The sequence below is a fragment of the Maribacter taeanensis genome, assembly GCF_047345145.1.
Classification (GTDB): domain Bacteria; phylum Bacteroidota; class Bacteroidia; order Flavobacteriales; family Flavobacteriaceae; genus Maribacter_C.
Genome location: NZ_JBLFER010000006.1, coordinates 1 through 55,705 on the forward strand (window position 1 = coordinate 1; position 55,705 = coordinate 55,705).

62 protein-coding genes (1 of these 62 cut by a window edge) are annotated in these 55,705 nt (G+C 37.0%); 34 read left to right on the forward strand and 28 right to left on the reverse strand.

All coding sequences use genetic code 11. From position 1 onward, the window contains the following. Positions 1–431 precede the first annotated feature (431 nt). From ACKWCD_RS16470 to ACKWCD_RS16480, 3 genes are all read right to left on the reverse strand, one after another. Complete coding sequence (locus ACKWCD_RS16470) at positions 432–1,043, reverse strand: toxin-antitoxin system YwqK family antitoxin (protein ID WP_413985059.1); 612 nt, start codon at positions 1,041–1,043, stop codon at positions 432–434. A 190-nt stretch (positions 1,044–1,233) separates the two neighbouring features. Continuing rightward, positions 1,234–1,602: a hypothetical protein gene (locus ACKWCD_RS16475; protein ID WP_413985060.1), complete on the reverse strand. Its 369-nt coding sequence runs from the start codon at positions 1,600–1,602 to the stop codon at positions 1,234–1,236. 223 nt (positions 1,603–1,825) lie between these two features. Further along, a complete protein-coding gene (locus tag ACKWCD_RS16480) occupies positions 1,826–2,368 on the reverse strand; it encodes a hypothetical protein (RefSeq protein ID WP_413985061.1) in 543 nt (180 codons plus the stop codon). 216 nt (positions 2,369–2,584) lie between these two features. On the opposite strand from ACKWCD_RS16480, the gene ACKWCD_RS16485 reads away from it, so the two are divergent. Beyond that, the gene (locus ACKWCD_RS16485) at positions 2,585–3,412 is read left to right on the forward strand and encodes a tyrosine-type recombinase/integrase (protein ID WP_413985062.1); all 828 of its coding nucleotides are present in this window, start codon (positions 2,585–2,587) and stop codon (positions 3,410–3,412) included. A 24-nt stretch (positions 3,413–3,436) separates the two neighbouring features. Here ACKWCD_RS16485 and ACKWCD_RS16490 read toward each other — a convergent pair whose 3' ends face one another. Continuing rightward, positions 3,437–4,504, reverse strand: coding sequence for a branched-chain amino acid aminotransferase (locus ACKWCD_RS16490; protein ID WP_413985063.1), 1,068 nt, complete (start codon positions 4,502–4,504; stop codon positions 3,437–3,439). A gap of 106 nt (positions 4,505–4,610) precedes the next feature. On the opposite strand from ACKWCD_RS16490, the gene ACKWCD_RS16495 reads away from it, so the two are divergent. The 3 genes from ACKWCD_RS16495 to ACKWCD_RS16505 all read left to right on the forward strand — a co-directional run bounded on the left by ACKWCD_RS16495 (position 4,611) and on the right by ACKWCD_RS16505 (position 6,955). Further along, positions 4,611–5,114, forward strand: coding sequence for a DUF4920 domain-containing protein (locus ACKWCD_RS16495; protein ID WP_413985064.1), 504 nt, complete (start codon positions 4,611–4,613; stop codon positions 5,112–5,114). Positions 5,115–5,207: 93 nt separating this feature from the next. Then, a complete protein-coding gene (mnmC2, locus tag ACKWCD_RS16500) occupies positions 5,208–5,876 on the forward strand; it encodes a tRNA (5-methylaminomethyl-2-thiouridine)(34)-methyltransferase MnmC2 (RefSeq protein WP_413985065.1) in 669 nt (222 codons plus the stop codon). Positions 5,877–5,992: 116 nt separating this feature from the next. Further along, positions 5,993–6,955, forward strand: a complete 963-nt coding sequence (locus tag ACKWCD_RS16505; RefSeq protein WP_413985066.1) for a TIGR01777 family oxidoreductase — start codon at positions 5,993–5,995, stop codon at positions 6,953–6,955. A 117-nt stretch (positions 6,956–7,072) separates the two neighbouring features. On the opposite strand, the gene ACKWCD_RS16510 is transcribed toward ACKWCD_RS16505, so the two are convergent. Then, on the reverse strand, positions 7,073–7,339 hold the full coding sequence (locus tag ACKWCD_RS16510; RefSeq protein WP_413985067.1) for a hypothetical protein: 267 nt from the start codon (positions 7,337–7,339) through the stop codon (positions 7,073–7,075). 67 nt (positions 7,340–7,406) lie between these two features. Between ACKWCD_RS16510 and ACKWCD_RS16515 the strand changes: the two genes are divergently transcribed. The 7 genes from ACKWCD_RS16515 (at position 7,407) to ACKWCD_RS16545 (ending at position 14,702) form a co-directional block, all read left to right on the forward strand. Then, positions 7,407–7,967, forward strand: a complete 561-nt coding sequence (locus ACKWCD_RS16515; protein ID WP_413985068.1) for a nucleotide exchange factor GrpE — start codon at positions 7,407–7,409, stop codon at positions 7,965–7,967. Positions 7,968–7,981: 14 nt separating this feature from the next. Further along, complete coding sequence (gene dnaJ / locus ACKWCD_RS16520) at positions 7,982–9,100, forward strand: molecular chaperone DnaJ (protein ID WP_413985069.1); 1,119 nt, start codon at positions 7,982–7,984, stop codon at positions 9,098–9,100. A gap of 358 nt (positions 9,101–9,458) precedes the next feature. Further along, positions 9,459–10,394: an ABC transporter ATP-binding protein gene (locus ACKWCD_RS16525; protein WP_413985070.1), complete on the forward strand. Its 936-nt coding sequence runs from the start codon at positions 9,459–9,461 to the stop codon at positions 10,392–10,394. After that, complete coding sequence (locus tag ACKWCD_RS16530) at positions 10,387–11,724, forward strand: ABC transporter permease (RefSeq protein ID WP_413985071.1); 1,338 nt, start codon at positions 10,387–10,389, stop codon at positions 11,722–11,724. Before ACKWCD_RS16525 ends, ACKWCD_RS16530 begins: the two co-directional genes overlap by 8 nt. Continuing rightward, positions 11,675–12,595, forward strand: coding sequence for a mechanosensitive ion channel family protein (locus tag ACKWCD_RS16535; RefSeq protein WP_413985072.1), 921 nt, complete (start codon positions 11,675–11,677; stop codon positions 12,593–12,595). The genes ACKWCD_RS16530 and ACKWCD_RS16535 overlap by 50 nt, the downstream gene beginning before the upstream one ends. A gap of 19 nt (positions 12,596–12,614) precedes the next feature. Next, on the forward strand, positions 12,615–13,493 hold the full coding sequence (locus ACKWCD_RS16540; protein ID WP_413985073.1) for a DUF6268 family outer membrane beta-barrel protein: 879 nt from the start codon (positions 12,615–12,617) through the stop codon (positions 13,491–13,493). 45 nt (positions 13,494–13,538) lie between these two features. After that, complete coding sequence (locus tag ACKWCD_RS16545; protein WP_413985074.1) at positions 13,539–14,702, forward strand: sigma-54-dependent transcriptional regulator; 1,164 nt, start codon at positions 13,539–13,541, stop codon at positions 14,700–14,702. A gap of 89 nt (positions 14,703–14,791) precedes the next feature. Here ACKWCD_RS16545 and ACKWCD_RS16550 read toward each other — a convergent pair whose 3' ends face one another. Beyond that, positions 14,792–15,481, reverse strand: a complete 690-nt coding sequence (locus ACKWCD_RS16550; protein WP_413985075.1) for a hypothetical protein — start codon at positions 15,479–15,481, stop codon at positions 14,792–14,794. Between the two features lie 198 nt (positions 15,482–15,679). Here ACKWCD_RS16550 and ACKWCD_RS16555 point away from each other — a divergent pair, with 198 nt between their 5' ends. From ACKWCD_RS16555 to ACKWCD_RS16565, 3 genes are all read left to right on the forward strand, one after another. Continuing rightward, complete coding sequence (locus tag ACKWCD_RS16555; protein WP_413985076.1) at positions 15,680–16,564, forward strand: PPK2 family polyphosphate kinase; 885 nt, start codon at positions 15,680–15,682, stop codon at positions 16,562–16,564. Further along, entirely contained in the window at positions 16,561–17,934 is a 1,374-nt protein-coding gene (locus tag ACKWCD_RS16560; protein WP_413985077.1) for a M20/M25/M40 family metallo-hydrolase, read from the forward strand. Before ACKWCD_RS16555 ends, ACKWCD_RS16560 begins: the two co-directional genes overlap by 4 nt. 181 nt (positions 17,935–18,115) lie before the next feature. Further along, positions 18,116–19,048, forward strand: coding sequence for a peptidylprolyl isomerase (locus ACKWCD_RS16565; RefSeq protein ID WP_413985078.1), 933 nt, complete (start codon positions 18,116–18,118; stop codon positions 19,046–19,048). A 552-nt stretch (positions 19,049–19,600) separates the two neighbouring features. Here the strand turns inward: ACKWCD_RS16565 and ACKWCD_RS16570 are convergent. The 4 genes from ACKWCD_RS16570 to lpxD all read right to left on the reverse strand — a co-directional run bounded on the left by ACKWCD_RS16570 (position 19,601) and on the right by lpxD (position 22,325). Then, positions 19,601–19,795: a cold-shock protein gene (locus ACKWCD_RS16570; protein ID WP_138659665.1), complete on the reverse strand. Its 195-nt coding sequence runs from the start codon at positions 19,793–19,795 to the stop codon at positions 19,601–19,603. Between the two features lie 199 nt (positions 19,796–19,994). Further along, a complete protein-coding gene (locus ACKWCD_RS16575) occupies positions 19,995–20,375 on the reverse strand; it encodes a hypothetical protein (RefSeq protein ID WP_413985079.1) in 381 nt (126 codons plus the stop codon). Positions 20,376–20,378: 3 nt separating this feature from the next. Continuing rightward, on the reverse strand, positions 20,379–21,035 hold the full coding sequence (locus ACKWCD_RS16580; protein ID WP_413985080.1) for a hypothetical protein: 657 nt from the start codon (positions 21,033–21,035) through the stop codon (positions 20,379–20,381). A 297-nt stretch (positions 21,036–21,332) separates the two neighbouring features. Continuing rightward, positions 21,333–22,325, reverse strand: a complete 993-nt coding sequence (gene lpxD / locus ACKWCD_RS16585; RefSeq protein ID WP_413985081.1) for a UDP-3-O-(3-hydroxymyristoyl)glucosamine N-acyltransferase — start codon at positions 22,323–22,325, stop codon at positions 21,333–21,335. Positions 22,326–22,695: 370 nt separating this feature from the next. On the opposite strand from lpxD, the gene ACKWCD_RS16590 reads away from it, so the two are divergent. Continuing rightward, on the forward strand, positions 22,696–23,229 hold the full coding sequence (locus ACKWCD_RS16590) for a YfiT family bacillithiol transferase (protein ID WP_413985082.1): 534 nt from the start codon (positions 22,696–22,698) through the stop codon (positions 23,227–23,229). 3 nt (positions 23,230–23,232) lie between these two features. Here ACKWCD_RS16590 and ACKWCD_RS16595 read toward each other — a convergent pair whose 3' ends face one another. Genes ACKWCD_RS16595 through ACKWCD_RS16605 form a run of 3 tightly spaced genes read right to left on the reverse strand, consistent with a single transcriptional unit; the run spans position 23,233 to position 24,686 of the window. Next, positions 23,233–23,760 carry a GNAT family N-acetyltransferase gene (locus ACKWCD_RS16595; RefSeq protein WP_413985083.1) on the reverse strand — a complete coding sequence of 176 codons (528 nt, stop codon included), beginning with the start codon at positions 23,758–23,760 and terminating at the stop codon, positions 23,233–23,235. Positions 23,761–23,766: 6 nt separating this feature from the next. Continuing rightward, positions 23,767–24,087 carry a cupin domain-containing protein gene (locus ACKWCD_RS16600; RefSeq protein ID WP_413985084.1) on the reverse strand — a complete coding sequence of 107 codons (321 nt, stop codon included), beginning with the start codon at positions 24,085–24,087 and terminating at the stop codon, positions 23,767–23,769. A 32-nt stretch (positions 24,088–24,119) separates the two neighbouring features. After that, a complete protein-coding gene (locus ACKWCD_RS16605) occupies positions 24,120–24,686 on the reverse strand; it encodes a thioredoxin family protein (RefSeq protein ID WP_413985085.1) in 567 nt (188 codons plus the stop codon). A gap of 112 nt (positions 24,687–24,798) precedes the next feature. Here ACKWCD_RS16605 and ACKWCD_RS16610 point away from each other — a divergent pair, with 112 nt between their 5' ends. Continuing rightward, positions 24,799–25,719: a bile acid:sodium symporter family protein gene (locus ACKWCD_RS16610; protein ID WP_413985086.1), complete on the forward strand. Its 921-nt coding sequence runs from the start codon at positions 24,799–24,801 to the stop codon at positions 25,717–25,719. Continuing rightward, positions 25,716–26,753, forward strand: a complete 1,038-nt coding sequence (locus tag ACKWCD_RS16615; RefSeq protein ID WP_413985087.1) for a lysophospholipid acyltransferase family protein — start codon at positions 25,716–25,718, stop codon at positions 26,751–26,753. Before ACKWCD_RS16610 ends, ACKWCD_RS16615 begins: the two co-directional genes overlap by 4 nt. 21 nt (positions 26,754–26,774) lie before the next feature. On the opposite strand, the gene ACKWCD_RS16620 is transcribed toward ACKWCD_RS16615, so the two are convergent. From ACKWCD_RS16620 to ACKWCD_RS16650, 7 genes are all read right to left on the reverse strand, one after another. Further along, on the reverse strand, positions 26,775–26,999 hold the full coding sequence (locus tag ACKWCD_RS16620) for a hypothetical protein (protein ID WP_413985088.1): 225 nt from the start codon (positions 26,997–26,999) through the stop codon (positions 26,775–26,777). A gap of 143 nt (positions 27,000–27,142) precedes the next feature. Continuing rightward, positions 27,143–27,559 carry a VOC family protein gene (locus tag ACKWCD_RS16625; RefSeq protein WP_413985089.1) on the reverse strand — a complete coding sequence of 139 codons (417 nt, stop codon included), beginning with the start codon at positions 27,557–27,559 and terminating at the stop codon, positions 27,143–27,145. 175 nt (positions 27,560–27,734) lie between these two features. Then, the gene (locus ACKWCD_RS16630; RefSeq protein WP_413985090.1) at positions 27,735–28,175 is read right to left on the reverse strand and encodes a hypothetical protein; all 441 of its coding nucleotides are present in this window, start codon (positions 28,173–28,175) and stop codon (positions 27,735–27,737) included. Then, on the reverse strand, positions 28,126–29,061 hold the full coding sequence (locus ACKWCD_RS16635; RefSeq protein ID WP_413985091.1) for a hypothetical protein: 936 nt from the start codon (positions 29,059–29,061) through the stop codon (positions 28,126–28,128). Before ACKWCD_RS16635 ends, ACKWCD_RS16630 begins: the two co-directional genes overlap by 50 nt. A gap of 85 nt (positions 29,062–29,146) precedes the next feature. After that, on the reverse strand, positions 29,147–31,669 hold the full coding sequence (locus ACKWCD_RS16640; RefSeq protein WP_413985092.1) for a M14 family metallopeptidase: 2,523 nt from the start codon (positions 31,667–31,669) through the stop codon (positions 29,147–29,149). A 107-nt stretch (positions 31,670–31,776) separates the two neighbouring features. Then, entirely contained in the window at positions 31,777–32,175 is a 399-nt protein-coding gene (locus tag ACKWCD_RS16645) for a PUR family DNA/RNA-binding protein (protein ID WP_413985093.1), read from the reverse strand. Between the two features lie 77 nt (positions 32,176–32,252). Then, positions 32,253–34,007, reverse strand: coding sequence for an ABC transporter ATP-binding protein (locus ACKWCD_RS16650; protein ID WP_413985094.1), 1,755 nt, complete (start codon positions 34,005–34,007; stop codon positions 32,253–32,255). 179 nt (positions 34,008–34,186) lie between these two features. On the opposite strand from ACKWCD_RS16650, the gene nusB reads away from it, so the two are divergent. From nusB to ACKWCD_RS16670, 4 genes are all read left to right on the forward strand, one after another. Continuing rightward, complete coding sequence (gene nusB / locus ACKWCD_RS16655) at positions 34,187–35,134, forward strand: transcription antitermination factor NusB (RefSeq protein WP_413985095.1); 948 nt, start codon at positions 34,187–34,189, stop codon at positions 35,132–35,134. A gap of 151 nt (positions 35,135–35,285) precedes the next feature. Beyond that, on the forward strand, positions 35,286–35,756 hold the full coding sequence (locus ACKWCD_RS16660; protein ID WP_413985096.1) for a DUF1573 domain-containing protein: 471 nt from the start codon (positions 35,286–35,288) through the stop codon (positions 35,754–35,756). A 23-nt stretch (positions 35,757–35,779) separates the two neighbouring features. Then, on the forward strand, positions 35,780–36,070 hold the full coding sequence (gene yajC, locus ACKWCD_RS16665) for a preprotein translocase subunit YajC (RefSeq protein ID WP_413985097.1): 291 nt from the start codon (positions 35,780–35,782) through the stop codon (positions 36,068–36,070). A gap of 99 nt (positions 36,071–36,169) precedes the next feature. Next, positions 36,170–37,519 carry a Gfo/Idh/MocA family protein gene (locus tag ACKWCD_RS16670; protein ID WP_413985098.1) on the forward strand — a complete coding sequence of 450 codons (1,350 nt, stop codon included), beginning with the start codon at positions 36,170–36,172 and terminating at the stop codon, positions 37,517–37,519. A 1-nt stretch (position 37,520) separates the two neighbouring features. On the opposite strand, the gene ACKWCD_RS16675 is transcribed toward ACKWCD_RS16670, so the two are convergent. Both ACKWCD_RS16675 and pepT read right to left on the reverse strand, forming a co-directional pair. Next, entirely contained in the window at positions 37,521–38,117 is a 597-nt protein-coding gene (locus ACKWCD_RS16675; protein ID WP_413985099.1) for a YdeI/OmpD-associated family protein, read from the reverse strand. A gap of 66 nt (positions 38,118–38,183) precedes the next feature. Continuing rightward, entirely contained in the window at positions 38,184–39,413 is a 1,230-nt protein-coding gene (gene pepT / locus ACKWCD_RS16680) for a peptidase T (protein WP_413985100.1), read from the reverse strand. Positions 39,414–39,485: 72 nt separating this feature from the next. Between pepT and ACKWCD_RS16685 the strand changes: the two genes are divergently transcribed. After that, entirely contained in the window at positions 39,486–39,929 is a 444-nt protein-coding gene (locus tag ACKWCD_RS16685; protein WP_413985101.1) for a hypothetical protein, read from the forward strand. A gap of 92 nt (positions 39,930–40,021) precedes the next feature. Then, positions 40,022–41,059 (forward strand): quinone-dependent dihydroorotate dehydrogenase, encoded by a 1,038-nt coding sequence (locus ACKWCD_RS16690; protein WP_413985102.1) that lies wholly within the window; start codon positions 40,022–40,024, stop codon positions 41,057–41,059. Here the strand turns inward: ACKWCD_RS16690 and ACKWCD_RS16695 are convergent. Then, a complete protein-coding gene (locus ACKWCD_RS16695; RefSeq protein ID WP_413985103.1) occupies positions 41,056–41,481 on the reverse strand; it encodes a Dabb family protein in 426 nt (141 codons plus the stop codon). The two genes, ACKWCD_RS16690 and ACKWCD_RS16695, sit on opposite strands and share 4 nt — an antisense overlap. Before the next feature lie 83 nt (positions 41,482–41,564). Here ACKWCD_RS16695 and ACKWCD_RS16700 point away from each other — a divergent pair, with 83 nt between their 5' ends. Further along, positions 41,565–42,191, forward strand: coding sequence for a LysE family translocator (locus tag ACKWCD_RS16700; RefSeq protein ID WP_413985104.1), 627 nt, complete (start codon positions 41,565–41,567; stop codon positions 42,189–42,191). A gap of 32 nt (positions 42,192–42,223) precedes the next feature. Next, positions 42,224–43,090 (forward strand): hydroxymethylglutaryl-CoA lyase, encoded by an 867-nt coding sequence (locus ACKWCD_RS16705; protein WP_413985105.1) that lies wholly within the window; start codon positions 42,224–42,226, stop codon positions 43,088–43,090. On the opposite strand, the gene ACKWCD_RS16710 is transcribed toward ACKWCD_RS16705, so the two are convergent. The 3 genes from ACKWCD_RS16710 to ACKWCD_RS16720 are packed head-to-tail and all read right to left on the reverse strand — an operon-like array spanning position 43,087 to position 44,916. Then, positions 43,087–43,446, reverse strand: a complete 360-nt coding sequence (locus tag ACKWCD_RS16710) for a hypothetical protein (RefSeq protein ID WP_413985106.1) — start codon at positions 43,444–43,446, stop codon at positions 43,087–43,089. The two genes, ACKWCD_RS16705 and ACKWCD_RS16710, sit on opposite strands and share 4 nt — an antisense overlap. Before the next feature lie 5 nt (positions 43,447–43,451). After that, entirely contained in the window at positions 43,452–44,006 is a 555-nt protein-coding gene (locus ACKWCD_RS16715; RefSeq protein WP_413985107.1) for an FMN-binding protein, read from the reverse strand. After that, on the reverse strand, positions 43,990–44,916 hold the full coding sequence (locus ACKWCD_RS16720; protein ID WP_413985108.1) for a DUF6607 family protein: 927 nt from the start codon (positions 44,914–44,916) through the stop codon (positions 43,990–43,992). Before ACKWCD_RS16720 ends, ACKWCD_RS16715 begins: the two co-directional genes overlap by 17 nt. A 104-nt stretch (positions 44,917–45,020) precedes the next feature. Here ACKWCD_RS16720 and ACKWCD_RS16725 point away from each other — a divergent pair, with 104 nt between their 5' ends. The 8 genes from ACKWCD_RS16725 to ACKWCD_RS16760 all read left to right on the forward strand — a co-directional run bounded on the left by ACKWCD_RS16725 (position 45,021) and on the right by ACKWCD_RS16760 (position 53,339). Continuing rightward, a complete protein-coding gene (locus ACKWCD_RS16725) occupies positions 45,021–47,114 on the forward strand; it encodes a TonB-dependent receptor plug domain-containing protein (RefSeq protein WP_413985109.1) in 2,094 nt (697 codons plus the stop codon). Between the two features lie 11 nt (positions 47,115–47,125). Next, positions 47,126–47,752, forward strand: coding sequence for an HmuY family protein (locus tag ACKWCD_RS16730; RefSeq protein ID WP_413985110.1), 627 nt, complete (start codon positions 47,126–47,128; stop codon positions 47,750–47,752). Between the two features lie 217 nt (positions 47,753–47,969). Then, entirely contained in the window at positions 47,970–49,154 is a 1,185-nt protein-coding gene (locus ACKWCD_RS16735) for a hypothetical protein (RefSeq protein ID WP_413985111.1), read from the forward strand. A 123-nt stretch (positions 49,155–49,277) separates the two neighbouring features. Next, the gene (locus ACKWCD_RS16740; protein WP_413985112.1) at positions 49,278–49,814 is read left to right on the forward strand and encodes an FMN-binding protein; all 537 of its coding nucleotides are present in this window, start codon (positions 49,278–49,280) and stop codon (positions 49,812–49,814) included. Next, on the forward strand, positions 49,814–50,314 hold the full coding sequence (locus ACKWCD_RS16745) for a hypothetical protein (RefSeq protein WP_413985113.1): 501 nt from the start codon (positions 49,814–49,816) through the stop codon (positions 50,312–50,314). The genes ACKWCD_RS16740 and ACKWCD_RS16745 overlap by 1 nt, the downstream gene beginning before the upstream one ends. Before the next feature lie 52 nt (positions 50,315–50,366). Further along, entirely contained in the window at positions 50,367–51,839 is a 1,473-nt protein-coding gene (guaB, locus tag ACKWCD_RS16750; protein WP_413985114.1) for an IMP dehydrogenase, read from the forward strand. A gap of 8 nt (positions 51,840–51,847) precedes the next feature. After that, on the forward strand, positions 51,848–52,495 hold the full coding sequence (locus ACKWCD_RS16755) for a class I SAM-dependent methyltransferase (protein WP_413985115.1): 648 nt from the start codon (positions 51,848–51,850) through the stop codon (positions 52,493–52,495). A gap of 70 nt (positions 52,496–52,565) precedes the next feature. Then, a complete protein-coding gene (locus ACKWCD_RS16760) occupies positions 52,566–53,339 on the forward strand; it encodes a hypothetical protein (protein ID WP_413985116.1) in 774 nt (257 codons plus the stop codon). A 73-nt stretch (positions 53,340–53,412) separates the two neighbouring features. Here the strand turns inward: ACKWCD_RS16760 and ACKWCD_RS16765 are convergent, their stop codons facing one another. After that, positions 53,413–53,946, reverse strand: coding sequence for a thioredoxin family protein (locus ACKWCD_RS16765; protein WP_413985117.1), 534 nt, complete (start codon positions 53,944–53,946; stop codon positions 53,413–53,415). Between the two features lie 92 nt (positions 53,947–54,038). After that, positions 54,039–55,280 (reverse strand): diaminopimelate decarboxylase, encoded by a 1,242-nt coding sequence (gene lysA / locus ACKWCD_RS16770; RefSeq protein WP_413985118.1) that lies wholly within the window; start codon positions 55,278–55,280, stop codon positions 54,039–54,041. A gap of 169 nt (positions 55,281–55,449) precedes the next feature. On the opposite strand from lysA, the gene ACKWCD_RS16775 reads away from it, so the two are divergent. Continuing rightward, positions 55,450–55,705 carry the 5' portion of an LON peptidase substrate-binding domain-containing protein gene (locus ACKWCD_RS16775; protein ID WP_413985119.1) on the forward strand. The gene runs 386 nt beyond the window's last position, so 256 of the gene's 642 nt are visible here — the first part of the coding sequence; it begins with the start codon at positions 55,450–55,452; its stop codon lies beyond the right edge, outside the window.

Consider the following 55,705-nt stretch of genomic DNA (forward strand, 5'->3'; position numbering starts at 1 on the left):
TTCCTGCGCACTAATTGAAGCCGTAAATACAAGTAAAGTGAGTAGTAAAAACGTTCTCATAAATTAGGAGGTTCGATTATCTATATAACTTAATCAAAAATCTTGCCTAAAATTACTTACAACGGTCAGGCTAAGCGTAGTGTGGGAGCGGGAATGCAATTCCCGATGCGCCACAGCGCGCAGCCAAATCTTTTGGTTTTGTTTTTTCTTTTCTTGTCCAAAGCAAAATCCCAAAGATTTTGCGGGCATCATAAAAATACGCAAACGCTGCAAATAAACACCTTAGCCCACATTACGTTTAGGCATTGTTAGGCGCAGTTTTTTTGCGTTTTGATATGCCGTTTCCATTATGAATTCCTTTTTATTCCGTCCGAGTTGGAAGTCCATTCGTAACAGTTGCGTTTGAGTGAAGTCCATTTACACAAACTTATTCAGAGGCCATTGAATTTTTGTTCACTTTTTATTTCTCCATTCTTCTCAAATAGAGTGGTCTTGGTCAAAAAGCCATTTTCGTCATAAACGGAAACTTCTTTTATTATTCCATTTTGATAATATCTTTTTAACTCTCCAATTACTAGTCCGTTTTTAAATTCCGCAATAAGTCTAGTTGCTCCGTTAGAGTAATAATCCGTTTCGATTCCGTCACAAGTTTTTTCACAAGAAATGAATTTATAATTGGGAATTATACCAAGTCTTTTAAGTTCTTCTTTGCTAACTCCTTTTTTTAATGAGACATTGGTTCTTTTAATGTATTCCTCGATTGTTGGTTGAGTTAAAGTATCTGAATTAACCAGTTTGTCAATAATGATACTATGTATTTCTTCAATTTCAGTAGCGACAAGTTCGTATTCCCCTTTTTCCGGAAGTATAACTGTTCCGTTTATGTCCGTAACTCGATATTCTGTTCCATTTTTTTGAAGATGATATAAAAGCGCATTTTCAATTTTATTGGAACATGAATCTTTTAAAAAAAGCGTGTATTTTATCTCTTGGGTAAACCCAAAAACTGTGAAGAAAAGAAGAAATAAAGTCGTTGCCTTCATTTTTTTGAAAATTGCGCCTAACGGCTGGGCTAAGGTTCGTTGCTGTGATTCGTCCGAAGGACAATACAGCCGAACCTAAAGATAGCTTTTTGCGCGTGATTTCCGTTTAGGAAATCCGCAAGCAATGAATTTTAGCCATTGTTGGCAACAGTTTTTTCCATCCGAGTGCGAAGTCCTGCCTAATTAAGTTTTAGTCCATCATCCAAACGACGGTATCTTTTTCCGTATAAATGAATAGATTTCGGTACGCATCATTTCCGAATAATACCTTTTCTGTTGAAGATGGTAAGAACAATAACGTGTCCTTATTATCAATTTTTAAATAGACTTTTATAGAATCGTTTTGAGATTTGATTCTTTTAATAAGCTGATAATTCCCTCTACTATATTGTTCAACAAACTTTTTATTATAAACATATTCTCCGTCGTTAATAATTAATTCTAATTCCTGATTTGCTTGAAAATATTGTCCTTGATAAAATGATGTTTTTTCTGTGTTGCAAGAACATATTAAAATCAGCAAACCAATCGAATAAATGAGTTTGTATTTAATAGACATATCTTAACTCTTGAAAATTGTTGCCAACGGTTCGGCTAAGCGTAGTGCGGAGGCAAGGAAACTTTTCGTTTCCGTCTTCGCACGAAGCTAAAGCTTTTGGTTTAGTTTTTCTTTTTTTGTCCAAAGCTAAATCCCAAAGATTTAGCGACATCATAAATATACACAGACCATTCGATTTTGCCCTAAAGTCCGCATTACGTTTAGGCTTTGTTAGCAAATCGTTTTATTTCGCACGCCTCTTTTCACGTTTCCGTTTTCTAATTTCCTTTTTCCGTTCCTTTTTAGTTTTGTAATCAATTAAAGGACGCCATTCTATTCGGTCATCACTTAAGAGCCATTTTTTATATTTTTCCTTAAAATTTTCCATTCCGCTGTCTTTAATGGCCCAAAGGTAATATTCGATTAGATTGACATTTCCTGTGCAAAAGGTTAGAAGACAATTTTGGACTCCAGTAATGGTTGCATAAGGCATTCCCTCAATTCGGTCAGCCATAATGATTGCAATTTCTCCTTTTGTTAGATTCCTTTCTTGGCATTCAGATTTGACTTTGGTTATAGTTGTGTCCGTAAAAAATTCAGCCAGAGTTGTCAAAGAACTTTCTCCAAAAGCAATTATTTTTTCCGCTTGACCAGTTTTCGTAATCCCTTTAGAATTTTCTATTTCGGATATTCCGTTCAACAAGGAGTCTATTTCTGGTAGCGTTTGAGACAAACCCACATTGAAATTCAGAAGAATTGCAAAAAGTATAGTGGTAGTTTTTTTCATTCAGTTTAGATTTAGTGCCAAATCTATTCTTTGTTTTGTGATTCCGAAACTCGCAATGAGTGAATGAAGGTTTTCGATTATTTAATGGGCTTTATTAAATGTTTGCTAACTAGTGTATATGAGCAATTTAGCAAATTCCTACACATATGCACCCAAAAACAGGTGTATATTCGTGTTAAATTGTTAACTTTCACATATCTGTCCCACCAGGTGTATATGAATGCTTTTTTAGAGTTTGAACAACTACTCAGAATAAAACGTTATAGCAATAATACCGTTACTGCTTATGTAGGTCTTTTAACGGTGTTTGACCGATATATAGGCGATGCGCAAGAAATACATCGCCTTGATAATAAATATTTACTTCAAAAAATCAGAGAATTCATAATCGATAAGAGTTACGCATATGCGACTCAAATGCAATTAATTCATGTACTCATATTATATATGAGAGAAATGCACAATATTAATTTAGATTTAGATACGCTTAGGCCAAGAAAGCCACAGCGAGTGCTCCCAAATATTCTTTCGAAACAAGAGGTGAAAAGAGTTTTAGAGGTCACAACAAATACAAAACATAAAGCCATGCTGACAACAATTTATGCTTTGGGGCTTCGTGTTGGCGAATTGATAAACCTTAAAATTGTAGATTTAGATGGAGAACGAAATACAATCACTTTAAAAGCTGCAAAAGGAAAAAAAGACCGACAGCTTCCCTTTCCCGAATCCCTAAAAAAAATACTTCGAGCGTACTATAAAGAATACCAGCCCAAGGTGTATTTATTTGATGGTCAGAATGGTACCTATTCTACTGCAAGTCTTCGATCTGTTTTCAAAGGTTCTTGTGCAAAGGCAAAAATCAAGAAGAAAGTTACGCTGCATAGCTTAAGGCATGCCTATGCAACACACTTATTAGAATCAGGTACTGACTTGAGAATTATTCAGAAGCTTTTAGGGCACAATTCAATTAAAACAACAATGCTATACACGCAAGTTTCAAACCGAACATTAGCAGAAGTGAAAAGCCCTCTTGACTTTCTTTAAAAGTGTTTCGTTCTTAACGGCGAACTATATCTTAACCCGCCATCCAAATGGGTCTTCAGAAAGATTGTATTGAATATCAGTAATGCGTTTTTTGAGCATGCTAGCATAACTATTTTCTAGTTGCGGTAAATCATAGTCCGTATCGCGATATCCGAAACCGGCGATTGGAGAAATTACAGCGGCAGTACCAGCGCCAAACATCTCTTTCAAACTTCCATTTTTTGAAGCTTCAACAACTTCACTTACTGTAATGGTTCTTACCTCGGTTTTAATACCTTCAGCTGCTGCAATTTCAAGCACACTTTTACGCGTGATACCGTCTAAAATACGATCGCTAGTAGGGCCGGTTATTAAGGTGTCTCCAATGCGAACAAAGATGTTCATAGCACCAGCTTCTTCAATATTTTCATGGGTATTGTCATCCGTCCATACTACTTGTTGGTATCCCTTAGCCTTAGCCAATTGGGTAGGGTAGAACTGCCCAGCATAATTTCCACCTGCCTTTGCATATCCTACACCCCCGTTTGCTGAACGTGAATAGGTTTCTTCTATCAATACTTTTACCTCTCCAGAGAAATAAGGTCCTGAAGGTGCCAAGCAAATCATAAATTTATACTCATCTGCCGGAGACGCATGAAATCCTTTTCCTGAAGCAAAAATAAACGGACGTATGTACATCGCGCTGCCAGGTGTTTGCGGAATCCAATCTTTATCCAATTCTAAAAGTGTTTTTAATCCTTCCATAAAAAACTCCTTCGGAAATTCAGGAATCGACATTCTACTGGCCGAAATATTCAATCGGCTATGATTATCAGTAGGTCGAAATAAAAAGACATCATTATTTTCATCTTTATAGGCCTTCATTCCTTCGAAGATCGATTGCCCATAATGAAAAATCTTTGCAGAGGGTTCTAAACTTAAAGGTCCGTAAGGCACAATTTTAGGATTCTCCCAAGCACCATTCTTGTAATCGCAGACCAGCATGTGATCAGAGAATACGCTACCGAAGGCGAGATTATTAAAATCAACCTGCGAAATTTTTGATGTTTTCGCTTTCTCAATAGTGATGAGATTCTTTGTGGTACTTTCCATTTTAAGTTCAGATTAAAGAATAAAATTAATTAAATATCTGAAATTGTGTCCGGTTTTTTGGTTTAAAATGCCCAATTTTGTGGAAGTTTTACAAATACTGAATATTATGAAACGAATTAACATTTTACTTGTATTTTTCTTGGTGATCGGCAATATAGTGGCACAAGATTCGCAATCAGAAAACGAACAAGCAGGGGTTGAGCCCACAGCTTTACCTTCTTTCGGAGTGCGTATCGATCAAAATAACGCGATTTCTTCAGATGAAATGGCTGAAAAGTATGCCGCAATGAAAACTTCTGATACTTTGCAGACCAAATTTGTAGCAACTGTCACTGAGGTTTGTCAATCAAAAGGATGTTGGATGAAGTTGCAACTGGAAGATGGTCAAGAAACCATGGTTCGTTTTAAGGACTACGGATTTTTTATGCCAAAGGATATTAAAGGAAAAGAGGTTATCGTAAACGGATTGGCTTTCGTTGAAGAAATGAGCATAAAAGATCAAAAACATTATGCAGAAGATGCTGGAAAGTCTGCAGACGAAATTGCTAAAATTACCGAAGCGAAAAAGTCACTAGGCTTTGAAGCTGATGGTGTGCTCTTAAAAGATTGAACTGCTGAAAGTTCAAGTTACTAAGAACCATCCCCCTCCTTCAGGAGAGGCTAGGAGAGGACTTTTCAAGTGTGTTTTCAAGGTTCTACAACTATGAAGAGAGAAATAATAACCACCTCTGACGGCTCTAAAACGATTCAAATTGTCGATTGGGATGAGCAGTACCATTCTAAACACGGTGCGATTCAAGAAGCGTATCATGTTTTTATAAAGTCTGGACTTTCCCTTTTCAGGGATAAAAAACTGTCCCTTTTAGAAATCGGATTTGGTACGGGTCTAAACTGTTTAATTACCCTGCTCGAAGCTCCAAAATTCAATTTAGATATTCAGTATAGAGGCGTAGAAGCCTATCCTATTTCATCAGAAGAACTAGAGCAACTCAACTATATTTCAGAGCTGAAAGCTGAAGCCGTTTCAGAAGAGTTTCAACGAATGCATCAATCCCCTTGGGAAAAAGAAATAGAAATTACTGCTAACTTCCGATTGCATAAACAACAAGAGGATTTTGCAGATTTAAAGGATTCAGATGCTTTTCATTTGATTTATTTTGATGCCTTTGGCGCTCGTGTGCAACCCGAACTTTGGACGGAAACGATTTTTGCCAAAATGTTTACAGCTTTAAAAAAGGATGGCGTTTTAGTCACTTATGCTGCAAAAGGAAGTGTACGTCGCGCTATGCAGGCAGTTGGCTTTTTTGTTGAACGTTTACCAGGTCCACCTGGCAAACGAGAAATGCTTCGTGCAACCAAGAAAATCGAATAATTGGGTGCTCCTCGACTCTTGTTATAGGTTCAAAAGTGTTAAAGTACCCTAAACAAGAGTGTTAAATCAAAATTAAACCTAGGTCAAACGGCTCCGAAAACCAATACCTTTGTGGTATGAAGATTTTGATTACAGGGGCAACAGGTTTAGTAGGTGGTGAAATTGTACGTTTGTGCAAAGAACAGGGTATTGCCGTGAATTATCTTACCACACGCAAAAGTAAAATCGTTGCTGAATCTAATTTTCAAGGCTTTTATTGGAATCCGAATGTCAATGAAATAGATTTAGATTGTTTCGAAGGAGTATCTGCCATTATCAATTTGGCTGGTGCAAGTATCTCAAAACGCTGGACACCCAAGTACAAAAAGATCGTCTTATCTAGCAGAATAAATACCTTAAGAACCCTCAGATTTGGCTTAGAAAAAATTGACAGTTCTAAGATTGTTTCTTTTGCCTCCGCTTCCGCCATTGGTATTTACCCCACTTCAATGACTAGTTTTTATGAAGAAGATGAAAAAGGGGTAGACCATAGTTTCTTAGGTGAAGTTGTTGAAGCCTGGGAAAAGGAAGTCGATGCCTTTCAAAATTTTGACTTCAGTGTTGCCAAAATACGAATAGGATTGGTGATGTCTGCTAATGGCGGTGCACTACCAGAAATGGCAAAACCAATCAAGTATTTTGCAGGTGCAGCCTTTGGCAGCGGCATGCAATGGCAATCATGGATTCATATCACCGATTTAGCAAGACTCTTTCTTTTTACCGTTAAAAATGAACTCAATGGTGTTTACAATGGTGTTGGTCCGAATCCAGTAAACAATGCTAAACTCTTAAAGGAGATTGCCAAAGTACTTCAAAGACCTTTGATTTTACCGAATGTTCCGCAGTTTGCTATGAAAGCACTTTTAGGTGAAATGTCATATATTCTATTTGCGAGTCAAAGGGTAAGTAGTAAAAAAATTGAAGAAGAAGGCTTTTCATTCTACTACACAAATATCTGCAAGGCTATTGAAGGCATTTATTCCAAGAACTCAGAAAACAAGCATGAGTTCGATGTAAGAGAGAAAAAGGAATACGTTTAGAAACAAAAAGGCACCTCACCTAATTACTTTCCCATAACCCTCAACCCTCAACCCTTAACCCTCAACCCTCAACCCTTAACCCTTAACCCTCAACCCATAACCCTTAACCCATAACCCTTAACCCTTAACCCATAACCCATAACCCATAACCCATAACCCTTGACCCATAACCCAGAAATAAACTTGTTCATGTATTTGTTGATTCAAGAATTTTAATTTTCTTAGCCAACAGCCAACAGCCAACAGCCAACAGCCAACAGCCAACAGCCAACAGCCAACAGCCAACAGCCAACAGCCAACAGCCAACAGCCAACAGCCAACAGCCAACAGTCTTTTCTCTTTATTCTTTAAGCGAAGCGATCTTTCCTCTTTTTTTAGTGACATTTTGACATTTTTAAAGAATTGGCAGTACTTTTGCCACCTCAAAATGACGATTAAATAGTACAAGCAAATGAGTAAAAAAGATAAAACTGAAGAATTAGAAGATATCATCTCTGATACTGATGTAAATACAGAAGATCAAACAACTGTCGAAGAGCCTGCTGATGTTGAGGATGAGCTTAGTGTTGAGGAAAAATTACAGGAAGAACTAGGCAAAGAAAAAGACAAATTTTTACGTCTTTTTGCGGAGTTCGAAAATTATAAAAAACGCACATCTAAAGAGCGCATGGACTTGTTTAAAACTGCAGGTCAAGAAGTTATTGTCTCGTTGTTGCCCGTAATTGATGATTTTGATCGCGCGATGAAAGAGCTTGCAAAATCAGAGGACAAAGAAATGTTTAAGGGTGTTGAGTTGATTAGCAATAAGTTCAAAGAAACTCTGAAGAATAAAGGCTTGACAGAAGTGGAAGCAAAGCAGGGAGATTCCTTTGATGCAGAAATCCACGATGCTATTACACAAATTCCGGCACCTAGTAAGAAATTGAAAGGCAAAATTATTGATGTAATTGAAAAGGGATATACCCTAGGCGATAAAATTATCCGTCACCCTAAGGTTGTAGTAGGAAACTAAGTATATAAAATACGATGAAGCAAGATTATTACGAGATATTAGGGGTTACCAAGAATGCAAGTGCAGCTGAGATTAAAAAGGCATATCGCAAAAAGGCGGTGCAGTACCATCCTGATAAGAATCCGGGAGATGCGAAGGCAGAAGAGAATTTCAAGAAAGCTGCTGAAGCCTATGAGGTTTTAAGTGATGCCGATAAGAAAGCGCGTTATGACCAATTTGGTCATGCAGCCTTTGAAGGGGGCGGCGGTTTCGGCGGCGGAGGTATGAACATGGATGATATTTTTAGCCAGTTCGGTGATATCTTCGGAAGTGCCTTCGGTGGCGGAGGTGGCTTTGGTGGATTTGGCGGTGGCGGTGGCCAACGTCGCGTAAAGGGTAGTAATCTTCGTATTCGCGTAAAGCTTACACTAGAAGAAGTGGCAAATGGGGTAGAGAAGAAGGTTAAAGTCCGAAGAAAAGTTCAAGCTGACGGTGTTACCTATAAGACTTGTGGTACCTGTGGTGGTAGAGGTCAAGTAACGAAGATTACGAACACTATTTTGGGTAGAATGCAGACAGCTGCAGCCTGTAATGCTTGTGGTGGTAGTGGACAGATTATTGATAAAAGACCAAGTGATGCAGACGGCCAAGGTTTGAAAGTTGCTGAAGAAACGGTTTCTATTAATATTCCTGCAGGAGTTGAGGAAGGCATGCAATTGAAAGTGCCGAATAAGGGCAATGAAGCTCCGGGTAATGGAGTGCCTGGGGATTTGCTTGTTGCCATAGAAACTTTAGACCACGCTACGCTTAAACGTGAAGGTGATAATCTGCATTACGATCTATATATAAGTATTTCGGAAGCGGTATTAGGTACTTCAAAAGAAATTGACTCCGTAGGCGGACAAGTGCGTATAAAGCTGGAAGCCGGAATTCAATCTGGCAAAATACTTCGTTTACGCGGAAAAGGTATTTCAAGTCTAAACGGCTACGGAAGTGGTGATTTACTAGTCCACGTCAATGTCTGGACTCCGAAAGAGTTAAATAAAGAGCAAAAAGAGTTTTTTGAGAAGATGCAGAGCAATGAAAATTTCACGCCAAATCCCGAAAAATCAGACAAATCTTTCTTTGAAAAAGTTAAAGATATGTTCTCTTAACAGATATTAATTTGGCATTTAAATAAAAAACGTATATTTGAATTAGTATTGGGAAACCAATACTAATTTTCTTTTTCATAGCAATTTTTTTCCCATCCTTGATTCTTTTAAGGGTGGGTTTTGTTTTTTAGTGAGACTGTATTATAAGCATGCAAAGCATAGCTTAGAATACAAAGTCGAACTAACCCCGCCGAAGGACAAGGCCTTAAACTTATCTAAGGTGGGTTCTGGAAGTAAATAAATTTTTTCCCTTGACCCTTTTGTTTTTTCGCCAGGAACATTTTTTATTAAAATACGTTTAGCGTTTAGCGTAAAGCGTACTCAAACTCTTTTATTTATCTTTGGCAAAATTGCTTGCATGAATAACATTTTGGTTACGAAGGAGGTTACCAAACGCTTTGGGGAACATACCGCCCTTAAAAAAGTCTCTTTAGAAATTCCGAAAAATAGTATCTACGGACTTCTTGGTCCGAACGGAGCAGGAAAAACTACTTTAATTCGTATTATCAATCAAATTACCTACCCCGATCAAGGAGAAGTGTTTTTTGACGGCGAACTATTGCAACCACATCATATTGCCATGATTGGGTATTTGCCTGAAGAGAGAGGCTTGTATAAAAGCATGAAAGTGGGGGAACAGGCTTTGTATTTAGCCCAACTAAAAGGCTTGAGCAAATCAGAAGCAAAACAACGCTTAAAATATTGGTTTGATCGTTTAGAAATTGGCGATTGGTGGAACAAAAAAATTCAAGAGCTTTCCAAAGGAATGGCTCAAAAAATCCAATTTATTGTTACGGTGCTTCATGAACCTAAACTCTTAATTTTTGATGAGCCGTTTAGTGGGTTCGACCCTATAAATGCCAACATCATCAAAGACGAAATACTACAATTACGAGATAAGGGAGCGACCATTATTTTTTCAACTCACCGCATGGAATCTGTTGAGGAGCTTTGCAATCATATTGCACTCATTCACCAATCGGAAAAAATATTAGACGGTAAACTATCTGATATTAAAAAAGCCTATAAGAGAAATATTTTTGAAGTTGGCGCTCATGTAGATCATGGAGAAGGGGTATTGAATGATTTGCAAGATAAATTTGAGATCATAGCATCTGATTATAATTTCGAAGAAAAACAACTGGATTTTAAAATTCAATTACCATCTAGTGATTCTAGTGAACTATTGGCGTATTTATCGAATAAGGTGAATATCAATCAGTTTATAGAGACGATACCTTCTGCCAATGAAATTTTCATACAAACCGTTCAATCTAAAGATGCTCATGAATAAATTACCATTAATCATAAAACGTGAGTATTTGGCTAAGGTGAGGAATAAATCTTTTGTCATAATGACCTTCTTAAGTCCGATTTTGATGGTGGGTATGGTGGTATTGATTGCTTATCTTACCGAGTTGAATGATAGTGAAAAACGCATCATTTCTGTTTTAAATGAAAGTGACTATTTCGCTAACGAATTCATGTCCACAGAAAGTACAGGATACGTAAATTTTGAAAATATCAGTTTAGAAGCTGCCAAAGACTCTACGGCTAACCTTGGCTATACAGGGCTTTTACATATTCCTTCTGACGGAGATTTAGAAATGGTAGCTGCACGATCATTCTTTTATTCCAAAGATGCCGCTAGTACAGCCGTACTAGCTAATATTGAAGATATATTTCAAGAGCGATTGCGGCAACGAAAACTTCAGAATATGGGAGTTTCTGCTGAAGAATTTGCCCAGATTGATAATGGCTTTGAGATCAATACATCTACCTTTGCTGGCGAGCTAAATTTAAAAGGAATCAATGAATTGAAAGCTGCTATTGGTGGTGCTTTTGGGTATTTGATAATGATGTTTATTATCATTTATGGGGGCTTTGTGATGCGGAGCGTTATCGAGGAAAAAACAAGCCGAATTATCGAGGTGATTATTTCCTCAGTAAAACCTTTTCAGCTCATGTTAGGAAAGATAATAGGTACCTCTCTTGCTGGAATAACCCAATTTGTCATTTGGATAGTTTCTGCTAGCCTTCTTTTATTGGTAGCATTTGCCATTTTTGGTATCGATCCTGATACGCTGAATCAAGGCCCTGATTTAACGGCAGCGATGGGTGATACTATTGGCGGCCCTGTTCCGTCGCCTACCAAGGCTATGGAATATTTTAAAGAACTCTACAAATTACCCTGGGTTATGTTGATCCTATTTTTTCTAGTCTATTTCATTCTAGGTTATCTGATATACAGCTCAATTTATGCAGCTATAGGTGCTGCCGTAGATAACGAAACTGATACGCAGCAATTTATATTTCCAATTATTCTACCCTTAATGTTGGCAATTTATGTTGGTTTCTTTTCCGTTTTTAGCAATCCCCATGGACCAATAGCGGTTGGTTTTTCCTTATTTCCGTTAACATCACCCATCGTAATGTTAATGCGCTTACCTGGTGGAATAGGAGAAGGAGGAGTTCCTATTTGGCAGTTAGTAACCTCAATTGCACTTTTAATAGTTACCTTTATTGGTATCGTTTGGTTAGCTGCCAAAATCTACAGAATTGGTATTTTGATGTATGGCAAAAAACCAAGCTACAGCGAACTTTTTAAATGGTTGCGATATTAAAATGGAGAATCTCGAAAATGCTGTAAGGGCCATAAAGGATTTCTTGACATACCGTATTTACGATACTGATACGGTGCATCTCACCATCGGCACATTTCTTACGATTGTTATTGCAATAATTGCAGTAACCTATATTTTGAAACTAGTTCACCGTTTGGTTACGGCTAAACTACCAGAAGAAGATAAGAACAAGTTTATAAGCATCTTCGGCTTTCTAAAGTACCTCTTCTACATTCTTGCAGTGGTTACCATTTTACACTCGTCTGGTGTCAATCTCACCGTTTTACTTACGGCATCAGCAGCCCTATTTGTTGGTTTGGGTTTTGCACTCCAGTATTTGTTTCAAGATATTATTTCCGGAATTTTAATCATCTTAGATCAGTCATTGCATGTCGGAGATATCATTGAAGTAGAAAATAAAGTGGGGCGTGTTTTTGAAATCCGTCTGCGAACCACTAGAGCATTGACTCGTGATGATAAGGTATTGGTGATTCCCAATCATAAATTCTTAACGGATAGCATTTATAACTATACCCAAAATCATAAAACCACCAGAGAGTCTATTAAAATTGGTGTCGCCTATGGTAGTGATGTCAAATTGGTCACTCAATTACTTGAAGAAGTTGCGAATGAACAACAGGGAGTACTTAAAAGTCCGAAGTCTTTTGTGCTTTTCGAAGATTTTGGAGATTCTGCATTGCTATTTTCGTTGAACTACTATATTACCGATAGTTTTAGTGATCCAAAGATGAAAAGTGAAATGCGCTATAGAATTGACACAAAATTTAGAGCGCATAACATCAGTATTCCTTTTCCTCAAAGAGATGTGCATCTATTTCAAAAGAACTATCGCTTAAAGACTAATTCATGATTGCTGTCGTTTAATTGCTATGAAGCAACATTTTTTTTGTGCTTTCCTATTTTTTCTGATAAGCTGCTTCGCATTATCACAAACTCCTGACCTTCTTCGTTTGGAATACACCGCAATACCTGAAAACAAATCAGGAATACGCACCAATCGTTACCGAGCTGTTTTAAATGTACCATTCAAAATCAAAACGCATAATTACTTGGTAATAGGTGCGGAATACAACAAATATGACTTTCGCGTGGGGCAACAACTTCCTTTTAATACAAGTACCTTAGAGCGCCTTCATATCGTTGACTTTAACTTGGGATATTCTTTTAAATGGAATGAAACCTGGCGTTTTATCGGAGCCGTTCAACCTCGTTTGGCGTCCAATTTTGTTCTAGGTATTATTGACAACAATGATTTTAGGGTAAATCTTTCAGGGGTTATGATGAAAGAAAAAAAAGATATTGAGAAGCCTTTCCGATTAATCGTTGGACTGTCTTTCAACAGTGCTACAGGATTACCATTTCCTTTGCCTGTCGTAAATTATTACAAAAGATTTCATCCGAATTGGTCTTATACCATAGGAATTCCTAGACAAGATTTTAAGTATCATAGCAATTCTGGGAAGCATGTATTACAAGCGGCATTATTTTTGGATGGTTATTTTATAAATATTCAAAATGATGTGCTATTGCCAGGCAATGCTGTTGGAGAGTCAATTTCCCTATCAGCTTTGGTAAGTGCTGTAGGGTATCAATATAAGTTCACTAAGGAAATATCACTTTACGCACTTTTTGGGTATTCGCTTTTACAAGAAGGACTTATCAGAGATGGGAATAGAAATAGCGCGTTTACACTAAATGATAAAGGAAATATTTATCTTAGAACAGGATTTAAAATAGGAATTTTTTAAAAGAGATTTCCGCCTTCGCGGGAATGAAAATAAAAACGATTACTTATGTCAAAAATATTAGTCATTGAAGATGAAGCAGCCATTAGAAGGGTATTAGTAAAAATTCTTTCCGAAGAAAGTGATACCTATCAACTTGAAGAAGCTGAAGATGGATTAAAGGGGATAGAAGCTGTCAAAAACAATGATTACGATTTAGTGCTTTGTGATATAAAAATGCCCAAAATGGATGGGGTAGAGGTTTTAGAAGCTGCTAGAAAAATTAAACCTGAAATTCCATTTATAATGATTTCTGGTCATGGTGATCTAGACACTGCTGTTAATACAATGAGAGCAGGCGCTTTTGATTATATCTCTAAACCGCCAGATTTGAATCGACTTTTGACAACAGTTCGAAATGCTTTAGATCGTAAAGAACTGGTAGTTGAAAATAAAATTCTTAAGAAAAAGGTTAGTAAGAACTATGAAATGGTAGGTGATAGCAAAGAGATCGGCGCTATCAAAGATATGATTGAAAAAGTAGCTCCGACTGACGCAAGAGTGTTAATTACAGGCTCAAACGGAACAGGTAAAGAGTTAGTGGCACATTGGCTGCATGAAAAGAGTCCTAGAAGTTCAGCTCCCTTTATTGAGGTGAATTGTGCCGCGATTCCTTCAGAGTTAATTGAGAGTGAATTATTCGGACATGTAAAAGGAGCTTTTACCTCTGCGGTAAAAGACAGAGCAGGTAAGTTTGAAGCTGCCAATAAAGGAACTATTTTTTTAGATGAAATAGGAGATATGAGTCTATCAGCGCAAGCGAAAGTTTTGCGTGCCCTTCAAGAAAGTAAAATTTCAAGAGTTGGTTCAGATAAGGACATTAAAGTAGATGTTCGCGTACTTGCGGCAACGAACAAAGATTTAAAAAAGGAAATTGCTGACGGTAAATTTAGAGAAGATTTATATCATAGACTCGCTGTGATTTTGATCAAAGTACCGGCACTAAATGATCGAAGAGACGATATTCCTTTGTTAATCAATCATTTTGCGAATAAAATCACCAGTGAGCAAGGTGTCGCTAAGAAGAATTTTTCTGATAAGGCAATTAAGTTGCTAAAAGCTTATGACTGGACAGGTAACATCAGAGAGCTTCGAAATGTAGTTGAAAGGCTAATCATTTTAGGGGGCAGCGAGGTGACAGAAGAAGACGTGAAGCTATTTGCTAGTAAGTGATACTCTTTTAGCAAAGACGATATTTCAAGAAAATAAGAAAAGTTCTTTTTGTAAAGACTGAAATAAATCATTGGTTAGCTAACGGCCGACTATTTTGATATTCCACAGTCTCCCAGACGCGCGAGTGCTTCTTCAGTAATTTCTTTTGTTCGCAGATTATAGTATTTTTTACCTTCCGAAAGATTGGAAGTTAATAAGCGTTCTTCACAACGTATATAGACGGTATTTGCGAAAGCCCTCGCTTCTAGACAATTTACAGATTCAATTACCTTATTAATAGATTGTCTATAATTTTCCAATGAAATATCAATTTGTTGATGCAATTGGGTTTCTTTTGCTTCCTTAGCTATTAAGGGATCTTCGATTTCGGTACTTATTTCAAACTTCTTTGCCGAAAACTCAGCATCATGCATTTCGTGCTGTTCCAGATTATCTACAGCATCCAAAATTTGCTCCAATGCTTCTTGTAAAAGTATTTTTGTACCATTTAAAGAGGTGGCTTTTGTTGCTGCCTTAAGATTTATAAGACTTTCCTCAATGTTAATCTCTGCGTCTTCGCAACCACAATCGTTAAAACGGTTTGTAGAAGTTTGAATTACTTTGATTGCCTTGTAGGTGTAGAATCTTGATTTGTTAATATCAGAGGTCTCCAGAGCTTCTTCTGTTCGTGCTTTGACATAATTCAGATTTGAGCCTGCATAATTACAAGCTTCACTCGTAGTAAACGAAGAGAGAAGGACAATTGCTATAGCAAATAGCATTACATAAAGAGTCTTCATAGCGTAGGTTTTGGTCGTAATATTTTGGGAATATCACTACATGTAAAATTAAAAAATGTATGTGTTTGAAACCTACTTTTTTCGACGGAACACCCTCAATTTCAGGTAATTCGGGCAAACAGATTTTTATGTCCGATGAATGGCCATTTTTTTTAACATTTTCAGCGTTTCACCGATAAAATATTTTATCTTTTGCCCATGAATAAGGTAAATACAAGTGATTTTAAGGTTGATAAGAGCATCAAATTGTCAGATCGTCTTACGGTAACCGATTTAAATGCAACCAATAAGGAGTTAAAAAAACACCTAGAATCTGTTCGTGAAGACTTAGGAGATTTTCAAAATACGCTCTATGCGCACAGTAAGTATAGTGTTCTTGTTTGTCTTCAAGGAATGGATACTTCGGGAAAAGATAGTCTCATTCGTGAGGTGTTTAAAGATTTTAATGTACAAGGTGTTGTAGTACATAGCTTTAAAGTACCCACCGAGCTTGAACTCAAACATGATTATTTATGGCGCCATTATATCGCACTCCCCGCCAAGGGAAAATTTGGTGTTTTCAATCGTACACATTACGAAAATGTTTTAGTGACTCGTGTTCATCCAGAGTATATTTTAGGTGAGCATATTCCCGATATTCACTCCGTAGACGATATAAACCAAGATTTCTGGACGAAACGTTTCGAACAGATTAATAATTTTGAAAAGCATCTAGCAGACAATGGTACGCTCATTTTTAAATTCTTTTTAAATCTTTCAAAAGAAGAACAACGAAGAAGGCTAGTAAGAAGATTAGACCTACAAGAAAAAAATTGGAAGTTTTCGGCAGGAGATCTAAAAGAGCGTAAACTTTGGGATAAATATCAAGAATGTTACGAGGAGGCTATTAACGAGACTTCAAAACCACATGCACCTTGGTTTGTAATTCCTGCAGATAATAAGAAGTCAGCACGTGTAATTGTTGCCTCAATTTTATTGGAAGAGTTAAAAAAATACCAAGATATTAAGGAACCTGAGCTGAGTGCTAAAATAAAAGCTAATTTAGGGGACTATAGAAAACAATTGGAAAACGAATCAGAATGAAGAAGATTTACCTCGTAGTACTTTTAATAGTATCTCAAACTTTTGCGCAGACAGAAGATGAAAAACAAATGCGTAAAATTTATGATGCGGCACTCGATAATGGAAAGGCATATGATTGGCTGAATTATTTATCAAATCAAATAGGTGGAAGACTTTCAGGTTCAGTTCAAGCACAACAAGCTATTGATTATACAAAAGCGCAAATGGATTCTCTCGGTTTAGATCGTGTTTGGTTACAACCTGTAATGGTGCCTAAATGGGTGCGAGGCACACCCGAATTTGCTTATATGGAAACTTCACCGGGTAATACTACCAATATTCCTATATGTGCTTTGGGAGGTTCCATTCCTACTTACGGAAGAGGTATAAAGGCTAACGTAATTGAAGTCCATAGCATTGAAGAGTTAAAAACTTTAGGAAAAGAGAAGATCTCAGGCAAAATTGTATTCTTTAATCGACCTATGGATCCTACTTCGGTGAATACTTTTGAAGCATATTCTGGTGCGGTTGATCAACGAGGAAAAGGTGCTGCCGAGGCGGGTAAATATGAAGCCCTTGGTGTCATTGTACGATCTATGAATTTACGACAAGATGACTTTCCGCATGCTGGAGGAATGAATTACGGTGATATTCCTGAGGCTGAGAAAGTACCCGCGGCTGCAATTAGTACGAATGGAGCCGATTTGCTCAGCGCCACTTTAAAGTTGAATCCTAATATTCAATTCTTTTTCAAATTGAATTGTAAGACTTTAGAAGATGTAGAATCGTACAATGTTATTGGAGAGATCAAAGGCAGTAGTAATCCCGATGAGATAATGGTAGTTGGTGGCCACTTAGATTCTTGGGATTTGGGAGATGGTTCTCATGATGATGGAGCGGGTTGTGTGCAAAGTATGGAAGTCTTACGTATTTTAAAGAAAACAGGATACAAGCCCAAAAGAACAATCAGAGCGGTCTTATTTATGAATGAAGAGAATGGGTTACGTGGCGGAAGAAAATATGCTGAGCTTGCGAAAACCAAAAATGAAAATCACATTTTCGCACTCGAAAGCGATTCCGGAGGGTTTACTCCAAGGGGGTTTAGTTTTGATGCATCCGAAGAAAACATCAAACAAGCAGAAAGTTGGGCAAAACTATTTGAACCCTATTATGTACATATGTTCGTGAAAGGATTTTCAGGAGCTGATATTAGCCCTTTGAAGAATGATAAAATTGTTTTGGCGGGCTTACGTCCTGACTCGCAGCGCTATTTTGATCATCACCATGCTGAGAATGATACTTTCGAACATGTGAATCGAAGAGAACTTGAATTGGGTGCGGCAGCAATGACCAGTTTGGTGTATTTATTTGATAAATATGGCATACAATAATACTTCAAAATCATGAAAAAAAAATACCTTATACTAATTGTGGTAATAATAGCGATTTTGTCTGTTGCTGAATTTGCTTTTCAATTTTTGTCAGGTTTGTTTTCTCCTTTTACTTCAAATCATTAGGTCAAAAACAATTAACATTTTCCCTACCTTTGCCGCTCAATAAAAATAACAAGAGATGCAAGACGGAATCTACGCAAAATTCAATACCTCAAAAGGGGAAATACTGGTAAAACTTACGCACGATAAAACACCCGGAACAGTAGGTAACTTTGTTGCCTTAGCCGAAGGGAAACAAAAGAATACAGCCAAAGCTGAAGGAGAGGCCTACTATGATGGACTTAAATTTCATAGGGTCATTCCAGATTTTATGATTCAAGGTGGTTGTCCGCAGGGAACGGGAACTGGAGATGCGGGCTATAAGTTCGATGATGAATTTCATCCTGAGCTTACTCATGATGCGCCTGGCGTTCTTTCAATGGCAAATGCCGGACCTGGAACAAATGGTAGTCAATTTTTCATTACGCATATCGCCACTCCATGGTTAGATAATAAGCATACAGTTTTTGGCCATGTTGAATCAGGTCAAGATATTGTCGATGCTGTTGCTCAAGGTGATGCGATTGAAACTCTTGAAATCGTAAGAGTAGGGGCTGAGGCTGAAGGCTGGGATGCTGTTAAGGCCTTCGAGACGTTTAAAAACTCTGGAGCTGAGAGATTGGCCGCAGAAAAAGCAAAACAAGCTGCTGAGCTAGATAAAGTAGCTGCTGGTTTTGATGCTACTGATAGTGGACTTAGATATAAAATTATTCAGAAAGGTGATGGTGAGAAAGCCGAGGCGGGAAGACAAGTATCTGTACATTATGAAGGTTCTTTATTGAGCGGACAGGTTTTTGACTCTTCGTATAAACGCAATGAACCAATTGGTTTTCAATTGGGTGTTGGTCAAGTAATAAAGGGTTGGGATGAAGGTATATCTCTATTGCAAGTAGGCGATAAAGCTCGCTTTGTTATTCCTTCAGATTTAGCTTATGGGAGCGCTGGCGCTGGCGGGGTTATTCCACCAAATGCGACGCTTGTTTTTGATGTTGAGTTAATGAAAGTAGGTTAGAAACTACAAAATTTTAAGTCATAGCTGCTCCTTTCCACTTCAGGGAAGGAGTTTTTTTATGCCTAAAAAGCGACCCTATTTTGGGTCATTTATGCTCACCAATAGGAGCAAAACATTTAGCGCAATAAGCGATGATAGAATGATAAAGAAAGTAAGCATGGGGTCTTAGTTTTCAAAAGTGTGTTGATTACATAATGTAAACAACTATGAAGCCCAAAACCCTACTTTATAGGTAAGTAAAAGATTAAAAAAGATTTAATCTTCGTCACCCATTGTACTGTATTTGAAAAGTAAAAGATTAACTACGCTAATTATAAGAAGAATACTTAAAGTAAGAATCATACCTTTTTTTGATTAAGTTCATAATATCGAGCGGGGTTTCAATATGTTATAAATAAACGCTATATATTCTCACTTATTTCAAAATAAGGTGTTAAAAGTGCGATATTGTTAAAAAATCAATCATTTTGTTGATAAGTCGTAAACTTTGAGCAAAAAAAAGCCGCAACTTTAAGTTGCGGCTTTATACTATAAAAAAGTTTAATACCTATCTTAATCTACTACCTTCACATTAACGGCGTTCAATCCTTTTTTACCTTGTTGTAGTTCAAATTCTACAACATCACCTTCACGAACCTCGTCGATTAAGCCAGAAATGTGTACAAAATGATCTTCGTTCGAACCTTCTTCAGTAATAAAACCATATCCTTTGGAATCATTGAAGAATTTAACTGTTCCTTTACTCATAATACTAAAAATTAAAAATTATTAAAGGGCAAAGATACTATTTAATTGTTAATAGTCTGAATTTTTGGAAGTTATATTTGAATTAGGGTAACGTAAAGAACTTGAATCAATTAGTGTGTTTTATCTATGGGCCATCATATTGTGAAACCCAAATAATACTATTCATTCTTAAAAGTAATTGGTGAGGCAAATTTAGATTCTAGGTGATCAAATCTTGAATACGCTCGGTAACTGCCATAACATCTAGTGCCAATATCGCCGAGGAAAGGTTTAATATTGAGCTTGCCCGATCTAAGATATTTTGAACATTGGTTAGCTTTTTATAGAGCCCCTCGGACGCTTCGGTGATGACCTTAATTTTACTTAGAGCTTCTTCAGCATCAGCCAATACCAAAACTGCCGATTTTGTGTATAATTCAGTAGTATGGGTTAACTGTTGATTGTGCAGTTCTTTTATCTTTAAATTTTGCTCTTCGGTGAGATTATCTATAGCATTGTAGCGATAATTACCTAAGGCATTGGCCATTTTCATAAAATTATCAGCGAGTTGCTTTACTTGTTCAGCACTTAGATTTTCCATCTTTTAATTTTTAAACAAGGAGGTTGAATGTAATTTGAGCTGACTTCCATATTTCGCCAGGGCAACCTTTAGGGCATCATCATTTAAATTCTCAATGTCTGCGGAAAGGTGAGCATGACCTTGTGCAATAGCCTTTAGAATCTTAGCGTATTCATCCAATTCGGTCTGCTGCCTTTCGATTTCCTGAATTTTACGAAAATAATCTTCAGCAAATTTTGTTCGTTCATAGGTAGATAGGCTTTTATCACGTACCAAATCAAAATAGTAATTTTTGGTGCTGCTTTTTTGAACTTCCAATTTGCCTTTAAGATTTCCCGCAAGGTTAAGATCTAAAAAATGAATCAAATCTTGAACTGGCTGATTTGCATTTGAAATGTAGCTCTTTATTTCATTTCTTCGATATCCATCAGTAAAAGCCCTTCCGACAAGGGTGATTAGGTTAGAATATGATTTTACGTCAGTATCATTTACTTTGATTGAGCCAAAATTTCCTGAAGTTATGGCATTGGTGAGTCCGTCGGTTTGGTAATTGGTCAGTTGATTATCTGAGATGTTAGTCAGCGCGTAAAAATAACTTTGCAGTCCGTGGTAAATAAGTTCAGTAACTCGATCAGCTTCTTTGTCTTGAGAACATTCGCAATCTGTTTTATGAATATTCAAATTCGCAATGTTTTTGCTTTGGCAGTCTGCAAGGTAGGTTTTATAGAAACTTGGAGATAGTGCATCAAAAGTTTCTACACTTTCAATAGCAGATTTAGAAAATTCTGTTACATGTTTGAGGTTTACACAACTACTAAAAAGCACTGTGTGAAAGAGAAAAAGAAAAATGTATTTTAATCGATTTTGGGGCATGGGTGCGACTTCTTTCTACAAGGTAAAAAGAATTTTTGTTTTCTGCAGATGTAGTTTACTTGATAATAGAGGTTTAAATTGAGCCGAGTCTCGCTCCGAGTCTGTTTACTGTTTGGCTAATTTTCGCATCATTACCCACTGTTTGAGCATTTCTCTTGATTCTTGTGCGGGATAACCTAACACGGTTTTTCCCGCAGCCACATCTCCAACAACGCCAGATCCTGCGCCAACTGTTACTCCTGAATGAAGCGTGGTATGGTCTTTTATAGATGCACTTCCTCCAATTATTACGCCGTCACCTAAAGTTACTGAACCTGCCAAACCACTATGGCCAGCCATAATGCAAGATCTTCCCATGATACAATTATGCGCGATTTGCACTTGATTATCAATTTTACAATTGTCGCCAATAATAGTGGCGCTAAACTTACCGCGATCAACACAAGAATTTGCACCAATTTCGACATCATTGCCGATGATAACGGTTCCTATTTGCGGAATTTTAACTAGTCCTCGACCATCATCACTTGGGCGGTACCCAAATCCATCTGCACCAATACTTACATTGTTGTGAAAAATACAGGCCTGTCCGATTTCACAGCGTTCACGAATAACAGTGCCTGACCAAATTATACTTCCTTTTCCGATACTAGTATCATCTAAAATGGTAACATTCGGATAGAGAATAACTCCATCACCTAGAACCACATTTTTACCTACATAAGAGTTTGCTCCAATTTTGCAGTTTGCACCAATTTTGGCAGTTTCATGCACCACTGCTGTAGGATGAATAGCCATTTCAAAAACGGGTGTCTTTGGTTCAAAAGCTTCTAAAACTTTAGCCATTGCCAAATCAGCATTTTTTACTTTTATCAAGGCGCGATTTTCTCCTGGTTCTACTTCTAAATTTGCATTAACGATTGCAGCGGAAGCTTTTGAATCTTTCCATCTTGATATGTATTTACTGCTTCCTATAAAGGTAATATGGCCAACTTGTGCTTTTTGAAGTTCTTCAGGTCCAGTTATGGTTTGAGTCGTGCTTCCAACTATTTCCCCTCCTAATAAAGTATTAATTTCAGCTATTGTAAAAGATTTCATGGCCATGCTTGGTTTGTGTTATTATGCTTCGCAGCAAGATAAGATATAATGAACAAAAGAGAACTCTAGGGAAATAAAAATGGCATAAAGCCAGAGCCATTGATTTTTAGCTAGTATTTGTGGTCTTAATGCTAATAGAGCTTAACTCCGTGGCTTTGACTCCGTTCTCCGAATCGTTAGCCAGACTATATCAATAGAGTCCTGATTATAGAATTGAATGGTATCTATTTGTTATCTGTATAGCCAGGCGAAGTTTCATTTGGTTACTTCAAAAAAGTATTTTTTTGTATAATTCTAAACACTAGCATTTTGAATAAGATTTAAGAAGGTATTCATAACTATTGAAATCAAAGTTTCTTATTTTTAATCTATGGAAAACTTGAGGTATCCCATTGGTCATTATCAATGCCCAGAAAAGATTAGTGCTGAGCATATTCAAGAATGGATTATGATTTTAGAAACGCTACCAGAGCGTCTCGAGAATTTGGTAAAAAACCTTACGGCGGAACAATTGGAAACCCCGTATCGCCCTGAAGGTTGGACGATACGCCAAGTGGTTCATCACATTGCCGATAGCCATCATAATAGTTATACCCGTTTCAAATGGACTTTAACCGAAGAAAGTCCGGTGATTAAAGCTTATGAAGAAAAGGAGTGGAGCAACTTATTTGATGCTAGGACCGCGCCTATTCAACTTTCTTTAAATTATATCAAGGCCTTACATGCCAAGTTGGTATATCTTTTAAAAGGACTATCGTCAAGTGATTTGATGAAGTATTATGTACACCCTGATGGAAATGTAAAAGTTAGCTTAGCCGAAAATATTGGAAAATATGCTTGGCATAGCAATCATCATTATGCTCATATTGAAGGTTTATTGAAGCGAGAAGGTTGGTCATTCTAAAACTTAACACTTCTTAATCATCACCCACATTAGTTTTTCATCCTCAAGGATATTTGGCAAAGTGACTTTACTCTCGCTGTGAATTTCAAATCCATTTTTGAGGTAAAAATCCAAGGCAGGACCTTTTTGCATAGTATCTAACCAGACTATCTTTTTTTTCATTTTCTTGGCACGAAGCATAGCAAATTGAAGCACTTTTTTTCCAACGCCTTTGCCAGAGTATTCATTTAATATATAAATCTTATCAATGTAAAGGGCTTCATCTTTCGAAAAGTTGGCGAGCGGGGCATCAAGTGTAATTTTTAAAACCCCGATTGCTTTTTTGTTTCTAAGAATGCGATATAGAATCGTATTAGGGTCTACCTCTTCTTTTTCAAGAACTTCTTTGGTGAAACTACTTTCGATATAAGGAGCAGAATTTTCATTAGGCCATAAATGTAAATAATGTTGGTTATAGGCCACGATTCCTACTTCGATGTAACTGTCATAAACTTCGGGAGTAATGGGTTCAAAGTGAACTATATGCTTCATGTAGAGTTAGGCTTTTTCGCCACCTTCAGGTCCGTAAAAAAGTACCCAAGTTGAAAAATCATCAGTAAAATTTTCAAAGCGATGTTCTATTCCCGCAGGAACAAAAAGAAAATCTCCTGCTTTGACTTGACTTCGTTCACCATCATTTAAGAACTCACCATTTCCTGAAATGATGATATAAACTTCATCTCTTGAATGCGGTTGTTGCAAATCAACTTTTTCGGGTTTGTACACTTCCACTTCTAGCGTACCATGCTCAAAAACTTTCAGAAAAGGAGAGTCAGTTTCGTTAAGTTTTTGAAGTGCTTCCTCAGTATTTATTTTCATTATAAAGGTTTTGAGAACTCAAGAATTTCCCTTTAAGAGCTAGGGGCACTCCATTTGATATTACAGCCGATACTTGGTTTTTGAATTTCGCTAATTGCGTTGCCTTCTAGTAAAGCATCCATAGCATTTCTTAAATCAGAGCCTGATAGCGGAATACCGTTTCCAGGTCGAGAATCATCGAGTTGTCCGCGATAGCTTAGTTTCAAATCCCTGTTAAATAAATAGAAATCAGGAGTGCAAGCAGCATCATAGGCTTTAGCAACCTCTTGTGTTTCATCGTATAAATACGGGAAAGAATAGCCAACATCCGCTGCTACTTTCTTCATTAAGGCAGGTCCGTCTTGCGGATAGTTCACTACATCATTGCTAGAAATTGCAATAAAACCAATTCCTTTTGATTTATAGTCTTTTGCAATACGCACAATTTCGGCATTTACATGAATTACAAACGGACAATGATTGCAGATGAACATAATCATCGTTCCTTTTTCTCCTTTAATCTCGTTTAAAGAAAGGTTTTTGTTACTTACTGTATCAGGTAGATTAAAATCAGGTGCCTTCGTGCCTAATGGAAGCATGTTGCTAGGTGTCATCGCCATTTATCACAAACTTTTAGAATTTAAAGTTAAAAGTATTTGATCGATTCTTTGTTATTTCATAGGCTATTTTTAACTTGACGCTCTTAGATTGACCAATCAATACTAGCCTTTTTTGACCGACTCCTTACTTGATACTGTCCAAATCAACTTTAACACAGAGACTCTTTGGGTTTTGAACTTTGCATTAGCCTTAGTCATGTTCGGAATTGCACTTGAAATTTCAATATCAGATTTCAAAAGATTGCTACAGAATCCGAAACCTATTTTGGTTGGGGTTTTTAGTCAGTTTGTTGTGCTTCCTGCAGTAACTTTTCTTTTGGTACTAACAACAACACCTTTGCCAAGTATTGCTTTAGGTATGTTTATGGTCGCTGCCTGCCCTGGGGGGAATATTTCTAATTTTATTTCACATCTATCAGGCGGAAATACGGCTTTATCAGTCAGCTTGACGGCAATAGCTACATTGTTGGCAGTGGTTATGACGCCTCTTAACCTTCAATTCTGGGGGTCACTATATGAACCCACAGCAAGTATTTTAACTGAGGTGGCCATAGCTCCTCTAGAGATGATAAAACTGGTTAGCTTGTTGCTAGGCGTACCACTGCTCTTAGGCATGTACGTAAATTACTTGATACCTAAAACTGCTACACAAATAGCAAAGGTGCTTAAAATAGCTTCTTTAGTTTTCTTTATTGCTTTAGTATTCATTGCCTTATACAACAATCGCGCTATTTTTATGGAGTATGTGTTTTATGTATTTTGGATTGTTTTAATACACAATTTAATTGCCTTTACAACCGGATTTTCATTAGCCAAACTATTTCGACTGTCAGAAGAAAATATTAGAAGTATTACCATAGAAACAGGCATTCAAAATTCAGGATTGGGACTCTTATTAATCTTCACCTTTTTTGATGGATTAGGTGGCATGGCTCTTTTAGCTGCATTTTGGGGAATTTGGCATTTGGTTTCTGGATTATTACTTGCCGGATTTTGGGGGCAAAAATCAATTAAAAAAGAAAAGCTCGTTTGAAAAACCTAGTATACTATTTGGTGAAGATTTGGATGAAGATTAACCTTCATTTGTATTATGGCAAGATAAAAGTATCAGGGCTCGAAAATGTACCCAAAGACAAACCTGTTTTGTTTTTACCCAATCACCAAAGTGCTCTTTTAGACGTTTTGTTGATTGCGACAGATTGTAATCGCAAACCTTGGTTTTTGACCCGTTCAGATGTGTTTAAAAGCAAAACATTGATTTCAATTTTCAATTTTTTTCAAATGATTCCCATTTATCGTATTCGCGATGGGCGAGACTCTTTGAAAAATAATCAGGCGGTATTCGATCGCTGTTCTGAACTTTTGATTCAAAAGGAAGCTTTACTAATGTTTCCGGAGGCGAATCATAATTTGAAACGCAGGGTTCGCCCTTTGAGCAAAGGGTTTACCAGAATTCTTTTCAATACTTTGGATAAAGCTTCTGATACTGATATAATGATTGTTCCGGTAGGGATTAATTATAGAAATGCAGTGAGATTTCCTGATAAAGTAGCTTTATATTTTGATACGCCAATAGCGGTAAAAGAACTATACAATCCTTCGGATGAAAAAGGTTCGATTAACAAAATCAAGGAAGCCGTTTCGAATAGGTTAAAGAAGCTCACCACACATATCGAAGATGAAGAAACCTACGAAGAAACCATTCAGCAATTGGATGCTAGGGGAGTGGATTATTTAAATCCGGAAAAGGTAAATAATACACTTCAAAACTTATCTTCTGGGGTTGACCAAAACCAAAAAAAGATATCTATTTTTGGCGGAATATCCAAAGCACTTTTTACGCTTTTAAATTTACCCATGCTATTGATATGGAGGACTTTCGGAAAACCTAAAGTCTGGGAGCCTGAGTTTATGGGTACCCTTCGTTTTGCTTTTGCTTTACTGACTTACCCTATTTATTACGGACTTGTATTTACAATTGTAACTCTAGTTTTTAACCCTTTAATTGGGTCGGGAGCAAGCTTAGGTCTGTTCGTTTTCAATTGGTTGGTTGTAAGGCTGAATTAGTTATTCAATATTAGTTTGGTGTTATTCTACGATTTCGTAGTCAATACTTAGTTTGCGTAAAGCTCTTAAAGCTGAACCAGAGTTTTTATCAGCAACTTCAATATCCACAGCATCTCCTTCAAGAAGTATCGCGGTAAGTTCATTCGACAAAGAATCATTGCCGTTTGATGAAATCTCGGTTATGCATTTAACTATTGCTCTTCTATCGGGTCTTTGAGCGTCACAGGACAATAAGTTTAATTTCATAGGTGTGGTTTGTAAAAGTATACGTCTGAGTTGAGATTAGATTATCAAGGAATTTCCAGAGTAGGGAAGAACAAGCAATTACTTAAAGCCATTGTTGAGTGTTCGTTTTTTTGTTAGTCTAATGAATTACTTCATTCTTTTAATTACGTAGTAACCTTCCACATAATGCCAAACTTGTCAATGCAATTACCATAATAAGAACCCCAGAATGTAACATGCATTGGCAATGTTTTTTCTCCACCTTTGGAAAGTTCGTCGTATAACCTGTTAGCTTCATCTCTGCCATCAGAATGAATTATAAGACCAAAGTTGCAATATCCTTTTGACTCTTCATATCCTTCAGTATAGTCAGCTCCATTCAAACTTGTTTCTTCACTAATGTCCAAAGTGACATGCATTATTTTATTTTCGTCAGTTTCTTGGAAAATGTGTTTATCTTTTTTAGGAACATCTTTATAGCGTCCAATGTATGAGACCTTTTTGCGAAAAACTCCTTCATAAAAATTGAAGGCTTCTTCACAATTACCATTAAAATAAAGGTATGGATTCATTCTTGCCATAGAACTTATTTTAGATTATTATTTAACTTTTGTCCCATTGCCTAAATGACGCACAACGGTTGAGCTAAGGTACACTGCTGTGATTCTTCCGAAGGACAATCCAGCCAAATCTAAAGATAGCCTTTCTCGCTGATTTTTGTTGAAAAAATCTGCAAGCAATGAATTTTAGCCATTGTTAGGTAAAGCTTTTTTCAGCTGCTGGTAGTTTGTTTCGTTCGATTGTGCGTTTGACGAAAAATATTTTTTTTCTCCGGATTTTTTTTGTGATTAAAATCCATGGACGAGCGTTGGAATTAATAATCGCTTTTATTCTTTCTCCACTATCTGTCTTGAAAAATCCTTTTTTACGGTTTCCCATTGAAAATCCGTTTATTTTATTCCGTAAACTTGGTCTTTTATCCGGCAATTCAACCAACTGAATTTCCGATAATGGAATTTTCTCCCCATGCAGTCCAGTTATTTCCAACTGTCCGTTCTCCATTATTAAGTCATTTTCGGTATACCCTAAGCCGAAAGACCTTATCGCGAAGATTAAAACACTAAAAAGGGCATAAAAAAGGATTTTTTCACCTTTTGAAATATGTACTATGGTTATTTGAAATAATTTCCTTGACATGAGTAAAATCAGTGTAATCAGAAATGATTTTTATATTTTCATTTATGCCATCTAATTCTCTTACTAAAAAAGGTAAAATATTTCTGTTTTTACATATGATTATTATATTATCTCTATCCCTTATTGCATAACCTAATTCAACCAGGGCACTGGATGCAACTCTTTCAGGGTAATAAAATAAAAAATTCTTACAATTCTCTATGGCCTTAAAATCTTCTCTAGCTGCTACTTGAGGTGGCTGATAATCTTGTTCTGTTTCAAAATAATCACTTGCATTGAATATTGGATTATAACCTAAGGTTGATAAAATTTCTTGAATTTCCCTTATCTCATTTTGCGATATTATTCTTGAAGCTTTCGACTTACTACCAGCTATGGCATAAGACAAAAATATATTCCAGCTGGTATTATTAGATTTAGCCCCAGTCAACCATAAACTTTTGTTTTTTGTTCCATCATATATATAATAAATGAAAAGTAGTATTAATGAAATGATAAATGGTAATATTCGAAAATAATCAAGTTCATCAGAAAGGGCGTATGTGGTTAATATTCCTCTATTTAGCCCTATTAGTTTACCATAGTAAATACCAACCACTATTATTCCAATTGATGCCACTACATTGAAGAAATTAACCTTTAAATTTTTAATTGATTTAACCAATAAGGTAGTTAAAATAGAAAAGGTGATTAATAAAAAACTTCCGTTGTTTATAAATTGTTTCAGTGATAGATTTTCTAAAAAAAGCATATCACCGTAGAAAACATTCACAAAAAATAAGGAAAACCAAATTCCAAAAGTAGTACCTAGAATTACAACTAATGTCTTTCCCAAGGATTTAATAATTACCTTTCTATTTTTTTTCTTTAAGATTGAATTTTCCATAATGATTGTCAAATCATGTTTAAAACTGACTAAACTTAATACCAAGTTTAGCTCTTCTTAACCCATACTTTACTCCGGAAACAAGTTACATCATCTCCCCAAAGAAAATAGCATTCATTAGCAGCTTATTTGTACCATACCAAAAGGCTCTAAACTGTGTATTGTCCGTAAAACCAATAACTCTTCCTTTGCCCATACGTTTTACTTGAAAAGGTACAGTGTTCTTTATCATCTCTAGATTTTCTTCAGAAATGTAACCGCTTAATAGTGGGTTTGAAGTATACTGAATAGGATTGTTGTAGCTGTTCTTATCTGCTTCAATATAAATGTTGGAGTTTCTAAACATAGCTAAGCTATTGTTTTTGTATCCGTAGTTGATGGGGTGTGAGCGGTCTAATTTGGTTTGAAAAATAGCTCCTCCAGTTACTTGTGCTCCTCTGAAATCGTTCTTTTGATCAAAAGGAATATTTTTCGCCACTAGCGTGTCTTTCTTGAATTTCAGTTTCATAAATTCACTTTTATTGAACCATTCCACCGTATTTCTGTATCCAATTAAGGTGCCGCCTTCTTTCACCCATTTCTTTAGCTTATCAGCGTTCTTTTTTGTTCGCATACTTCCACCTGCACTTGGTACAATGATATCAGTATACTTGCTTAAATCCACTCGATTGAAATATGCCAAGTCTATTTTAGTGAGCTCCATATCGTACCTCGTATCAAACAAATGCCAGATTTCACCCGCGTCATAGGAACGTATTCCAGCTCCCACTAAAACAGCCACTTTTTGTTTTTTAACAGCATCATAATCATTACTTCCTAAATCAATACCTTGGGTTAGGCCCGTACTGACTGAAGTGATTTGAATTTTACTTTCATCGGCAACTCCTTTTAAGAATTCATAGAGGGCGTCGGCATCTAACTTTTGATTTTGAACGGGCACCATAATGGTTCCGTAATCATATTTTTTGCCTTCCAGCGCATAGGGAGACTTGGCAACTTTGGCGCGCAAACCTTTTTCTAGAATTGCATTTAAGGCTTTTGGCGTATAATATTCGTTCCATTCAAAAAGATAGGCGTAATTGCTTTTGGAACTTACGCTTCCTGTCAAGGGTTTGAAATCTGTAATTTCTGGCCCTGCATTGGTCAAAGAATTCAACTCTGCGTAATCAACATTAAAAGCTAAGGGAAATGTCCATGCCGAAATATCATAGAAAAGGCTGTCTTTAAAAGTAGTACGCTTTTCAAACATCGCTTTGATCAAACGATGGTTCTTTTGATTCATAGGTACTACGTAGCTGCTTCCTTTTTTGTATGCTTTTCCACTTATGGTAGCATCATTGGCTAATTCATGGAATTTAATTTTGTGTCTGTTTAGTATTTCCGCTAAATGCCATGACTTTGCAGCATCTTTACTATCTCCAAAAACGATACCCTTTGTTTTACTTCGTGCTGCTGAATTTCTGGTATCTGCGTAAAACTTCTTTTGATAGTTTAAGATTTTAGTACGCATATTTTTACCTGCTTCAATGGTAGAAAGCGCTGCAGTAAATTGATTTCTAATCGTAAAAGGAAAGGTGACTAGTCCGTTTTCGCTTTCTTGAATATGTCCTCGAGAACTGCCCTGTTCAAAGAGAATACCGATGCTTCCGTTTACATCAGGGAAAGTTGATCCCTTTCCGTAGTAATAATCATCAAAGTTTTCTTCGGAATAATATAATGAGCCAATCTTATCTAGAGCCTTCACATGGTAAGTTCCGATTTCGCGAGTAAGATCTTGATTCATTTGAGGGGTCAAAGGATGCGTACGCGAAGGTTCTCCTGGTTGGAAAAAGAAGGTTGAATTGGTTCCCATTTCGTGGTGATCGGTCAGAATATTTGGCATCCATTTATGGAAACTTTCAATACGTGCTCTGCTCTCTGGCAATTGTACTGGCAGCCAATCACGGTTCATATCAAACCAATAGTGATTGGTGCGTCCACCAGGCCAAACTTCATGGTATTCACGATCGTTGTTATCCGCCGTTAAATTTTGTGCCTTATTGGTATTTGCCCAATAGGCAAAACGCTGTAATCCATCTGGATTAAAAGAAGGATCCATCAGAATTACCATATTACTAAGAAGTTCTTCAATTTCAGGTCCCTGAGCAGCAGCTAGATAATAGGCATAGGCTAAACCTGCATTGGCACCACTAGGTTCGTTACCATGAATGGAAAAGCCTTGGTAAACTATGATGGGCATATCTTCAACTGAAGCAGAATTACCGGCTTCAGTCAAAGCCACATGATCTTTTCGAATTTGCTCTATGTTTTCATGGTTTTTAGGAGTGGTAACGGTCAATAGCAAAATAGGTCGCCCTTCAAAAGTAGATCCTCTATTCTCTATCGTCATGCGATCAGATGCTTTTGCTAAGGTTTGCATATAGAACATGAGTTTATCATGGGTTATATGCCATTCACCAACTTCATGGCCTATGACTTCTTTCGGAGTGGGAATATTTTGATCATACGTAATATTCTGAGGTAAATAGTAATTGAGATCTAGTTTTTCTTGAGCGATTAGATTTTGAAAGGAAACTAGAATTGCTAATAGAAGTATTGTTTTTTTCATTTTGGTTCGGTGAATTAGTCCATACGTAAATTTAGGTAAAGTGATGTCCAAAAAAAAACGGCTCTTCATATTCGAAGGGCCGCTTTAAATTGTAGTGTGAGTTCGAATTAAATATCGTCGAAATCTATATCAGTAAAACTCTCTGTAGAGGCAGCTTCAGTGCTTTCCTCAACAGGAGCTGCATTTTCAGGAGCTGTATCTTCTTCTTTCTTGAAATCTCTTTGGTGTCTTTCAGAAATGACTTCTGTACCTTTTTCATTGATAATGAAGTCCATCATTTCGATGACATTTTCTTTGAAGGCATCAAAGTCTTCTTTGTACAAATAAATTTTGTGCTTCTTGTAATGGAATGATCCATCATCGTGGGTAAACTTTTTGCTTTCTGTGATAGTAAGGTAGTAGTCGCCTGCTTTCGTGCTTCTTACATCAAAAAAATAAGTTCTTCTTCCAGCCCTTAGAACTTTGGAGTGTATCTCCTCTTGTTCCATTGAATCTCTTTCGCTCATCTTATGTAGTGTCTAGTTAGTGCTCAATTAATATTCTACCAAAAATGGAAAAAAAAAGCGTATCGAGCAACAATTTGTCAGTTTTCTTTCTCAGACAACTGGTTCTTGTAAAGCTCCTTATAATAGCCATCAACGGCATTTAATTCATCATGGCTGCCCTCTTGAAGTAATTTACCATCTTCTAAAACTAGGATTTTATCTGCGTTTTTTGCAGAAGAGACTCTATGACTAACTATTAAGGTGGTTTTGTGCTGGGATGCTTTTTTGAGGTTATTTAAAATTTCTTCCTCAGTTTCAGTATCTACAGCGGAAAGGCAATCATCAAATGCATAAATTTCAGGGTCTTTTAACAAGGCTCTGGCAATTGAGACGCGTTGTTTTTGACCTCCACTAAGGGTGATACCTCTTTCTCCTAAAACTGTATCATATTGATTTGTAAAACCCATGATATTTTCATGAACAACAGCATTTTTCGCAACTTGAATGACTTCATCTTTACTGGCGTCATGCTTTCCGAATTTGATGTTATTTTCGATTGAGTCAGAAAAGAGAAATGCGTCTTGCGGAACCGCTCCTATAGATTTTCGTAAACTGGTAAGGTTCAATTTTTTTACCGGAGTATTATCAATTAAAATTTCCCCAGAACTAACATCATACAAACGCGCTACCAAATCTAAGATGGTAGATTTTCCAGAGCCAGTTTTACCAAGAATGGCGACTGTTTCCCCTTCGTTTATTACAAATGAAATGTTATTTAAGGCTGTAATTTCAGTATCCTCATAGGTAAAGGTGACATCTTTGAATTCAATTTTACCTTGAATCGGTGTTTCGTGTTCCACTTCATTGCGCATCTCCGGCTCTTGCTTAAGAAACTCATTAATACGCTTTTGTGATGCTTCGGCACGTTGCACAATAGTCGTCAACCAACCTACAATAGCCACAGGCCAAGTAAGCATATTTACATAAAGAATGAACTCAGCAATAACCCCAACGGATTCTATTTCACCATCGAAATATTGTTTCCCTCCAATATAGATGACAAGAATATTACTCATACCAATCAGCAATACCATTAGAGGAAAGAACCATGCATTTACTCTTGCAAGATTCATACTCTTATCTTTTCCGTCTATAGCGAGAGTTTGTAATTCTGTATTAATCTTGGGCTCTAGGGCATACGCTTTGATTACCGAAACTCCAGAGAAGACTTCTTGCGTAAAGGTGGATAAGTCAGATAGGTATTCTTGAACCACGGTACTTCGTTTATGAATGATCTTACTAATCTGATAGATCAAAATAGAAAGAATAGGTAGTGGCAATAAAGTATAAGCTGCTAAAGTGGGAGCTTTTATGAACATTAGGGGAATCAAACACGCAAAGAGTGTTAATGCGTTTATGCCGTACATTATGGCAGGCCCTGCGTACATTCTAACTTGATTGATGTCTTCACTAATGCGATTCATCAAATCACCTGTTCTATTTTTCTTATAAAAATTTAAAGTCAAAAATTGATAGTGGTCAAAGACTTCATTCTTTAAGTCGTATTCAATATAGCGCGAAACATTGATAATAGTTTGTCGCATTAAAAAAGTGAAGAGCCCTGAAAGTAAGGCAGCACCCACTATAATTAGAATGTATTCTAAAAGAAGATCTTGGGCTTCGCTCTTGTCGATTTCTTTGGTGACATAGTTCTCGACCACTTCAATAGAGTTCTTCACATAAGACGGCATAACCAGTGAAAAAACACGCGCAATAATGGTAATTAGCATCCCTGTAAGAAGCTTAAACCAATATTTTCTAAAGTATTTGTTGAGGTGTTTGAGTTCCTTCATGCAGTTGGAATGCTATTTGGAATATTTTCAGTTTGAATTCGTCAAAGATAGGGGTTTAGGGTAAAACCTAATGTTATAAAATTTATAAGATAATAACCATTTTATAACCTTGCGATTCAAAATAGATGCCTATTTTTGCCCAGTGAAAAACAACCCAATTCTATTTAAAGTTCTTTAACATGTTAACAAGAAGGCATATCAGGGTAAAAGTAATGCAATGCATTTATGCGCTGATTCAATCGAAAGATGATTCCCTAGAAAAGCAGGATAAATTTCTCAAAGATAGTATTGAGAATATGTATACGCTATACTTGTTGATGTTAAGTCTTCTCAAAGAAATTCACACTTTTGCTGCAAGTCAGGTGGCCTTATCTTCAAAAAAATATATTGAAAATGCCTCTGATGATTTTCCGAATAAAGAGAAGTTTTTAACGAACAAAGTTTTAGTTCAAATAGCGAATAACCCTCTTTTAAAAGATGAGCTTGAACAGCGAAAGTTAAATAACTGGTATCTTAATGAGGAATATGTAAAGTTAATTTACAAAGCGATTTTAGAAAGTGAGCGCTATAGATCTTATATGCAAACGCCAACAAGTACCTATGAAGAAGACAAACAACTTATTCAAGCTTTGTTTGAGCAGGTAATTGCACCTAACGAAAAGATTTATGATTATTTCGAAGATGATAAACTCACTTGGGTTGATGATATTCCGATAGTGAATACTTTTATTCTAAAGCAACTAAAAAAAGTAAGAGAAGACGAACAAGCTCAGTTCTTTTTGCCAGACTTGCTTAAAGATTCAGAAGATTTGAAATATGCGCAGCAGTTATTGAGTAAAACGCTATTGAATAATGCTGAATGGGAAAAAGAAATTGAAGGCAAAACTCCGAATTGGGATAAAGATCGAATTGCAGATATTGATTCCATTCTTTTAAAGATGGCAATTTGTGAGTTATTGAATTTTTCGTCTATTCCTGAAAAGGTAACCATTAACGAGTTTTTAGAGATTGCAAAGGAATATTCTACTCCGAAAAGTAGCATATTCATCAATGGAATTTTAGATAAATTGGTGAAAGAATACAAGTCAGAAGGAAGATTGCAAAAAATGGGAAGAGGACTTTTATAATGGTTTGCATGCCCTCGGTTGTAATGTATTTTCAGTAGTTGATCGATGAATGACAATTGTTAAAAAATGGACTCAAGTAGACTAGAGTATCAATTTTTTCGTTAGAATATAATTAATTATCTAATTTTGTAACTAAATAAAAATTATTAAGATGAAAAGAGTTATTTTATTTGTAGGGGCATTATCCCTTTTCGCTTTTGTTTCCTGTAAGGAAAATGCATCAAGTAAAATCGATAGTGCAAACGTAGCCGTTGCTGCAGAAAGAGATGAAGCTGCCAAGCTCGTTCCAATTATGACCTTTGAAAAGGCTGAACATGATTTTGGTACTATCGAACAAGGAACACCGCAAGAAACGGTATTCAAATTTACCAATACAGGTAATGGTCCTTTGTTAATTACAAGTGCTACAAGTAGCTGTGGTTGTACAGTACCAAATCCTCCTAGAAAACCAATTGCACCAGGAGAGACAAGTGAAATGGTTGTTAAGTTCAACGGATCTGGTCAAAATCAAGTAACAAAAACAATCACTGTAAAAGCAAATACCGCTAAAGGTTCTGAAACTTTAAGAATCAAAGCATTTGTTAATCCTAAAGGAGCGGCTCCATTAGGGCCAACCAAGTAATTCTAAAATTCTAAACTAATATAATGGGTGATATTCAGCAGTTTCTGCCAATGCTATTAATTTTTGTGGTAGCGTATTTTTTTATGATACGACCACAAATGAAGCGCGCAAAAGATGAAAAAAAGTTTGCGGCAGAGCTAAAAAGAGGGGATCGCATTATAACCAAGAGTGGGCTTCACGGTAAAGTCATGGACCTTAATGATAAAGACAATTCTTGTGTCATTGAAACTATGGCCGGTAAGTTGAAGTTTGACCGTTCAGCAATTTCGTTAGAGATGAGTAGAAAATTGAATGCTTCTGTCGAAAAGAAATAGAATTTCTTGTAATTCATATAAAAAAGCTCCGAATGAAAGTTCGGAGCTTTTTTATTTCAATTAATTGTATCTTCTTACCTATTTCTAAATCAAAGATTTATGTATCACAATAGAAGAAGTTTTTTGAAGAAAAGCTCTTTGTTTGCGGCTAGTTCTGGTGCGGCATTTTTATTTCCCATGGAATTGTTGTCAATGATTCGAAAGCCAGTTGGTGCAAACGACCGGATTAACGTCGGCCTAATTGGCTGCAAAGGCATGGGGTTTAGTGATTTGAGTTCCATGCTAAAAAATAGCGAGGTTACCGTAGTCGCTTTGTGCGATGTTGATGAACGTGTTTTGAAAGCAAGAACAGCCGATTTAGAAAAAGCAGGAATTAAAAAACCAAAATGGTATACAGATTATCGAAAGCTTTTAGAGCATAAAGATATTGATGTAGTGATTATTGGCACACCTGATCATTGGCATTGTTTACAACTTACTGATGCTTTACAATCGGGTAAAGACGTGTACTGTGAAAAACCCATAGCGAATTCTGTTCAGGAGGCTGATATCATGCTGAACTATGTGGGTGCAAGTGATAGAATGGTACAGATTGGTCAATGGCAACGTAGTCAACCTCATTTTGTCGATGCCATTAAATATGTTCATTCTGGCAAATTAGGTAATATTCGTTTAGCAAAAGCCTGGGCGTATCAAGGTTGGATGAAGCCTGTTCCTATTCTTCCCGATACTGCGGTGCCAGAAGGCGTAGATTACAACATGTGGCTTGGCCCTGCTCTTCAAAGGCCATTTAATGCAAATCGATTTCATTTTAATTTCAGATGGTTTTGGGATTATGCTGGTGGATTAATGACAGATTGGGGCGTACATTTAATTGATTATGCCCTTTACGGGATGAAAGCTGGAACACCAAAATCGGTGATGGCCTTAGGTGGGAAATTCGCTTACCCAGAGGATGCCTCAGAAACTCCCGATAGTCTACAGACTGTTTTTGAATATGATGGTTTCTCCATACTTTGGGAACATGCCACCGGCATAGATGGTGGAAATTACGGTCGCAACCATGGTATTGCTTTTATTGGGAATAATGGTACTTTGGTTTTAGATAGAAGTGGATGGGAAGTGATTCCTGAAAAAGAATTTCAAGGTTGGGATAAAGAGGGAATTCCGAAAATGGAAGCTTCATCTTTTGATAGAGGCAATGCAAGCGGATTAGATTTACATACAGTCAATTTTATTGAAGCGGTAAAAAGTAGAGACGCCTCGATATTAAACGCTCCGATAAAAGTAGGTTATGATGCCGCATTGGTTTCCCATATGGGTAATGTGGCTTTTAAAACAGGAAATAGAATCTATTGGGATGAAACGAAAAATGAATTCAAAGAGAAAGCTGCAAATGAATTTTTGAAAGCTAATTACAGTAATGGTTGGAAGTTACCTACGCTATAAATTACCTATACTTATCATTCAAACCTTTAACTTCAATAATCATTGGAAGAATTTTTTCAAGTCGTGATAGTTTTGTTTTTTCTTGTTTGGCTTTTTCGATATACTCTGAATATTCATTTTGATTGTAGAGAGATAATTTTTTAAAAGCTTCAGCTGCATTTGCATTTTTGGCTAAAGCATCCTTTAAAAGCTTTGGAACGGGCCGCTTCTCAATTTTCTTTTTAATTGGAACAAAAATTCTTCCATTTTTTTGATTTTCGATGGCTTCCTGCATGTAACCCAATACCGCTGTTTTGTCAATATCTTCTATGGTATAGAACTTCCAATGCCGCATAGCTTGTGTTTTTCCCTCTTGCGCGTTTTCTAAAACTTGTTTTGTATCCTTCAGGAAAACTCCATTAAAAAACCAGATGCCGAAATGTTTTTTGAATTTACAAATAGATATGACGTTTTTACCCTCTAGCGTATATGTGGGAAACATCCATTTATAGGTTTCTTCGAGTCCGGTTTTTAGAACTAGTGCTCTGAGTTTTGCAATGCCCTCACTGAAATGATGTTCCTCGGAATAGTAACGTTCTACTTTTTCTGCTTTTTCCATTTAGAGGTGTTTTTGTATTGGGGACCTAATTATGATTCACATATGTTTATCCAACAATCCAACAATCTAGTAATCCTTCTCACCAACAAGTTCGCAAATTTTTACGATAACTTCAACAGCTTTCTGCATACTTTCCACAGGAACATATTCAAATTTACCATGAAAATTATGTCCGCCTGCAAAAATGTTAGGGCAGGGGAGTCCCATAAAGCTTAGCTGTGAGCCGTCCGTTCCCCCGCGAATAGGTTTTATGATTGGTTTGATTCCAACCTTCTCCATAGCTTCTTTAGCAACTTCGACGATATGAAAAACAGGTTCTACCTTTTCTCGCATATTGAAGTATTGATCCTTTAAATCCATGGTAATACAATCTCCATGATCCTTGTTCAACTTTTCTGCAATATCTCTCAATAGCTGCTTTCGCTTTTCAAATTGGGCTGCATCGTGATCGCGAATGATCAATTCGAATTCTGCATGTTCAATTTCTCCCTTTATACTGTGAATGTGAAAAAAGCCTTCTCTACCCGAAGTATTTTGAGGGGTTTCTTCCGGCGGAAGAATTGACATAAACTCAGTAGCAATGCTAACCGCGTTAACCATTTTTCCTTTGGCATAACCAGGGTGAACACTTCTACCAGAAATCGTGACCTTAGCACCAGCAGCATTAAAATTTTCATATTCCAGTTCGCCTATTTGGCTTCCATCCATAGTATAAGCCCATTCTGCACCGAACTTTTCTACATCAAATTTATGAGCTCCACGCCCTATTTCTTCATCGGGAGTGAAGCCAATACGTATATCTCCATGCTTAATTTCAGGATGTTTGATAAGGTACTCCATTGCAGTAATGATTTCCGTAATTCCCGCTTTGTCATCAGCGCCTAAAAGTGTTGTTCCGTCAGTAGTAATCAAGGTTTGACCTTTGTATTGCAGTAAATCTTCAAAATAGAAGGGAGATAAAACAATCTTTTGTTCCACATTCAAGACGATATCACCCCCATCATAATCTTTAATGATTTGGGGATTCACATCCGTTCCAGAAAAATCTGGTGTAGTATCAAAATGTGAAATAAAACCTATTGTAGGCACTTTTTTGTCTAAATTGCTCGGTAAAGTTGCCATGATATACGCATTGTTATCAATGCTAACATCTTGCATACCAATCTGATTGAGCTCGTACACCAACTCATTGGCCAGATGCCATTGTTTTTCTGTGCTAGGTGTAGTTTTAGAATTCGGATCGCTTTGTGTATCAATTTGTACATATCTCAAAAAGCGGTCTATAATATCTTGCATTCGTATAATTTTTGACTAAAAATACTGTTTATACAGTAACAATTCTAACAATTGAATCTAGAAACCAAAATCATGTATTTCAAAGTAATTGTTCCTTTTATTGCTTTAGTATTGTTTTCCATTTCTGGGAATGCCCAAGATTGCACTTTAGATGTAGGTGGCAAGAATACTGATATCCTCGTCAAAGTTTTTCAAATGAATGCTGAGCAAATTAGTAAGATGGAAGCTTTACGAGCAGAGCTACAGATTGAAACGAAAGTAATTGAAGATGAAATACAAAAGCTTTTTAACGAACATCCGCAGAGCACACCAGAAGAGTTAACGGTACTTTCGGAAAAGTATAAGGTATTTCAACAAAAGATAGTAATGGCTTCTAAGGCTGCGGACAAAACATTACTATCAAGCTTTAATGAAAAGCAGTACGATCGTTATTTAGAGCTTTGTTATGAGGCTGTTCGTAAGCCTATTAAAGTGCAACCCTTAGTGGTAAAGGATACGATTGTCGATCCTGAATAATTGTCAACCACAATCTGTTGATAAAAAGCACATAATCCACAAGTCTTTAGGTATTACACTTTGTACATTTGACAAAATTGTCTTCGTAGTTTATGTACAAGTTCCTCATTCGACCATTTCTTTTTCTGATGAATGCAGAAAGGGCTCATTATTTCACGTTTTCTTTAGTTAATTTTCTCTCTAAAATTGGCTTTTCAGGACTTTTTAGAATGCTTTACCTTGTTGAAGATAAGCGATTGGAACGTGAGGTTTTCGGACTCAAATTTAAAAACCCAGTAGGCCTTGCTGCAGGATTTGATAAGGATGCAAAACTCTTCAATGAATTCTCAAACTTCGGATTCGGATTCGTAGAAATTGGCACACTAACACCAAAACCACAAATAGGAAACCCAAAACCAAGACTATTTCGTCTAAAACCAGATCAGGCTATTATTAATAGAATGGGTTTTAATAATAAGGGTGTTTTTGATGCTGTAGAACGACTAAAAAAGGAACACAAAGTACTTATTGGTGGTAATATCGGAAAGAACAAGGTAACTCCTAACGATGAAGCCATCAAGGACTATTTAATTTGTTTTGATGCACTTTTTCCGCATGTAGATTATTTTGCGATCAATGTGAGTTCGCCAAATACGCCGGGTCTCAGGGAGCTACAAGATAAAGAGCCTTTAAAGGCTTTATTGAAAGAACTTAAAAAGGAAAATATAAAATGCCCTGAATCAAGAGGAAAGGGCAAACCTATTCTTCTAAAAATTGCCCCTGATTTGACCGACGACCAATTAGTTGATATCATAGAAATTGTTGAAGAAACAGAGATTGATGGTGTTATCGCCACCAACACTACAATTTCCAGAGAGAATTTAAAATCAGATTTGGTTTCAACTGAAGAGAAAGGTGGTTTAAGCGGAAAGCCCTTAACCAATAGAAGTACTGAAGTTATTCGGTTCTTAGCGGAAAAAAGTGGAAAGGCGTTTCCAATTATTGGTGTGGGAGGAATTCATTCAGCAGAAGATGCCTTGGAAAAATTAGAGGCTGGTGCAGACCTTGTTCAATTGTATACGGGCTTTATCTATGAAGGTCCGTCTTTAGTAAAACGTATCAATAAGGAGCTTCTTAAAAGAGTCGACTAGTTCTTCGTCCAATAATCAATTACCAAAACATCATCCAAGTATGGTCCGAGTACATCGCCGAAAGCCTTGTGGTCAGGATGTGGTAAATAGATAGCACGGTCTTCTTCGTTTTTAAAACTCAAAAAGAAGCAATGGGTAAAGCCTTTTTCTAAACCTTCAGGGCTATTATTTAATCCCCACTCATATCCTTTGATTTGCTCAATTTTAGAAGGGAGTGCACTAAAAGCAGCCTCAACTTTTTTGATGTCTTCAGAAGAAGTACCCTCCTTAAATTTAAAGAGCACTACATGGCGAAGCAAACTGTCTTGATTCATATCATTTTGAATTAACGAATCTTTTTCATCATATTTCCAAGTAGATGAAATAAGTACCATAGAACAAAGCGCTAAGAAAAGAACAACAGAGAAGTTTTTGGTTTTCATCGGTTTTGATTTTTTGTAAGGTATGAAAAATGAATAATACTTCTAGGGATTTCGTATTTTTCTCGTTTCAACACTTTTCTATTTTGAATTACGAAATTCTTATTGCTTTTATAGGAGCAACTGCAGCCCTTGCAATTTCACCTGGCCCTGACAATATTTATGTATTGATGCAGAGTATTACCAATGGGAAAAAGTACGGTATGGCGACCGTTGCTGGACTCATGGCGGGTTGTTTGGTACATGCAACTTTATTAGCTTTTGGGGTGTCGGCAATTATCAAGCAAAGTGACCAGCTCTTTTTTATCATAAAACTTTTTGGCGCTGTGTATCTTCTGTATTTAGCAATTCAAGTATATCAAAGCGATGCTGAGATTAGTCTGTCGAATGATGCTACACCAAAAAAAAGTCTAATGGGGCTTTTTCGGCAAGGATTCATTATGAATGTATTGAACCCTAAGGTGACGATATTCTTTTTGGCATTTTTTCCAGGATTTTTATTTAGCGAATCGATGAGTACGGTGGTTCAGTTTTATGTATTGGGATTCCTTTTTATCGCTGTATCAGGTATTATATTTGGTGCGGTAGCTTTTCTTTCAGGACTGATTTCCGAACTGATTCTCAAGAATTCGAAGGTAGGGATCACTTTAAAATGGCTACAAATTATTGTTTTTGTGGGCATTGCTATTTACCTCTTACTATCGGATAAATAATAGTAATTTTACAGTATCAATTCGCTGCTTAAATGTCAGAAAAAGTCAAAGTCATTGAATGTCCACGTGATGCTATGCAAGGCATTAAAACCTTTATTCCTACCGAGGATAAGGTGCGTTATATTCAGTCCCTTTTAGGATGTGGCTTTGATACCATTGACTTTGGCAGTTTTGTTTCGCCCAAAGCCATTCCGCAAATGGTGGATACAGCGGAAGTACTCGCGCAATTGGATTTATCTGATACAGTTAGTAAGTTGTTAGCGATCGTTGCCAATGTTAGAGGTGCGAAAAACGCCTCCGAACATAAAGAGATTCAATATTTAGGATATCCCTTTTCCATTTCCGAGAATTTTCAAATGCGGAACACGCATAAGACTATTGAACAATCCGTAGAAACACTTCAAGAAATTTTGAACATTGCCGATGCTTCAGGAAAAGAAGTTGTCACCTATATCTCAATGGGGTTTGGAAATCCATACGGAGACCCTTGGAATGTGGAAATAGTGGGGGAGTGGACCGAAAAATTAGCCGCGATGGGCGCACGAATTTTATCGTTGTCTGATACTGTGGGAACTTCTACTCCAGAGGTAATAGATTATCTGTTTTCAAATTTGATTCCCAAATATCCAGAAATTGAATTTGGCGCACATTTACATACTACGCCAACAAAATGGCATGAAAAGGTAGATGCAGCCTATAAAGCTGGTTGTCGAAGATTCGACGGAGCAGTTCAAGGTTTTGGCGGTTGCCCCATGGCAAAAGACGAATTGACGGGAAATATGCCCACAGAAAAAATGCTTTCCTATTTCAATACTGCAAAAGTGGATTCTGGAGTAAATTGGTTGGTATTTGAAGCAGCTTACAACAAAGCTTCTGAATTATTTGCGGAGTATCACTAATCACTTTTACAGATTCCTCCTAAATAGTTGTCCAAATTCATTTGAAAGAGGGTGCCTTCCACCAAATCTTGTATTCCATTCAATTCTTTTACATTCACGGCAAAGGTGATTTGTGGTGCTGGCGAATCAATTAAAAGTGCTTTACAAGATTCGTTTTGAGCACAATCATTGCAAAGCGAGCTGTTATCCTTCGTATACTTTATGTTTTTTGAAAACTGGGTCAATTCTTCTTTAGATAATAGTAATCCAGTGTCTCTAAATACGATTTGCACTTTCATGATGTCTTTGACCTTGTTTCTTTTCCATTGAAAAGCGACGCCGAAGTTATTGTGGTAAATGGGGTGTATGTCTTGCATGTGATTTATTTAATTACTTCGTTTTCCTTTAAAATTTGAATGCCCTTTAGAACGTCTCCAACGGCTTTTGTCATGCTTGTAGCGGAAATAGTAGCACCTGAAATGGCATCAATATCTTGTCCATAAATAGGATTATCCCCAGAGGATAATCCTATAAACTGTTTTAACCATCTTTGACTGCCGATTTGTTTCCCATGTTCTTCGCGATAAATCAAGACTTTCGATTTCTTAATGGTAAAATCGGTATTGAATAGTACGATATAATCGAACTTTTTTTTCATACTTGGGGCCACGCCCAAGTACAAATAGCCCAAAAGGGTTGAATCATTATATATTTCAAAAAGACTATTCTCTGTAAAGTCAGCAGCCGTTTTGGTATTCAAATCCGCGGGAATGGCTATGTTTTTCAAAACACCAGTCTCTACCTCATAGGTGGAAAGAATGGCAGCATCTATTTTCTTTTGCAACCTTGGACTTATATCTCCTTCAGAAAAGGAAAATAGGATTCCCGCAAATAATGATACGGCCGCTACTAGCAAGATTCTATTTGCCTTCAACATCGGAAACAGATTTATCGGTAATGAATTTTTTAAGTAAGCTGCTTATATCTCGTCGCTTTGCATTTTCTTTTTCCAATTCATAAAAGTGCATGAATAAGGGTTGTTCGTCAACAGATTTCAAGAGGGTTAACTCACCCGTGCGATTGTACACGTCATCCCATGAATTTCGGACTTTGCTCCAGAATTTCATATTGTTGGCCCACCAGTCTTTTGCCGGTTTACATTTTTCATCGGCTACTTTAGTATACACATTATAGCCCTTTTCTTGCGCCAACAGAATATCTTCTTGTCCGTTTTCTCGAATCACTTTGTCATTATCCTGTTCGTGTAACCATCCTGATTCAGTGATTTCATGACGGTTTCCCCGAAGCATGACATTGTAGTCTTTTCGTTTGGTGTACTCGCGTCTGGGTAGGGGAGAATCGGTTTTGTTTTCCCAATAATGTTTGCCGTCGGCATGTATCCATGTAGCGGAGCCGGAATATCTGGGACTGTCATCTACCTGAAAAACCTTCTGTGTCCACTGCCCTTTCACACTTTCTTTGGGTAAGGATTTGAATTTCCAAGTGTTGTCTTTGTCATAGTAGAATACATCTTGGTTTTCGTATTCCCAATCTTGTCGCCAGTGTTTTATAACTCTATCGTTATTGACAAGTAATAGATGTTGTATCGATAATTTATTGTCTTCATCTTCGATAAGTTCCGCCCATTCTAGAGCTCCGGAGGTGTAGTCCAAATGCTTTTCATAATCAATTTCAGGTGCAAAGGTTTCGGTATACTTAAAAGTAACTTCATAACAACCGCACATATCTTTTATGGCCTCAATGTCTTGTTGTTTTTTATTTTTTTCTGTTTGACCGAATACCGAAACTAGCATCGATAGCATTCCCAATAAAGTTAATTTTCTCATTGTAAATAGTTTAAATGTTGCTGTAAATATTTCTTTGTCAAAAATAGTATTTTTATTTAGACTGATTAAAAATAAAGCATATATTTGTTGAAAAATTATTAGGAATGAATCTAAATAGTCTTTTAACACTTGTTTTTATAGGGGTTTTGAGAGTCTCCGTTTTTGGGCAAGAAATTCCTGTTCAGAAAGATTCAGTGCTAATTCAAGATTTAGACGAGGTAATTGTGACTGCCACACGTACAGTGAGGCAGCTTTCTTCCGTGCCTTTACCAGTGACTCTGATTTCTAAAAAACAGTTGCAAAAAACCGGAGTAATTCGACTTGATGAAATTCTAAACGAGCAAACTGGTATTATTACTACTGCGGACCAAAGCGGTTTCAATGGAATACAAATTCAAGGTATTTCTTCGGATTATGTGATGATTTTAATTGATGGTGTTCCCTTAGTGGGGCGGTCCGCCGGAAACTTTGATTTAAGCCGATTGGCCGTCGGAAATATTCAGCAAATAGAAATCGTAAAAGGTCCTTCTTCAAGTTTATATGGTTCTGAAGCTTTAGGCGGAGTGATCAATATTATCACGGAAACACCAAAAGAAGCTTCTTTGAATGGAAACGTTTCATATCGTTTTGCTTCGTTCAATACCCAAGATGCAAACCTCAGTATCAAAAAGAAGTTTAAAAAGTTAGGCTATTCGTTTTATGGAAACTCCTTGCGTAGCGACGGCTATGACCTACGCCCGGAAGTTGAAGGGCAAACGGTAAATCCTTTTGAGAATTACACGTTTAGTGGTCAGTTATTCTATGACATTTCTGATGCCCTGAAATTATTCACTTCGGCAAGGTATTATATGGAGAATCAAGATGTGACCCTTTCAGCGAATGACCAGTTGATTGAAGGCTTGAGTGATATCAATGAAGCAAATGCACATATTCGTTTGGATTCTGAAATCAATGTGAAATGGCAATTACAATATGAGTTTTACTATACGAATTATAAGGCTTCCGAAGAATTGCAAAATACGGTTTCCAATACTTTGTTTAGCCAAAATGACTATGACCAAAAACTATTTCGGCCAGAGATAAGAGTTACCTACAAGGTCAAACCAAAAAATGCAATAACTACCGGAGTAGGCTATGGTCATGAAAATTTAGACCGAACATTCTTTGACGAAAAAGTGTCCTTTGATTCCCAATATGCCTATATGCAGTATGATTTTTATCCATGGGAAAAACTAAACCTTATTCTAGGGGCTCGTTTTGATAATCATAGTGAATATCAATCACAATTTAGCCCGAAGGCTTCCCTGAACTTCAAACTGAGTGATGCGATTTCTATAAAAGGGTCAGTTGGCTCCGGATTTAAAGCTCCCGATTTCAGACAACTCTATTTCGATTTTACAAACACTGCAGTAGGTTATACGGTTTTAGGATATAATGTCGCAATTGATAAGGTGGAGGAGTTGGATGCTCAAGGCCAGTTAACAGACCTTCTACTTGACCTCGAGGATTTAGAAACACCATTACAGGCTGAAAGTTCGGTAGGGTACAATATCGGAGCGAGTTATGCACAAGGCAAGGTGAAATTGAATTTGAATCTCTTTCGAAACGACTTTAAGAACCTAATAGATACAAGGGCGATTGCCAGAAGGACAAATGGACAAAATGTATTTAGCTATGCAAATTTTGACCGTATTTATACTACAGGTTTAGAACTGGATGCGAAGTATAAGCTAACTGATAAACTAACACTTTCAGGAGGATATCAGTTGTTATACGCAAAAGATAAAGAAAAAAAGGTGGCTTTGGAACGGGGCGAGATATTTGCGCGTGACCCCAATTCGCTGCAAACGGTTGCTCTAGACAATTCCGATTACTTCGGGCTCGTTAACCGTTCCAGGCACACCGCCAATTTTAAGATATTTTACGAAGTCCCGAAATGGAATTTCAACACCAACCTTCGAATCAACTATAGAAGTAAGTACGGGCTTTTCGATGGTAACGGCAACGGAATCATAGATACGTATGACACCACTTTTGTAAATGGCTATGCCCTAGCCAACCTTACTTTAAACAAAACATTTTCTGATAAATACACCTTGCAATTAGGAGCGAATAATCTCTTTGATTATCAAGATGCCGAAAACATACCCGGTCTCGCCGGAATACAACTATTCACTAAAATCAATTTTCAATTTTAAAATCAAATCTCATGAATTCAACAATCAAATTTTTCACACTACTTTTAATAGCAACAGTTTTCAACTCATGCAATGATGATGACAATGAACCATCATTAGTTGCCGTTGAAAGTAAAACTGCAACCAATATTCCTGCTCCACAAACAGGAGGGCAGGGACAACCAGTAGGCGGACCTTTTACGAAATTTAGTTTTGCTACTGGTGCAGTAACTACAAGTGATACGGATTGGGATATCGCTTTCCGAGGAACAACAATTGCCTTAAATGGCGGAGCCGTTACAGGTACAGATGATGAGCCGACAAGAAATGGCAATGCAGGCGCTTCAATCGCCTCTGGTACTTTTGCAAGTATTTCAGATGCCGCAGGATTAACTTTTGCTCAAGATGCGGATGGGGCTTTTGCTATCCCTACAGGTAGTGATAATGGCTGGTACAACTATAACCCACAAGTAAATCAGATTTCACCCATTCCGGGAAAGGTTTTGGTTATCAGAACACATGACGATAGATATGCGAAGGTTGAGGTTTTAAGTTACTATAAAGATGCGCCGGCCCAGCCTGATGCAACTTCGGAATCGCGTTATTACACTTTTAATTACGTCTACAATCCCAATGAAGGACAGACTTCTTTGGAATAAAAAAGTTTGAGTTGGTTTAGTTTGAAAGGTCCATTTTTCTTGGTTAGTTAATGGGCCTTTTTTATCAATCTTCTAGTCTTTGCCACACAATATTGCCTTATCGTTAAATCTTTAAGTTTATTTAGATTTAATTTAAATAAAGTTTGCGAAAACCAAATTTGATGTTAAATTTGCGCTTCGAAAAATTAACTATCTATAACAAGTCTAAATAAGAATAATGTCAAAACAACTTCTTATATCAATTGCTTTTTTTCTTTTAGCTACCACTTTTGCATTTGCTCAAACACAAACGGACTCCATCACCTTTGTTCCGCAATCACAATTAAATGCTGCTCAGCGATTACTTTCTGGTAATTATGCTTCTGCGGTAACCGTAAGTGCGTATGCAGAGATTCTGTATAACCAACCTGAAGCAGACAATGGAGAACTCGACGTGCAACGAATGGTACTACTTTTCGGATATCGATTTAATGAAAAAACACAATTTATTACTGAAGTTGAACTAGAGCATGTCAATGAAGTCTTCATTGAACAGGCCTTTGTAAATTATGCTGTCGGTAGTAATGTCAGTTTACGTGGTGGACTGATGTTGGTACCTATGGGAATTGTCAATGAATTTCATGAGCCAACAACTTTTAACGGAACCGAAAGACCGGCTATGGATAATGCTATAGTGCCAACTACGTGGAGAGAGATCGGTATTGGTGCTGCAGGTAGATTCAATGATATTTCCTTGGGATATCAGGTTTACGTTTTTAATGGATTCAAATCTACGGAAGCGAATGGTGAAGGTGGCTTATCCGGATTCTTAAAGGGTTCAAATGGACTGAGAGGTGGTCGCCAGAAAGCGATTCAATCTACTGTTGATAGTCCCACATTATCCGCAAAACTGGACTATTATGGTATTCCCGGATTGCGTTTAGGCTTATCTGGATACTTTGGAAAAACACAAGCAACTGACGACATCGAAGAAATAGAAGGTGCAAATATTGGTGTCAGTATGCTCGGCTTAGATGCTCGTTATGCTTATCAGCGTTTTACAGCTAGAGGACAGTTTGTTCATGCTTCGCTATCGGATACCGATTTATATAATACTGCTACGGGAAGAGACTTGGGTAGTGCTTTACAAGGTTTTTATGTGGAAGGAGCTTATAATCTTTTACCTATGACCAAAAAGCAAAAATTATTTGCCTTTGCCCGTTATGAAAAATTCAATACGCATGCAGATACGGCAGGAGATTTAATTGCGAATGACGCTTACGACAGAACGGATGTTACTACAGGACTAACATACCATATCGCTCCAGGAGTAGTTGTGAAAGGAGATTATCAATTCCGTTCTAACGCATCTGATGTTGATACAAAAGACAGATTGAATTTCGGTATCGGAGTTTGGTTCTAAGAAACTGGTTAGTGCTTAATCCCTTCTCCGCTTTGATGAAAATCGAATGAGAAGGGATTAAAATTGTTAACAAAAAATAAGGTTATTTTTATTGAGATTGATTCTAAATTAATACATTTGCCCATGCTTCAGGGAAAACGATTTATTGGTGTAGTATTAGTTAGCGCAGTTTTACTATTTGGTTTTGGACTTCCTAAAAATGTTCAGAAGAAAGTAACCAAAGAAGTTCAGAAAGCCTTTGAGGTTGAAAGCTTTCAGATGGATGCTATTTCTATATCCGAAGAATTGAATCAAAAACTTCCAACAAAACTTACTGCTGATAATTTATATGAACTTTCAAAAGGCGATGAACTTTTAGGCTACGCCTTTATTGACCAAGCTCCAAGTAAGACCGCTAAATTTGATTACCTGGTGGTGTTTGATCCCGATTTAAAAGTGAAACATTCCAAAGTACTTATTTACCGTGAAGAGTATGGCGGCGAAATTGGAAGCAAAAGATGGTTAAAACAATTCCTAGGCAAAACTGGGGGAGACCGTGTTGACCACGAAACTAATATTGATGGTATTGCTGGGGCAACAATTTCGGTTCGTTCTATGACCAATGCGATGGACGACTTATTGCAAACCATAGAGATACTTCAAGCAAATAAAGCCTTGTAATGCAATACAATGGGCTTTTACTTTCTTTCCCAAAGGAAATAAAAATCTTTATCGCAGCTTTCGTTGTTATTCTATCCATTGGCTTTTTTACAGGATTACTTTTTGTATCTCAAACGAGCACAACATCGCCGGATGGAATTGTAGAAAACTACAATGGTAATGAAGAAGATGAAGATGCTGAGGTCATGAAGTTCAAAAAGAGTGAACGTGAAATGTTGACTATCGTCCATACGCATATTCTATCCATGTCTTTTATTTTCTTTTTGTTGGGCGGATTGGTTTGGTTGACGAAGCTTTCTAAAAAATTGAAACTCTTTTTAACCGTTGAGCCTTTTTTATCTGTGGTATTGACTTTCGGAGGCATCTATTTTCTATGGACAGGCCTTCTATGGATGAAATATGTAGTCATTTTCTCTGGATTTTTAATGACCGCAACCTTTACGATTTCAACACTTATAGTGCTCTATCAACTGACTTTGAAACCTGCAGGAGTTAAGTAAAGCAATCCCAATAAAAATCCCTACTTTTGCATGCAATTAATCCTTAATTGCTATGCAAGCTCACCTTGATAAAATTGTTGGAGAAGGTCTTACTTACGATGACGTACTCCTAGTCCCTGCCTTTTCAGAAGTCCTTCCTAGAGAAGTAAATATTCAAGCGAAATTCACGCGTAATATCACCATTAATGTGCCTATTGTTTCCGCAGCGATGGATACCGTAACGGAATCGCGAATGGCTATTGCAATAGCACAAGAAGGGGGTATTGGGGTTTTGCACAAGAACATGACCATTGAGCAACAAGCGATTAAAGTTCGAAAGGTAAAGCGTGCTGAGAGTGGTATGATTTTAGACCCCGTTACGATGCCCCTTGATTCGAAAGTGAGTGATGCCAAGGCCAATATGAAGGAGCATAGTATTGGTGGAATTCCAATAGTTGATAATGCTGGAAAACTGATTGGAATTGTCACGAATCGTGATTTACGTTTTGAAAAAAATAATGAACGACCAATTTCTGAGGTAATGACCTCAGAAAATTTGGTTACGGCTGCGGAAGGAACTTCGCTTTCTGAAGCTGAAGATATATTACAAGAACATAAAATTGAAAAGCTTCCAGTAGTTGATGGCGATAATAAGCTTGTCGGATTAATTACTTTTAGGGATATCACAAAACTTACCCAAAAACCAATTGCTAATAAAGACCAATACGGTAGACTTCGTGTTGCAGCCGCTTTGGGTGTTACTGGTGATGCCGTAGATAGGGCAGAGGCTTTGGTGAATGCAGGAGTAGATGCTGTTGTTATCGATACCGCTCATGGTCATACCAAGGGTGTGGTTGCTGTTTTGAAAGAAGTAAAAAAGAAATTTCCCAAGCTTGAAGTCATTGTAGGTAATATTGCTACAGGTGAAGCCGCCAAATATTTGGTAGATGCAGGAGCAGATGCTGTGAAAGTGGGAATAGGTCCTGGTTCAATTTGTACGACTCGAGTTGTTGCAGGAGTAGGTTTTCCGCAATTCTCAGCTGTACTAGAAGTAGCCGCTGCCATCAAAGGAAGTGGAGTCCCCGTAATTGCTGATGGTGGTATTCGCTATACAGGTGACATTCCCAAAGCAATTGCAGCTGGAGCTGATACGGTAATGTTAGGTTCGCTTTTAGCGGGAACAAAAGAATCTCCTGGAGAAACTATAATTTACGAAGGACGAAAGTTTAAGTCATACCGTGGTATGGGCTCTGTAGAGGCCATGAAACAAGGTTCGAAAGACCGCTATTTTCAAGATGTCGAAGACGATATTAAGAAGTTAGTCCCAGAAGGTATTGTAGGGCGAGTGCCTTATAAAGGAGAATTGTATGAAAGCATTCATCAATTCGTTGGTGGGCTACGAGCAGGAATGGGGTATTGTGGCGCAAAAGACATTGCTACACTTCAAGATACAGGTCGTTTCGTTAAGATAACCGCAAGTGGAATCAATGAGAGCCACCCGCATGATGTGACCATTACCAAGGAGTCACCGAATTATAGTAGATAAATCATATAATGGATTACAACAACAAAGCCAACGACTATTTCAATCATGAACGCCCCGAAATGTTGGCATTTCTTCCTGAAGGTTGTAAAAAAGTACTTGATATCGGTTGCGGCGAAGGAACATTTGTTAAGCAAATCAAAGATAAGACAGGTGCTGAGGCATGGGGAATTGAATTAATGCCTGAACCTGGTAACGAGGCAAAAAAAATACTGGACAAGGTATTTGTTGGTCCCTGCGAGAATTTTGTAGATGACTTACCGGAAAACTATTTCGATGTTATTTATTGCAATGATGTTTTAGAACATCTTGTCGATCCCTATTCTGTGTTAGGCACGCTTAAGGGTAAGTTGTCAGAGAATGGTGTAGTGATTAGTTCTATTCCAAATATTCGCTATCACGATGCTTTTAAAAAAATCATCCTCCAGAAGAAATTCGAATATGAAGGGCACGGAATCTTTGATAAGACTCACATGCGTTTTTTTACAAAGAGCAGTATTGCAAAAATGTATCGAGACCAAGGTTATAAGATTGTTAGTCACAAAGGTATTAACCGTACCCGATCTCTAAAACCATATTTGTATAACATTCCCTTTCTATTTACAGCAATGGATATGTTTTATTTACAGTATGCTACTGTAGCCAAACGATCGAATTAAGTTGATAGTGAATCACTTATAGGAATTTAGTATTAAGTTTGTGTAAACTAAATAACTTAATCCCCCTAAAATGGAAAACGGTAAATCATCAAAAAAAATTACAAAAATTGTTGATGACAATGCATCAGCTCAAACTTCAAATGGTGACGCAACATGGTCACCGACAGCAGAAAGTAAATCAAAAGCAACTACTTTTAGAATAATAGCGGTACTAGGATGGCTCGTTGCCATAGGATGTCAAGTCTTTGCCTATTTTAAACTTCAAGAAGTTCCAGTCAATATGACTTGGATGATTGCCTTGATCGTTGTGGCTTTGATTTTTGCTATAATCGGTAATATTTTATGGAAAAAATCAAATCGCTTAGACCCAGCTTCAGAGAAGAATAAAACGAAATTCTTTATTCAGAATCAATTGGGTTTGATTATTAGCGTATTGGCATTTTTACCAATGGTTATTCTAATTTTTACCAATAAAAACCTTAGTGGAAAACAAAAAGGAATTTTAGGTTCTATTGCGGTTGCTGCCCTTGCTGCTGCTGGTTTAACAGGTACTGAATTCAACCCAGCTTCTGTTGAGCAATATACCGAGCAAACAAAACAAGTCGAATTGCTTAACGATGGTGTCAACAGTGTTTACTGGACCCCTTCTGGAAAGAGCTATCATTTGTATCAAGATTGTTCTTATATTAATGGGAAGCGAACAAACGAAATATTTCAGGGTACCGTTGCCAAGGCACGAGAGCTTAAAAAAATAACCGATTTGTGTGATAGATGCCAAGGTAAAGCCAAAAAGGCAAAAGCACTTGATGTAGGAGCTGAATTACAAAAGACAGGCTCGGACTAACTAAAATTTTGGGTATAGTAGTAAAAGTGTTCCTTCTCTAAATGTTGAAGGGGCACTTTTTTAGTTCTATCCTTTATTTCCCTTTTCCTGAATAGGTCTTCCAGTCTTTTTCTTTGTAGATGTTATCTCCAAAATATCTAGCAATATTTAAGAAAGGCTCCGGTTTTTGATAACCTGGTACGGGAGAGAGCATATCCATATTTTCATCAAGAAAAACAGTAGTTGGGTAACTCATTTTTCCGCCCATTAATGCTGCAGCAAACTCATGATATCCCTTTCTTCCTGAAGGAACAAATTTAAAAACCTTTCCTTTAAATTCGATGTCTTCTTTCCCTTCCCCATCTAATTTCACCATATAGAAATTAGCCTCCATATAGGCCGCTACTTCGGCATTCTGGAAAGTGTCTTTATCCATTTTCTTGCACCATCCACACCAATCTGTGTAAACATCAACAAATATTTTCTTCGGATTTTCTTCGGTTGTAGCTAGTTCTGAAGCTTCACTCCAAGAAAGCCAGGTTACTTCTTGAGCGTTCATAGAAGATCCTACGAAAGCAAGAATTAGAATAATAAAAAAAAGTGTTGATTTCGGGACGAATGTTTTCATCTGATCTATTTTGTGAGATTAGTCCAATAACTATACCAAAACTAACGAAAATCTACGACCTTTATTTTAATAAAAATCTAATGTACAGCAAGTTATTTCACCTTTACAGGCTCTTTTTCTGCCGCAAATAGATCTTTTACGTCCACTTGATGTTTAATGAGATCATCAAAATTCTCGCGTTCACGAATTAAAATAGCCTTGCCCTTATGCCATAATACTTCGGGCGGTCGAAAGCGAGAGTTATAATTACTTGCCATAGTGAAGCAATACGCACCTGCATTTCTAAAGCACAGAATGTCTCCCTCAGATATTTCATTAATACGGCGATTACTCGCAAAAGTATCGGTTTCACAAATATATCCGACCACAGAGTAATAGCGCTCTCTTCCTTTTTCATTGGAAATGTTCAAAATTGAATGAGACGCGCCATAGAGCATAGGGCGTATCAAATGGTTGAATCCGGAATCGATGCTTGCAAAAACTGTTGAGGTGGTCTGTTTTACTACGTTTACTTTGGCTAAAAAGAATCCTGCTTCGCTAACCAAAAACTTCCCTGGCTCAAAGGCTAGGGTAAGTTCTTTTCCATATTCCTTGCAAAACTCATTGAATCGAGAGCTGAGTTTTTTACCCAATTCTTCAATATTAGTCTCAATGTCACCTTCTTTATATGGTACCTTAAATCCGCTACCGAAGTCAATAAAATCCAGATTTGGAAAGTTTTTAGCGGTCTCGAAAAGTATTTCTGAGGCATATAAAAAAACATCAATATCTAATATGTCACTGCCTGTATGCATGTGAATTCCGTTGATATTCATCTTGGTGAGATCAACGATACGGAGTAAATGCGGTATTTGATGAATGCTGATTCCGAATTTAGAATCGATATGACCTACAGAAATATTAGAATTCCCTCCTGCCATCACATGAGGGTTTATACGAATACAAACAGGAATATCAGGATGCTTGCTACCGAACTGCTCTAGAATTGAAAGGTTATCGATATTGATTCGGACCCCAAGTTTTGCTGCCTCTTCAATTTCTTCTAACGAAACTCCATTAGGTGTAAAAATAATAGACTCAGGTTTGAACCCGGCCAACAAACCTAACTGAACTTCTTGAATAGAAACGGTATCTAGGCCACTACCTAAGCTATTCATTAGTTTTAAAATAGCAATATTAGATAATGCCTTAGCGGCATAATTTAATTTCAATTTCTGAACACCCTTAAAAGCATTCGTCAATCGACGATACTGAGAAATAATTTTTTCTGAATCATAAACATATACAGGGTCTCCGTATGTTTTTGCTATTTTTAATAAATCAGCATTTTTCATAGTGCAAAGCATTTTGAACAAAGCTAACTTTCTTAGTAATTCCAACAAAAAAAAAGAGATGAAATATAAATAATACAACAATTTGTTAAATTTGTAACAAATTAGAAAATATCATTTTCTTGGCTTTCAGGAGTTGGTATTGTATTTTTACTAAAATTGCTATTATTCTATGAAGTTACCTTTATTTCCATTACAATCTATATTTTTTCCAGGGGAAACCGTACCTCTACATATCTTCGAAGAGCGTTATAAGCAGTTGATAAGAGACTGTCGCGATGAGGCTATTACTTTTGGTATTCCTGTCTACATATATGATAGTATCCTCTTTGGAACGGAAGTGCAATTGGTGGAAATCGTAAATTCTTATGAAGGGGGTGAAATGGATGTTACTTGTGTGGCACGACAAGTTTTTAAGGTAAATGCCT

What these genes read in the sequence shown, in the direction of transcription:
- mnmC2 (WP_413985065.1), top strand. Translation starts at nt 5,208, where the DNA reads ATGAAGAGAGAAATAATAACCACCTCTGACGGCTCTAAAACGATTCAA.
- ACKWCD_RS16710 (WP_413985106.1), bottom strand. Translation starts at nt 43,446, where the DNA reads ATGCAAGACATACACCCCATTTACCACAATAACTTCGGCGTCGCTTTT.
- ACKWCD_RS16525 (WP_413985070.1), top strand. Translation starts at nt 9,459, where the DNA reads ATGAATAACATTTTGGTTACGAAGGAGGTTACCAAACGCTTTGGGGAA.
- ACKWCD_RS16720 (WP_413985108.1), bottom strand. Translation starts at nt 44,916, where the DNA reads ATGAGAAAATTAACTTTATTGGGAATGCTATCGATGCTAGTTTCGGTA.
- ACKWCD_RS16485 (WP_413985062.1), top strand. Translation starts at nt 2,585, where the DNA reads ATGAATGCTTTTTTAGAGTTTGAACAACTACTCAGAATAAAACGTTAT.
- dnaJ (WP_413985069.1), top strand. Translation starts at nt 7,982, where the DNA reads ATGAAGCAAGATTATTACGAGATATTAGGGGTTACCAAGAATGCAAGT.
- ACKWCD_RS16760 (WP_413985116.1), top strand. Translation starts at nt 52,566, where the DNA reads ATGGAAAACGGTAAATCATCAAAAAAAATTACAAAAATTGTTGATGAC.
- ACKWCD_RS16645 (WP_413985093.1), bottom strand. Translation starts at nt 32,175, where the DNA reads ATGAGCGAAAGAGATTCAATGGAACAAGAGGAGATACACTCCAAAGTT.
- ACKWCD_RS16470 (WP_413985059.1), bottom strand. Translation starts at nt 1,043, where the DNA reads ATGAAGGCAACGACTTTATTTCTTCTTTTCTTCACAGTTTTTGGGTTT.
- ACKWCD_RS16640 (WP_413985092.1), bottom strand. Translation starts at nt 31,669, where the DNA reads ATGAAAAAAACAATACTTCTATTAGCAATTCTAGTTTCCTTTCAAAAT.
- ACKWCD_RS16480 (WP_413985061.1), bottom strand. Translation starts at nt 2,368, where the DNA reads ATGAAAAAAACTACCACTATACTTTTTGCAATTCTTCTGAATTTCAAT.
- ACKWCD_RS16510 (WP_413985067.1), bottom strand. Translation starts at nt 7,339, where the DNA reads ATGTCACTAAAAAAAGAGGAAAGATCGCTTCGCTTAAAGAATAAAGAG.
- ACKWCD_RS16620 (WP_413985088.1), bottom strand. Translation starts at nt 26,999, where the DNA reads ATGAAATTAAACTTATTGTCCTGTGACGCTCAAAGACCCGATAGAAGA.
- ACKWCD_RS16625 (WP_413985089.1), bottom strand. Translation starts at nt 27,559, where the DNA reads ATGGCAAGAATGAATCCATACCTTTATTTTAATGGTAATTGTGAAGAA.
- ACKWCD_RS16695 (WP_413985103.1), bottom strand. Translation starts at nt 41,481, where the DNA reads ATGAAAACCAAAAACTTCTCTGTTGTTCTTTTCTTAGCGCTTTGTTCT.
- ACKWCD_RS16555 (WP_413985076.1), top strand. Translation starts at nt 15,680, where the DNA reads ATGAATAAGGTAAATACAAGTGATTTTAAGGTTGATAAGAGCATCAAA.
- ACKWCD_RS16675 (WP_413985099.1), bottom strand. Translation starts at nt 38,117, where the DNA reads ATGGAAAAAGCAGAAAAAGTAGAACGTTACTATTCCGAGGAACATCAT.
- ACKWCD_RS16505 (WP_413985066.1), top strand. Translation starts at nt 5,993, where the DNA reads ATGAAGATTTTGATTACAGGGGCAACAGGTTTAGTAGGTGGTGAAATT.
- pepT (WP_413985100.1), bottom strand. Translation starts at nt 39,413, where the DNA reads ATGCAAGATATTATAGACCGCTTTTTGAGATATGTACAAATTGATACA.
- ACKWCD_RS16490 (WP_413985063.1), bottom strand. Translation starts at nt 4,504, where the DNA reads ATGGAAAGTACCACAAAGAATCTCATCACTATTGAGAAAGCGAAAACA.
- ACKWCD_RS16690 (WP_413985102.1), top strand. Translation starts at nt 40,022, where the DNA reads ATGTACAAGTTCCTCATTCGACCATTTCTTTTTCTGATGAATGCAGAA.
- ACKWCD_RS16715 (WP_413985107.1), bottom strand. Translation starts at nt 44,006, where the DNA reads ATGTTGAAGGCAAATAGAATCTTGCTAGTAGCGGCCGTATCATTATTT.
- ACKWCD_RS16535 (WP_413985072.1), top strand. Translation starts at nt 11,675, where the DNA reads ATGGCAAAAAACCAAGCTACAGCGAACTTTTTAAATGGTTGCGATATT.
- ACKWCD_RS16565 (WP_413985078.1), top strand. Translation starts at nt 18,116, where the DNA reads ATGCAAGACGGAATCTACGCAAAATTCAATACCTCAAAAGGGGAAATA.
- ACKWCD_RS16730 (WP_413985110.1), top strand. Translation starts at nt 47,126, where the DNA reads ATGAATTCAACAATCAAATTTTTCACACTACTTTTAATAGCAACAGTT.
- ACKWCD_RS16605 (WP_413985085.1), bottom strand. Translation starts at nt 24,686, where the DNA reads ATGGCGATGACACCTAGCAACATGCTTCCATTAGGCACGAAGGCACCT.
- yajC (WP_413985097.1), top strand. Translation starts at nt 35,780, where the DNA reads ATGGGTGATATTCAGCAGTTTCTGCCAATGCTATTAATTTTTGTGGTA.
- ACKWCD_RS16635 (WP_413985091.1), bottom strand. Translation starts at nt 29,061, where the DNA reads ATGGAAAATTCAATCTTAAAGAAAAAAAATAGAAAGGTAATTATTAAA.
- ACKWCD_RS16725 (WP_413985109.1), top strand. Translation starts at nt 45,021, where the DNA reads ATGAATCTAAATAGTCTTTTAACACTTGTTTTTATAGGGGTTTTGAGA.
- nusB (WP_413985095.1), top strand. Translation starts at nt 34,187, where the DNA reads ATGTTAACAAGAAGGCATATCAGGGTAAAAGTAATGCAATGCATTTAT.
- ACKWCD_RS16515 (WP_413985068.1), top strand. Translation starts at nt 7,407, where the DNA reads ATGAGTAAAAAAGATAAAACTGAAGAATTAGAAGATATCATCTCTGAT.
- ACKWCD_RS16630 (WP_413985090.1), bottom strand. Translation starts at nt 28,175, where the DNA reads ATGTCAAGGAAATTATTTCAAATAACCATAGTACATATTTCAAAAGGT.
- ACKWCD_RS16495 (WP_413985064.1), top strand. Translation starts at nt 4,611, where the DNA reads ATGAAACGAATTAACATTTTACTTGTATTTTTCTTGGTGATCGGCAAT.
- ACKWCD_RS16660 (WP_413985096.1), top strand. Translation starts at nt 35,286, where the DNA reads ATGAAAAGAGTTATTTTATTTGTAGGGGCATTATCCCTTTTCGCTTTT.
- ACKWCD_RS16575 (WP_413985079.1), bottom strand. Translation starts at nt 20,375, where the DNA reads ATGGAAAATCTAAGTGCTGAACAAGTAAAGCAACTCGCTGATAATTTT.
- ACKWCD_RS16600 (WP_413985084.1), bottom strand. Translation starts at nt 24,087, where the DNA reads ATGAAAATAAATACTGAGGAAGCACTTCAAAAACTTAACGAAACTGAC.
- ACKWCD_RS16560 (WP_413985077.1), top strand. Translation starts at nt 16,561, where the DNA reads ATGAAGAAGATTTACCTCGTAGTACTTTTAATAGTATCTCAAACTTTT.
- ACKWCD_RS16740 (WP_413985112.1), top strand. Translation starts at nt 49,278, where the DNA reads ATGCTTCAGGGAAAACGATTTATTGGTGTAGTATTAGTTAGCGCAGTT.
- ACKWCD_RS16540 (WP_413985073.1), top strand. Translation starts at nt 12,615, where the DNA reads ATGAAGCAACATTTTTTTTGTGCTTTCCTATTTTTTCTGATAAGCTGC.
- ACKWCD_RS16530 (WP_413985071.1), top strand. Translation starts at nt 10,387, where the DNA reads ATGAATAAATTACCATTAATCATAAAACGTGAGTATTTGGCTAAGGTG.
- ACKWCD_RS16590 (WP_413985082.1), top strand. Translation starts at nt 22,696, where the DNA reads ATGGAAAACTTGAGGTATCCCATTGGTCATTATCAATGCCCAGAAAAG.
- lpxD (WP_413985081.1), bottom strand. Translation starts at nt 22,325, where the DNA reads ATGAAATCTTTTACAATAGCTGAAATTAATACTTTATTAGGAGGGGAA.
- guaB (WP_413985114.1), top strand. Translation starts at nt 50,367, where the DNA reads ATGCAAGCTCACCTTGATAAAATTGTTGGAGAAGGTCTTACTTACGAT.
- ACKWCD_RS16550 (WP_413985075.1), bottom strand. Translation starts at nt 15,481, where the DNA reads ATGAAGACTCTTTATGTAATGCTATTTGCTATAGCAATTGTCCTTCTC.
- ACKWCD_RS16765 (WP_413985117.1), bottom strand. Translation starts at nt 53,946, where the DNA reads ATGAAAACATTCGTCCCGAAATCAACACTTTTTTTTATTATTCTAATT.
- ACKWCD_RS16685 (WP_413985101.1), top strand. Translation starts at nt 39,486, where the DNA reads ATGTATTTCAAAGTAATTGTTCCTTTTATTGCTTTAGTATTGTTTTCC.
- ACKWCD_RS16705 (WP_413985105.1), top strand. Translation starts at nt 42,224, where the DNA reads ATGTCAGAAAAAGTCAAAGTCATTGAATGTCCACGTGATGCTATGCAA.
- ACKWCD_RS16545 (WP_413985074.1), top strand. Translation starts at nt 13,539, where the DNA reads ATGTCAAAAATATTAGTCATTGAAGATGAAGCAGCCATTAGAAGGGTA.
- ACKWCD_RS16755 (WP_413985115.1), top strand. Translation starts at nt 51,848, where the DNA reads ATGGATTACAACAACAAAGCCAACGACTATTTCAATCATGAACGCCCC.
- lysA (WP_413985118.1), bottom strand. Translation starts at nt 55,280, where the DNA reads ATGAAAAATGCTGATTTATTAAAAATAGCAAAAACATACGGAGACCCT.
- ACKWCD_RS16595 (WP_413985083.1), bottom strand. Translation starts at nt 23,760, where the DNA reads ATGAAGCATATAGTTCACTTTGAACCCATTACTCCCGAAGTTTATGAC.
- ACKWCD_RS16570 (WP_138659665.1), bottom strand. Translation starts at nt 19,795, where the DNA reads ATGAGTAAAGGAACAGTTAAATTCTTCAATGATTCCAAAGGATATGGT.
- ACKWCD_RS16670 (WP_413985098.1), top strand. Translation starts at nt 36,170, where the DNA reads ATGTATCACAATAGAAGAAGTTTTTTGAAGAAAAGCTCTTTGTTTGCG.
- ACKWCD_RS16745 (WP_413985113.1), top strand. Translation starts at nt 49,814, where the DNA reads ATGCAATACAATGGGCTTTTACTTTCTTTCCCAAAGGAAATAAAAATC.
- ACKWCD_RS16650 (WP_413985094.1), bottom strand. Translation starts at nt 34,007, where the DNA reads ATGAAGGAACTCAAACACCTCAACAAATACTTTAGAAAATATTGGTTT.
- ACKWCD_RS16735 (WP_413985111.1), top strand. Translation starts at nt 47,970, where the DNA reads ATGTCAAAACAACTTCTTATATCAATTGCTTTTTTTCTTTTAGCTACC.
- ACKWCD_RS16475 (WP_413985060.1), bottom strand. Translation starts at nt 1,602, where the DNA reads ATGTCTATTAAATACAAACTCATTTATTCGATTGGTTTGCTGATTTTA.